Origin of the sequence: Microcoleus sp. CZ3-B2 (assembly GCF_036705055.1) — a bacterium.
Lineage (GTDB): Bacteria > Cyanobacteriota > Cyanobacteriia > Cyanobacteriales > Microcoleaceae > Microcoleus.
The window spans coordinates 1-47,323 of the sequence record NZ_JAUBTN010000049.1; the positions used below are offsets into that span (position 1 = coordinate 1).

Annotated in this window: 40 protein-coding genes and 1 pseudogene; 25 read left to right on the forward strand and 16 right to left on the reverse strand. The window is 45.5% G+C overall.

Going from position 1 to position 47,323, the window contains the following annotated elements; genetic code table 11:
- Positions 1-86: 86 nt before the first annotated feature.
- Positions 87-239, forward strand: a complete 153-nt coding sequence (locus QUA97_RS19980) for a hypothetical protein (RefSeq protein ID WP_333195641.1) — start codon at positions 87-89, stop codon at positions 237-239.
- 350 nt (positions 240-589) lie between these two features.
- Here the strand turns inward: QUA97_RS19980 and QUA97_RS19985 are convergent, their stop codons facing one another.
- The 4 genes from QUA97_RS19985 to deoC form a co-directional block, all read right to left on the reverse strand.
- The gene (locus QUA97_RS19985) at positions 590-1,816 is read right to left on the reverse strand and encodes a glycosyltransferase family 4 protein (protein ID WP_194066477.1); all 1,227 of its coding nucleotides are present in this window, start codon (positions 1,814-1,816) and stop codon (positions 590-592) included.
- A 26-nt stretch (positions 1,817-1,842) separates the two neighbouring features.
- Positions 1,843-3,414, reverse strand: coding sequence for an MFS transporter (locus tag QUA97_RS19990; RefSeq protein ID WP_194066478.1), 1,572 nt, complete (start codon positions 3,412-3,414; stop codon positions 1,843-1,845).
- A 212-nt stretch (positions 3,415-3,626) separates the two neighbouring features.
- A complete protein-coding gene (recO, locus tag QUA97_RS19995; RefSeq protein WP_194066479.1) occupies positions 3,627-4,502 on the reverse strand; it encodes a DNA repair protein RecO in 876 nt (291 codons plus the stop codon).
- Positions 4,503-5,049: 547 nt separating this feature from the next.
- Complete coding sequence (gene deoC, locus QUA97_RS20000) at positions 5,050-5,727, reverse strand: deoxyribose-phosphate aldolase (RefSeq protein ID WP_194008469.1); 678 nt, start codon at positions 5,725-5,727, stop codon at positions 5,050-5,052.
- A gap of 194 nt (positions 5,728-5,921) precedes the next feature.
- On the opposite strand from deoC, the pseudogene QUA97_RS20005 reads away from it, so the two are divergent.
- Positions 5,922-7,113 (forward strand): annotated as a pseudogene (locus QUA97_RS20005) (RNA-guided endonuclease InsQ/TnpB family protein).
- 322 nt (positions 7,114-7,435) lie between these two features.
- Positions 7,436-7,798: a hypothetical protein gene (locus QUA97_RS20010; RefSeq protein ID WP_194066480.1), complete on the forward strand. Its 363-nt coding sequence runs from the start codon at positions 7,436-7,438 to the stop codon at positions 7,796-7,798.
- 66 nt (positions 7,799-7,864) lie between these two features.
- Here QUA97_RS20010 and QUA97_RS20015 read toward each other — a convergent pair whose 3' ends face one another.
- Positions 7,865-8,053 (reverse strand): hypothetical protein, encoded by a 189-nt coding sequence (locus QUA97_RS20015; RefSeq protein ID WP_194066481.1) that lies wholly within the window; start codon positions 8,051-8,053, stop codon positions 7,865-7,867.
- A 72-nt stretch (positions 8,054-8,125) separates the two neighbouring features.
- On the opposite strand from QUA97_RS20015, the gene QUA97_RS20020 reads away from it, so the two are divergent.
- Entirely contained in the window at positions 8,126-9,148 is a 1,023-nt protein-coding gene (locus tag QUA97_RS20020) for a tetratricopeptide repeat protein (RefSeq protein ID WP_194066482.1), read from the forward strand.
- A gap of 94 nt (positions 9,149-9,242) precedes the next feature.
- Here the strand turns inward: QUA97_RS20020 and QUA97_RS20025 are convergent, their stop codons facing one another.
- Positions 9,243-10,037: a hypothetical protein gene (locus tag QUA97_RS20025; RefSeq protein ID WP_333195642.1), complete on the reverse strand. Its 795-nt coding sequence runs from the start codon at positions 10,035-10,037 to the stop codon at positions 9,243-9,245.
- Between QUA97_RS20025 and QUA97_RS20030 the strand changes: the two genes are divergently transcribed.
- Positions 10,036-10,209: a hypothetical protein gene (locus QUA97_RS20030; protein ID WP_194066484.1), complete on the forward strand. Its 174-nt coding sequence runs from the start codon at positions 10,036-10,038 to the stop codon at positions 10,207-10,209. The genes QUA97_RS20025 and QUA97_RS20030 overlap by 2 nt on opposite strands.
- A 114-nt stretch (positions 10,210-10,323) precedes the next feature.
- Positions 10,324-10,449: a hypothetical protein gene (locus QUA97_RS20035; protein ID WP_255515814.1), complete on the forward strand. Its 126-nt coding sequence runs from the start codon at positions 10,324-10,326 to the stop codon at positions 10,447-10,449.
- A gap of 416 nt (positions 10,450-10,865) precedes the next feature.
- Here QUA97_RS20035 and QUA97_RS20040 read toward each other — a convergent pair whose 3' ends face one another.
- The 3 genes from QUA97_RS20040 to QUA97_RS20050 form a co-directional block, all read right to left on the reverse strand.
- The gene (locus QUA97_RS20040) at positions 10,866-11,588 is read right to left on the reverse strand and encodes a pyridoxine 5'-phosphate synthase (protein ID WP_194066485.1); all 723 of its coding nucleotides are present in this window, start codon (positions 11,586-11,588) and stop codon (positions 10,866-10,868) included.
- A gap of 83 nt (positions 11,589-11,671) precedes the next feature.
- The gene (locus QUA97_RS20045) at positions 11,672-12,451 is read right to left on the reverse strand and encodes a nucleotidyltransferase domain-containing protein (RefSeq protein WP_333195643.1); all 780 of its coding nucleotides are present in this window, start codon (positions 12,449-12,451) and stop codon (positions 11,672-11,674) included.
- Positions 12,448-12,663, reverse strand: a complete 216-nt coding sequence (locus QUA97_RS20050) for a hypothetical protein (RefSeq protein WP_194066487.1) — start codon at positions 12,661-12,663, stop codon at positions 12,448-12,450. The genes QUA97_RS20045 and QUA97_RS20050 overlap by 4 nt, the downstream gene beginning before the upstream one ends.
- Before the next feature lie 57 nt (positions 12,664-12,720).
- On the opposite strand from QUA97_RS20050, the gene QUA97_RS20055 reads away from it, so the two are divergent.
- Positions 12,721-13,581: a Tab2/Atab2 family RNA-binding protein gene (locus QUA97_RS20055; protein WP_194066488.1), complete on the forward strand. Its 861-nt coding sequence runs from the start codon at positions 12,721-12,723 to the stop codon at positions 13,579-13,581.
- Positions 13,582-13,732: 151 nt separating this feature from the next.
- Here the strand turns inward: QUA97_RS20055 and QUA97_RS20060 are convergent, their stop codons facing one another.
- The gene (locus QUA97_RS20060; RefSeq protein WP_333195644.1) at positions 13,733-13,915 is read right to left on the reverse strand and encodes a hypothetical protein; all 183 of its coding nucleotides are present in this window, start codon (positions 13,913-13,915) and stop codon (positions 13,733-13,735) included.
- On the opposite strand from QUA97_RS20060, the gene QUA97_RS20065 reads away from it, so the two are divergent.
- The 6 genes from QUA97_RS20065 to QUA97_RS20090 all read left to right on the forward strand — a co-directional run bounded on the left by QUA97_RS20065 (position 13,908) and on the right by QUA97_RS20090 (position 23,579).
- Complete coding sequence (locus QUA97_RS20065) at positions 13,908-15,203, forward strand: TldD/PmbA family protein (protein ID WP_333195645.1); 1,296 nt, start codon at positions 13,908-13,910, stop codon at positions 15,201-15,203. The two genes, QUA97_RS20060 and QUA97_RS20065, sit on opposite strands and share 8 nt — an antisense overlap.
- 766 nt (positions 15,204-15,969) lie before the next feature.
- Positions 15,970-16,926 carry a GDSL-type esterase/lipase family protein gene (locus QUA97_RS20070; RefSeq protein ID WP_333195646.1) on the forward strand — a complete coding sequence of 319 codons (957 nt, stop codon included), beginning with the start codon at positions 15,970-15,972 and terminating at the stop codon, positions 16,924-16,926.
- Between the two features lie 615 nt (positions 16,927-17,541).
- Positions 17,542-18,615 (forward strand): tetratricopeptide repeat protein, encoded by a 1,074-nt coding sequence (locus QUA97_RS20075; RefSeq protein ID WP_333195647.1) that lies wholly within the window; start codon positions 17,542-17,544, stop codon positions 18,613-18,615.
- A 498-nt stretch (positions 18,616-19,113) separates the two neighbouring features.
- Positions 19,114-21,924: a chloride channel protein gene (locus tag QUA97_RS20080; RefSeq protein ID WP_333195648.1), complete on the forward strand. Its 2,811-nt coding sequence runs from the start codon at positions 19,114-19,116 to the stop codon at positions 21,922-21,924.
- Positions 21,925-22,207: 283 nt separating this feature from the next.
- On the forward strand, positions 22,208-23,335 hold the full coding sequence (locus QUA97_RS20085; RefSeq protein ID WP_333195649.1) for a glycosyltransferase family 4 protein: 1,128 nt from the start codon (positions 22,208-22,210) through the stop codon (positions 23,333-23,335).
- Positions 23,336-23,345: 10 nt separating this feature from the next.
- The gene (locus QUA97_RS20090) at positions 23,346-23,579 is read left to right on the forward strand and encodes a hypothetical protein (protein WP_333195650.1); all 234 of its coding nucleotides are present in this window, start codon (positions 23,346-23,348) and stop codon (positions 23,577-23,579) included.
- Between the two features lie 201 nt (positions 23,580-23,780).
- Here QUA97_RS20090 and QUA97_RS20095 read toward each other — a convergent pair whose 3' ends face one another.
- Complete coding sequence (locus QUA97_RS20095; protein ID WP_333195651.1) at positions 23,781-24,716, reverse strand: exopolyphosphatase; 936 nt, start codon at positions 24,714-24,716, stop codon at positions 23,781-23,783.
- A gap of 66 nt (positions 24,717-24,782) precedes the next feature.
- Here QUA97_RS20095 and bioF point away from each other — a divergent pair, with 66 nt between their 5' ends.
- Complete coding sequence (gene bioF / locus QUA97_RS20100) at positions 24,783-25,952, forward strand: 8-amino-7-oxononanoate synthase (RefSeq protein WP_194066494.1); 1,170 nt, start codon at positions 24,783-24,785, stop codon at positions 25,950-25,952.
- A gap of 247 nt (positions 25,953-26,199) precedes the next feature.
- Positions 26,200-26,349 carry an arginine synthesis PII-interacting regulator PirA gene (gene pirA / locus QUA97_RS20105; protein WP_194008449.1) on the forward strand — a complete coding sequence of 50 codons (150 nt, stop codon included), beginning with the start codon at positions 26,200-26,202 and terminating at the stop codon, positions 26,347-26,349.
- Between the two features lie 312 nt (positions 26,350-26,661).
- Here pirA and QUA97_RS28350 read toward each other — a convergent pair whose 3' ends face one another.
- Entirely contained in the window at positions 26,662-26,787 is a 126-nt protein-coding gene (locus QUA97_RS28350; protein ID WP_370588980.1) for a D-galactonate transporter, read from the reverse strand.
- 73 nt (positions 26,788-26,860) lie between these two features.
- Positions 26,861-28,228 carry a TldD/PmbA family protein gene (locus QUA97_RS20110; RefSeq protein ID WP_194066495.1) on the reverse strand — a complete coding sequence of 456 codons (1,368 nt, stop codon included), beginning with the start codon at positions 28,226-28,228 and terminating at the stop codon, positions 26,861-26,863.
- A gap of 12 nt (positions 28,229-28,240) precedes the next feature.
- Between QUA97_RS20110 and QUA97_RS20115 the strand changes: the two genes are divergently transcribed.
- The 5 genes from QUA97_RS20115 to QUA97_RS20135 all read left to right on the forward strand — a co-directional run bounded on the left by QUA97_RS20115 (position 28,241) and on the right by QUA97_RS20135 (position 38,230).
- A complete protein-coding gene (locus QUA97_RS20115; RefSeq protein WP_194066496.1) occupies positions 28,241-28,399 on the forward strand; it encodes a hypothetical protein in 159 nt (52 codons plus the stop codon).
- Between the two features lie 179 nt (positions 28,400-28,578).
- On the forward strand, positions 28,579-32,850 hold the full coding sequence (locus tag QUA97_RS20120; protein WP_194066497.1) for a PAS domain S-box protein: 4,272 nt from the start codon (positions 28,579-28,581) through the stop codon (positions 32,848-32,850).
- 177 nt (positions 32,851-33,027) lie between these two features.
- Positions 33,028-33,885, forward strand: coding sequence for a DUF1361 domain-containing protein (locus QUA97_RS20125; RefSeq protein WP_194066498.1), 858 nt, complete (start codon positions 33,028-33,030; stop codon positions 33,883-33,885).
- A gap of 316 nt (positions 33,886-34,201) precedes the next feature.
- Complete coding sequence (locus QUA97_RS20130; protein ID WP_194066499.1) at positions 34,202-36,175, forward strand: ABC transporter ATP-binding protein/permease; 1,974 nt, start codon at positions 34,202-34,204, stop codon at positions 36,173-36,175.
- A 348-nt stretch (positions 36,176-36,523) separates the two neighbouring features.
- On the forward strand, positions 36,524-38,230 hold the full coding sequence (locus QUA97_RS20135) for a helix-turn-helix transcriptional regulator (RefSeq protein ID WP_333195652.1): 1,707 nt from the start codon (positions 36,524-36,526) through the stop codon (positions 38,228-38,230).
- Positions 38,231-38,784: 554 nt separating this feature from the next.
- Here QUA97_RS20135 and QUA97_RS20140 read toward each other — a convergent pair.
- The 3 genes from QUA97_RS20140 to QUA97_RS20150 form a co-directional block, all read right to left on the reverse strand.
- Complete coding sequence (locus QUA97_RS20140; RefSeq protein ID WP_194066501.1) at positions 38,785-40,515, reverse strand: NAD(P)H-quinone oxidoreductase subunit 4; 1,731 nt, start codon at positions 40,513-40,515, stop codon at positions 38,785-38,787.
- Between the two features lie 342 nt (positions 40,516-40,857).
- A complete protein-coding gene (locus tag QUA97_RS20145) occupies positions 40,858-41,559 on the reverse strand; it encodes a DUF4079 domain-containing protein (protein WP_194066502.1) in 702 nt (233 codons plus the stop codon).
- Positions 41,560-41,952: 393 nt separating this feature from the next.
- A complete protein-coding gene (locus QUA97_RS20150) occupies positions 41,953-42,621 on the reverse strand; it encodes a YHS domain-containing (seleno)protein (protein WP_333195653.1) in 669 nt (222 codons plus the stop codon).
- Between the two features lie 574 nt (positions 42,622-43,195).
- Here QUA97_RS20150 and QUA97_RS20155 point away from each other — a divergent pair.
- The 5 genes from QUA97_RS20155 to minC all read left to right on the forward strand — a co-directional run bounded on the left by QUA97_RS20155 (position 43,196) and on the right by minC (position 47,195).
- Positions 43,196-43,810 carry a cupin gene (locus QUA97_RS20155; RefSeq protein WP_333195654.1) on the forward strand — a complete coding sequence of 205 codons (615 nt, stop codon included), beginning with the start codon at positions 43,196-43,198 and terminating at the stop codon, positions 43,808-43,810.
- A gap of 60 nt (positions 43,811-43,870) precedes the next feature.
- Positions 43,871-45,319, forward strand: coding sequence for a sensor histidine kinase (locus tag QUA97_RS20160; RefSeq protein WP_333195655.1), 1,449 nt, complete (start codon positions 43,871-43,873; stop codon positions 45,317-45,319).
- Positions 45,320-45,321: 2 nt separating this feature from the next.
- Entirely contained in the window at positions 45,322-46,002 is a 681-nt protein-coding gene (locus QUA97_RS20165) for a response regulator transcription factor (protein WP_333195656.1), read from the forward strand.
- 128 nt (positions 46,003-46,130) lie between these two features.
- A complete protein-coding gene (locus QUA97_RS20170) occupies positions 46,131-46,253 on the forward strand; it encodes a hypothetical protein (RefSeq protein WP_333195657.1) in 123 nt (40 codons plus the stop codon).
- A 144-nt stretch (positions 46,254-46,397) separates the two neighbouring features.
- Positions 46,398-47,195 (forward strand): septum site-determining protein MinC, encoded by a 798-nt coding sequence (gene minC, locus QUA97_RS20175; RefSeq protein WP_333087037.1) that lies wholly within the window; start codon positions 46,398-46,400, stop codon positions 47,193-47,195.
- Positions 47,196-47,323 lie beyond the last annotated feature (128 nt).

A 47,323-nucleotide genomic window follows, 5' to 3' on the forward strand; every position in this document is an offset into this window, starting at 1 on the left:
GACCCCATCTTTTTTTACCATAAATCGGTCAAACCTTTGTTAGCTATGGGTTTTAACGGGGTTGTCACCCCGTCAGGGAAGTAACCTTGCAAATTCTGATGGGATGTATGCAGAGTCAGGAACAGGATTTGATCGCATCTGGGGCGGTGTGTGATGTTTGGTCTCCCTATGATGCGTTTGATGCTGCACAGACGATGCTGGGAGTTTTAAAGCAATCAAAAGCTCAAAAGGATGAGTAATGTGGAACGATTTTCTTTTGTATCTGTTAATAATGCTTTAGGGGAAATTGGACTCGGGCTGAAAATGTACCGTTGATTTTGGGTCAGGTGAATTTCTTTATGGAGTTCGATGTTTGTTTTTATCGATCGCAATTGGCGTTTAATATTAGTCCTCCTTGACTGGTTTAACTGGTTCCGAGGCTCTGCCTGGGAACCCATATCACTCTTGCTCTGCCTCGGCTGGAGAAATCGAACGGACATGATATGACCAATGACTAATGACTAATGACTAATGACTACTGACTAATGACTACTGACCAATGACTAATGACTACTGACTAATGACCAATGACTAATGACTAATGACTAAGTTATGCCAAGCCCCGAAGTGGCACGCGCTGCTTCTGCAAAACCTCTGAGTACAGCTTTTCTAGCTCAGTAATATTCTGACTGAGAGTGTACCGCTCGATCGCCCGTTGGCGTGCTTTTTGGCCAAGCAGCATTCCAAACTCAGGATGATCGCAAAACAGCGGCAGCAAAGTTTGTAACTGACTCCGCACCCGCTGAGTGTTCAAAACTATCCCCGCCCCTTCCTCCAAGGCTTCGCCGTCAGCACCGGCATCCGTTGCCAAACAAGCTAAACCGCAGGCCATCGCTTCCAGCAGCGACAGCGACAGTCCCTCCACCAAAGAAGGCAAAATAAATACATCTGCACCACGCAGAATTTCGATCCGGCGCTCCTCCTCGGCGACAAATCCGAGCCACACAATGCCCTCCTCTTCGCCGTAGGACAGTTGCAGCGACGCAGCTAAGGGCCCGTCTCCCACGATGGCCAATACGTTACCAGGCTCAAAATTACAGTGTTTCCAAGCCTTCAGTAGAGCCTCAACATTTTTCTCCGGCGCAATCCTGCCTTGGTAGACAAAAAGTCGATCGGCCTTTAACTCCGACTTCAACCCCGAAGGCCCAGGAGAATACTTCGTCGCGTCTACGCCATTGGGAATCACAGCTACCCGTTCTTCCGGCACTCCCAACTTCACCAAAATATCTCGCTGAATGTAAGAAAATACGATCGTCGAGTCGTAGTGAGCCAAAAACGGAGCATACAGTTGATACATCAGGTGTTGAGTTCCCGATGTCAAATTCCGCAATTTGCGATCGAACGGCGGGTGAAAAGTCGCCACCAAAGGCAAATTCAATTCTTGACAAATTTCCGGCAGCAGAAAGTCTAGAGGCGAAAGCGTCAGGGAAGCGTGAACAACATCGGGTTTCAGCCTCCGCAAAGATTTCATCAACACGGTGCGGGATTTGAGAGTCGGAATCGTATAAATTTGCGATTTGTAGTGACAGGGTAAAGAAACTTCATTGCAACTCGCCGGCGAGAGCGAATTGGTAAATGAAGTTTGAGCAATGGAAGCTCCCCGTTTCCCATTTGCCATGCTCCACGCTGTATTGTTCCTGTCCAGCGGGCCGGCTTCTTGGGCAAAGTGCAGGAAACTTACCTGGTATCCCCGGTCTAACAGTGCGTTGGTGACTTCCCTGGAGTAAGTGACGTTACCGCAAAAAGGTGATTTTTTTCCTAGCCAAGCGATGTGCATTCGAGTAAATCAGAGTTTGTTATTTTTTAGATTCGATCGACTTTGCTATTAGTGCTACGGAAAATATACCAGGTTAAGACACCGCCAGCGATCGCCAATCCAGCCAAAGCCAAAAACACAGCGGGTAAACCCAGAAATGTTTCCGCTACTCCCGCCAAAGCTAATGGTAAACTCAAAGCGATATTAGTGGCATTATTTTGCAGCCCGAAGACTTTTCCCCGCATTTCTTCTGGGGTTTCTGATTGAATTGTCGTCTGCATCGGCACTCCTACCAATGAGGCAAATAAACCCAACAGGGTAATAAAAAGCACCGAGATCCACAAATGGTGTGTAAATGCAGAAAGGCCCAGCAGAGCAAGTGCCATCCCAACCGATCCGATTAAACTCAGTTGGGAATGAGAAAATTTGTGACCGAGATAGCCGACAGTTGTTGCCCCAACAGCCATCCCCACACCCACCGCAGCCAGCAAAAAGCCAAATTGCGACGCTTTCATACCGGGCAGCATTTCTGCCAGCCGCACCGCTAGAACTGCCAAGGCTGCAAAAATGGAAAATAGAATAATTAGTTGAATTAAAGCATTGCGGACTTTCGGTTGATCGTTGATGTAACGCAGACCGTCTTTTAAATCTGCTAGGGGATGTGGCGGTTCGTGTTCGGGTTCGTTTTTTTCGCCTGTTTTCATCAACAGCAACAGCACTCCGGCGAAGGCGTAACTTCCGCCTACTACTATTTCTTTGCCGATGCCGATTCCGCCGCCGAGGTTGGTGAATAGGGTGTCGGCTAAAGCTAGTAAGGGTTCTCCGACGGCAAAGCCAATAATCACCGAACCCATCATGGTGGTGGTGTAGAGGGAGTTTGCCGATAGCAGGTGGCGGCGTTCCACAATTAGCGGAATCACTGACTGTTCTGCTGGGGCGAAAAATTGAGTTAGGGTCGAAACTAGGAATGTTACTAGCAGCAGCAAGCAGAATCCCAGGGGTAGTTTACCGATTTCAAAACCGTCTGAGAGCCACAGCAGCAGGGGTAATGCTAGTACGAAGCCTCCCCGCAGCAGGTTTGTGGCTACGAGCACGGCTTTTTTCGGCCACCGATCGACATACACGCCTGCAGCGGCACCGAACAGCACTGCGGGTATGGTAAAGGCGATCATGATTGCTGATACCCATCTGCTGATGCTTTGATCTGGCGCTTGAAACCGGCTGGCTACGAGGGCGATCGTCAGTACGAGATAAACTTTATCTGCTAGTTGGGAGAATATTTGTCCGCTCCACAGTGCTAGAAAATTGCGGTTTTTGATGACTGGCAAAAATCCTGTTTGTGTTTCGGGAGTTTCGGTAAATGTTTCGGATATTTCTGCTGCTGGCTCTGCTTTTGGCTGCGGGGGGATTGCTGCGGGTGGTTGGCCGTTACTTTTGCTCGCGTCTGTTTCTGGATTTGTCGGATATTTATCCATTTCTGTGTGTTGGGCGTTGCTCCATTGTCGATCGGCCAAAACAGGCTCCGACTGAAAATCTGGACAATTTTCTCGTTCTTCCATCTTGTGGTTGGTCGCAGCTAAAATAGATGTTCTCAAATCAGAATCGGACAGTCGCATCATAGGATTGGGGGGTGGCTCGCTGGGGATGGTTCAGGGTTGGGGATGTGAAGTTCAAATTGAGTTTTTTAGCTCCTAAATTTAATAATTTATAACTTGATCTATTATCTAATGTTGCGAGAATGTTGGAAATTTACCTGAAATTGCTGACAGGTTCGGATATCCGCCGGCTCGGGGTGCTGTACGATCGCCCGTTCACTTCTTTAACCTAAAATTTAAAACTCAAAATTCTCTAAGTAAGTGTCGATCGAGCTTCCCGATCGAATCGTGCAACCTAAATGATACTGGGCATACTGTCGCAAAATATTTTCGACAGATACCCAAGCTGCGCGATCGGCAATCCCCTCTTCTAGTTCTGCACTACCCAACTGTTGCAGCGCTGCTAATTCCTTAGCATTTATATGGAAGTTTGTCAAGTGTTTGCTGTCGCTCGTTGGCCGGGAACGGGAAGCGACTCTGTAGGAGCTGCCAATTTCAGAGGATAGTTCAGCTTCTAAGTTAGCTAATTCTGGCAAGCTAAAGGTTCCCCCAGAGGGTATACTAAAGCCGGTTTGCCAGTTCGGATCGCTGAAATTGGGGGCGATCGGTTGTCTGGTGGTGCCGCAGACTTGGACTTGGGGCGCGAGCCCGGCTAGGGCGAGCAAGTGAAAAATACCTTGGGCGAGGTGGGCGATGAGGACGGCGGCGGATTGGATTTCTGTGCGATCGGACAAACGCTCCAAACGGCTCAAGTGTTCGCCCAGCAAAAAGAAGAGGTCTTCTTGGGGCTCGTCGGAAAGGGCGCTGGCGATCGCCAATTCGGCCAGATATTGCGCGGCTGCGAGTTTTCCCAAGTTGCGGCTCAAACCCGGATAGGATTCGACGGTGGACGCTTGGGTAATTTTGTCGAGCGATCGGCCTTTAGCAATTAGCAATTCGTTGACGACAAATAACTCGCTTCTACCGCCAATGCTCGATCGCTGTTTGCGAACACCGGGCGCTACAGCTCGAATTAAGCCGAATTCCCGCGTCAAAACTGTCAGCAGGCGATCGGATTCGCCGATGGGCGCACTCTTAAGATTGATTCCAGTTGCTTTGTAAGTTCGATTCACTCGATTTTAGATTTTAGATTTTAGAATTACTACAATACCAAATCCAGGTCTGGGTTCCCCTTTATGAACCAGTCGGCAAGCGGCCGACAAAACTTTGACTCGCTCAGCAGTTTCAACCGCCCCCTCCTAACGCGGATGACTAACTAATGACTGATAACTGATGACTAATAACTAATAACTAATAACTAAATGATAATTAATAGGCGGTAATATCTATAGCAATCATTGCAGGATTCGCAAAATTTGTAGGTAGTGCTAAGAGTGCCGACCCCCAAGGATCGCAGCTTTTTGCGAGGGGAAGAACCCTACAATAAATTATACAAATGATGCGAGGCTTGCTATAACGAACCGCGAAGGCGCTAAGAACGCGAAGTCAGAGAAAGAAGAAGATGTACGTCCTTACTACCCTTGGGGAACGGCTTCGCCGCCGATCGCACTACAAGCGTCTTCGCGGTTCGATCGTTCCGATGCTACTGAATTCGATCTAACTACTAACTACTGACTACTAACTACTGACTAATGACTACTGACTAATGACTACTGACTACTAACTATTGCCTAATTTATCGCGCTGGCGGATTAATTCCGGGCCGCGAGAAGTCCCCAAACGAGTAGCACCAGCTACTACCAAATCTAAAGCTTGTTCGTGAGTCCGAATTCCCCCAGCCGCTTTAATCCCAATCCGTCCCTTCGTAACTTCGTTCAGCAGTCGCACATCGTCAACTGTCGCCGCGCCAAAAAAGCCAGTGTTGGTTTTTATATAAGCAACACCAGCTTCCATACAAATTTCAGCAGCTAATTGTTTTTCGGCATCGGAAAGCAGCGAACTTTCGATAATTGCTTTGATAGTTTTTCCGGTTTGTTCGCAAATTTCGGCTAATTCCCGGTGGAATTCGTCGATTCTGCCAGCTTTCAATAATCCTAAGTTAACAGAGACATCTAACTCTACGGCTCCATTATCTGCGGCTTCTAGAGCTTCGTAAAGTTTTACCGTTGAAGTCGAAGCACCAGTGGGAAAACCGATAACAGTGCAGACTTTGGGCTTTTTGCCGTGCAGCAATTGAACTGCTTGTCGGACGTAGGCGGGATACACGCACACTGTCGCAAACCCAAATCTCTCTGCTTGTTGGCAACAGTTTTCTACTTGATCTGGCGTCGCAGTCGGATCGATCAGGCCGTAGTCGATCAAGGGGGCAATATCGATGTCTGCCTGGTTTCGAGCCATTGTTGTTTATCCGAAGTAACTGCTTCCTTATTATAGGAGACAAGCTGAAAACCCTGTGACTTCAGTCCAGGGATGAAAGGTCACGGGAGACTTTAGTCTCAAGCGTCAGACTCCTGTTTCATCATTGTAAACTTTTTTGACTTACCAAACCATCTTATGTCAAACGATATAAGATAAAAGCGGGAGGTAAAGCCATGTTAGTTTTTGAGTTTAAATCTTACGGCAAGCAGAATCAGTACAACGCAGTAGATGAAGCAATTCGTACCGCTCAATTCATTCGTAATAGCTGTTTGCGCTATTGGATGGATAATAAAAAAGTGAGTCGGCACGACTTGAATAAATACTGCGCTGTACTTGCGGCTACGTTCCCTTTTGCCTCGGAACTAAACTCAATGGCTCGACAATCGAGCGCAGAACGAGCATGGTCTGCTATTTCCAGATTTTACGACAATTGCCAGAAAAAGATTCCCGGTAAAAAAGGGTATCCACAATTCCAGAAAGACTGTCGTTCGGTAGAGTACAAAACGTCTGGATGGAAACTAGCTGAAGATCGGAAATCAATCAATTTTACCGACAAAAAAGGGATTGGGCGATTAAAGCTCAAAGGCACACGCGACTTGCACTTCTACCAAATCAATCAAATCAAAAGGGTAAGATTGGTTAAACGGGCTTCGGGCGTGTACGTCCAATTCTGTGTAGATGTTGACAGAAGGGAAAACATAGAACCGAATGGCACTACAATCGGATTAGACGTGGGATTAAAAGAATATTACACCGACTCGAACGGAACTACGGTGGAAAATCCGAGGTTTTTGAGAAAAGGTGAGAAAGTTCTTAAACGCGCTCAACGTCGCGTATCCAGAAAGGTTAAAGGTTCAAAAAACAGGGGCAAAGCTAGGCAGATTCTAGGCAAGCGCCACCTCAAAATAAGTAGACAGCGCTCATACCATGCAATAAAACTTGCAAGGTGCGTAATCTCGTCAAACGATGTAGTCGTCTACGAAGATTTGAGGATCAAAAACATGGCGAAGAATCATTGCTTAGCTAAGTCTATTAACGATGCTTCTTGGTATCAATTCCGTGTTTGGCTTGAATACTTCGGAAAAGTATTTGAGCGCGTGACGGTGGCGGTAAATCCGCAATATACCAGCCAAGAATGCTCGCGTCTGCGGTGTAATTGTCAAGAAAACGCTATCCACAAGAACGCACATTTGTAAGTGCGGTTGTGTTTTAGATCGTGACGAAAATGCAGCTAGAAACATCCTAAGTCGAGGATTAGGTACGGTAGGGCATACCGGAACCTTTGGTCTTGAGCCAAATAACGCTTTAGGAGAGTTGACCTCTACTGTTGTTGGAGAAATCCTACCTCAGCAAGTCGGCTCATAGATTAAAGAATCTCCGCGCGTTCACGCCGGAGAGTGTCAAGTAGCGAATTGATTCATTTTGTACTTGACTCCGAGCCTGATTGAGCATAAATACTCAATTTGCTGCTCGTAAAAACTCTGGCGGAAATTGGTTGATACATTTATTCCCTAAAAATATATTTTTGTATCTGCCTTTAGATACATTTTTAATCTTTCTTTAGGTATACTTTGTTAAATGGAGTTGCAGTAGAGCCTGCGTCAGCCACGCCGTCTGGATGAGCCCGATCGCAGTCACTGTTTTTACTCTGAGTAGTGCTTTAAAAACATAACAGCCAGTGCTAAGCATGAATCATTTAGAACTCGAACAAGAAATTGGGAAGATGGCTAGGGCGATGATGACTCGCAATAGCTTAATTGGTAAAGATTTGATTGCCGATCTCAGAGAGCGGCTTTCTGTTGAAAGTGTCGCTGCTTTGATGATTGTCAGTATTGAACGTTTGATTTGGTCTGACTGCGAGTCGGTGATCTGGAGTTTGACTTATTTGATTCCTGCTGACGTGATGGAAGAAATTCGCCGAATTACGGCGCTGATAGTTTGTCAGCGGTTGATGGGCAAGGGTTTTGTCCTGGGGAAGGATTTTAGTATTGATGCTGTTGGCAGGTTGTTGTTGAGCGAGACTGCTCAAACAGCGGTTGTGCTTGCTTGAATTTGGCAAGCAGAGGTTGGAGCCACCAGCACTGTGGAATTTTCACTATTTCTGTAACTGCTTTCCCTAATTCGCGATGCGGTAATAGTTGCTTGACTCGCGCAGATTTCTGATTCGCAGCAGCTCCAACCAGCGATGAGTGTGGTTAGCTAAAAGAGCTTTTCGTCTTGGGAAAGTAGTTAGTTTCGATCGCAAATAGTTGAGGTTGTTACGGGCGGTTTGTACGGGCGATCGCCCTGTATCAAAATTTTCCAAGTTTTAGTGGAATTACAGTTTAACTCCGCAGATTGTTTGTGTAAAATCATCCCTAAGATAGATGCAAATATTATGAACTTAATCCAAAACTTGGAAGCTGCTTGGTATTATCATTTGGGCTCGCGCCTCCTCGAAGCTAACGATCGCGATGGTGCTCTGGCTAACTTTAACAGAGCTTTGAAGTTGCAATCGGATCATTATCAGGCTTGGTTCGGGCGAGGCATGGCTTTGGGCAACTTAGAACGGCACTTAGAGGCCTTGAAAAGTTTTGATGAGGCTTTGGCGCTGCAGCCGAATGCGAGTTTTGGCTGGCACAACCGAGCTATTGCTTTAGGAAAGTTGGGCCGCCCTTGGGAGGCACTCAACAGTTTTGACAGGGCTCTGGAGTTCAACCCCTGTTCGGCGAGTATTTGGCACAACCGAGGATTGACGCTGATCGATATGGGGCTTTTCCATAAGGCTGTTCTGAGTTTCGATCGCTCTTTAAGTTTGGAGCCAGAGGTTGCTGGGGCGTGGTACAACCGAGGTAATGCTTTGTTGGAACTCAAGCTTTACTATCAGGCGCTCAACAGTTTCGATCGCGCGATCGAGTTTAACCCAGACGATGCGAATGCTTGGTACAATCGCGGTCTAGCTGCTAACTCAATGGGACTTTACAAACAAGCAGTGGCTAGTTTTAGCCGATCGATCGCTCTGAAACCAAGCGGAACTGAAGCTGTGGGCGAACGGAGAGTCGCTTTAGCGAAATTAGTCGGTTTCAATCATAAAAATAGTAAGTTCACTCCCACATCAGAGTGTGGTTTTGAGGATTATTTGATTTGGTACAACCGGGGTGTGGAATTAGCGCGAAAAGGCTCCTACTCGGAGGCAATTGCTTGTTACGAAACAGTCTTAGAAATTAATCCTGATTTTGCTAATGCTTTTTACAATAAAGCTTGTTGTTATGCTCTACTGGGATTTGTTGATTTAGCCCTTGACAATTTGCAGCGGGCTGTGGAGTTTATCCCTAATTTATACCGAGAACTAGCTTTGGCTGATTCGGATTTAAGCTGCATTTGGAAACAAGAACGTTTTGCAGCGCTGATCCGAGGTTAGTTTTAAATAAAAAATAGCTCGCCGGTGGGGCGAGCTTTTGTGGCCGGGCGACGGAAATTCGATCGCCCACAAAGAGTTTTTTGGCCATCTCGATCTAACGTACAGAAACTTTGATGGAGGGCTTGACTGGCCTTTTGGCAACTACTAGCACTTTGTAAATGCCGGATTCGGGAAGTTCAGCAAAAGTTTGACCTTCGCCTTGATCTAGGAGTTGTCCCGACGGAGATTCGATCGCCACACCGAGATTTTTGCTGTTAGCACTCACCCTAATTGTCTGTCCCTGTTTTCCTGGAACTGTGAGGGGCTGGATTTGGTAGCCGGACATTTTGAGTTTGACTGTGGCTTCTTTTTCTCCGAATGCGATGGGCATTGCGCGATCGGGCCTGTAAATCCACTTGGCGTTAAAGTCGCGTCCGATTACAAAGCTGCTGGTTTCACCTTTCGGGGTGACTCGCAGGCGGTAGATTCCCGAGTCTGGTAACTGGCCGATCCACTGATTGTCGCTTTTTTCAATAACTCCCAGATTCTCCCCGTTGGGGCTGTAGAGTTCGGCTGTCAGTTGTCCCGCCCACAGCGAGAGTGTGAGTTCTCGTCCTTTGATACCTTCAAAAATATAGGTGGTTGGTTGGTTGATGGTGGCTCGAATTTGTGAGGTTGACATTCGCTCGATCGGCTCTATCTTCGCAACTGAGTCAGATGTAGCTGGCATGGGATCGATCGGTTCTACGTTGGCAACAAAGGTAGAAGTAGCGGGTTGGTTAACGGTTTCTGTAATTTCCGAGGCGGCCATCCGATCGCCCGGTGCAATTTTTGGGGCTACAGGGCTGGCAAATACTGATTTTGCCGTCATCATTAGTAGCATTCCAGTCAGTAAAATTAGTTTTTTCATGTCACGCTTGCCAGGGGTAATCAGTTGTATATGTTTACTTGTGTGGTGCTGTTTGCACCGGATTAAATTTGCCGATCGCGCGATCGGCGTCATCAGCATAGAGGATACAGCTAAATATTTCGTAATTTCACAAAAATTCGCGGTAGCAGATGGCCCTGCCGAAGCTAAATAGTAGCCTTGGTCGATCGGACATTTCCACCATATTCCCTACCCATAATATCATCGGATCGTCCTAGTAATTTGGTCAATAAAAATTCAAGCTTTTGCCCAAAAACTTGCTAAAAAAATGCCAACAACCAAAAAAACGCGGTGTCTGGGTTCAAAGAGAGGCTTTGCTACCAGAAAACTGCCCTTCACCCAGCGGGGGTTACAGCCTCTACTGTTAACTGCTGCGAGGGCGATCGGCTTCTAGAGCTTGCACAGTGCGCCTTACCCTATTGGTAGCGCACCTTAACCCTATTACCCAATCAATAACCTCAAACAACAGAATTTGCTTGTCATATTATGTCCAGTTCCACTCCTCATAATGTTAACAGTTAACGATTAACGGTTAACGGTTAACAGTCAACAGTCAACAGTGAGTTTACTATTCCGATGAAGAGAGGATTTGATATCATATCATGTCCGGTCGATTACTATCATAAACACGGTTTGTAATGCGGACTAAAGTCCGCTTTCATGTTGCGAAGTTTAGTCCACACTAAGAACCTTAAGTGCGTGTAGCGCGAGCTAAAAACTAGAATTTGCAAGGCATGGAAAGCCGCAATATTTAACACAAACGCAACGAATTATATAAACCCGCTCTCTGCCACCGGAGGTTTACTCCCACTACGAATTAGAGAGGATGTTGAGGTAAGCTTGCACTGTATTGGACAATCCCATTTCTAGCGCTTCCGCAATTAAAGCGTGACCGATAGATACTTCTAGGATATTAGGAATTGAGCAAAATGTAGCTAAATTTTGCAAATTTAAATCGTGTCCGGCATTCACTCCCAAACCTACTGATTGAGCTGCTTTAGCTGCTAAGGCATATTGTGGCAAAACAGATTCTACTTTACCTTCACGAAAAGCAGTTGCATAGGGTTCCGTGTACAGTTCTACGCGATCGGCTCCAACTTCTTTTGCTAGGGGCATGAGAGCAGGATCTGCATCCATAAACAAGCTGACTCTGATGCCGTTATTTTTTAATTTTTCAATAATTGGTAAAAGCCGAGATCGATTTTCGGGAATATTCCAGCCACTATCGGATGTCAGCACGTCGGGAGCGTCCGGCACCAAGGTACACTGAGCGGGTTTGACATCGCAAACTATATCCATAAATGGCGGCTGAAACGGATTTCCTTCGATATTGAACTCGACAGTTAGCATTTTGGCTAAGTCGTAAACATCGGCAGCTTTGATGTGCCTTTCGTCGGGGCGGGGATGGACTGTAACGCCGTGGGCTCCGGCGGCAATTACTGTTTTTGCGGCTTCGGTAACGCTGGGAATGCCGATGTTTCGAGAGTTTCTGAGGAGGGCGATTCTGTTGATGTTGACGCTGAGTTTTGTCATGGGATTGGAAGTTGCGGATGTTTGTTGATTTTTAATTTTAACCGCTGATGAACGCTAATGAACGCTGATTTTTTTTCCGGCTGTTAATTGGGTTGATTTGGATGGTTTTGCATCAGCTTTTCCGCAAGCGGTAAGGTTTCGGCAAAAATCGCCTCTGCTGTTTGGTGTTTTGCTGCTAAATCTTCTAGATTGGTAATGCAGAAAAGCGGTGCGGTGCGATCGACTATTTGGGACGGAAAATCTCGGCTAAAATATTTGAGTTGAAAGTCGTATCTGTGGGGACGATAAATCATGCCCAACAGTTCGACTAAGGGTAGAAGCGTCCAATTGTGATAGTTGCCGATCGCCTCTACTATGTGTCCGCGATAAATCTCTTTTTTTACCAGAGGTTGCAGCAAATTAAAACGATTTTTTATTTCGTTGAAGCGAATTTGCATTTGGGCAAAATGCTGGTTTGTATCCAAATGAGCGGGTACAATTAGATTGGCTTTGTCAAAGGCGATCGGGACTTTTCCATGTCTCTCGATTTCGAGAAATTCGTTGCGGCTGCTGCGCCGGAAAACGGCAAAATCAATTAGCAAGAATTGCGGGGTTTCTTTTAGCCGCCAGAAGCACTGCGATTGACCGTGCCAAGCGGGTTCGGTAACTCGATATTTGAGTTCGATTTCGCTAATTTGTGCGAGGGCTTTTTCGACAATTTCAAAGGTTTCTTCGACGCAGTTATCTGCAACGACAACTGCAATGTCGATGTCTGACCATTCGTCGGTGTATCCGTGGGCTGCTGAACCTCCTTGCCACAAAGCTAAAACAAAATCTAAAGGTTGTAGGGTGGAAACAATCTTTTCGAGAATGATTTGTCTCATGGAATTAAGCTATACTGTTGGTTTTCCCCGGGTTCCACAAGTTTAGCAAATATCGCGGGTTGAGATTGCTGTGGCATAGTTGTGCTAGACATTGCTAATGTGTCCGATTGTGTGCTGCGGAAAATTATAGGGGAAGCTGCAAGCGAGAGTGGCAATTTTTGGGAAAGTACGATCGCCCGCTGCGAGAAAATCAGTCTTAAGTTATCGCTCATCAGAAACTTGCCCGCTGTCCGGTAACATGAGAAAGGATTAATTTTTAACAGCGCGGCATGGCTACTATTTGGGAACTTGACTTTTACAGCCGTCCAATTATAGACGAGCGAGGAAAAAAGAAATGGGAAGTGTTGATTTGCGAAAGCCCGCTGAATGTAAGCGACAAGGCAGAATCTCTGTTTCGCTACTCGCAATTTTGCCCGAGTACAACGGTGAATTCCCTGTGGCTGGCTGGCGCGATTAAAGATGCGATCGCCTCTGCACCGAAACGCCCCGAAAAAATCCGCTTTTTCCGCCGCCAAATGGCGAACATGATTACCAAAGCCTGTGAGGAGTTGGACATTCCCGCAGCCTCCAGCCGCCGCACCCTCGCCCTCAGCCTGTGGCTGGAAGAACGGATGCAAAACGTTTATCCCGCCGAACCGGGCTATCAAGCCGCTCCCAACCCGAGCGTTCAATTTGTACCCGAAACGCCCGTGGCGCTGCCGGACGCTTTAATCGGCGAAAAATGGGCGTTTGTGAGTTTGCCGATCGCAGCTTTTGATGAAATGTCCGAGTGGGATATCGGATTTGGCGAAGCTTTCGGGCTACCGATGACAAAGCTGCCGCCTGAAACGCAAATTCCAGGGCTGATCGTCTATTCGTCGAGAGCAACAGCTTTGGCTGGTTGGATGTCGGGTTTGGAGTTGGCTTTTATCAAATTTGAGACTGGCCCGCCAGCTAGGCTGGTGTTAGATACAGGAGCTAACGATCGCTGGATTTTAGCTAATCTTAGAGACGCAGCCATTGAGAGAGAAGCAAAAGGATTTGAAGCGGCGAAAAAACAAGCAAGAAAAGTACATTTTTTAGCAATTCAGTCGAATCCACAATCGGAATCCTTCGCCGGATTTTGGCTGCTGCACGAACTAAGTATTTAGTCAGTGGTTAGTGGTTAGTGGTTAGTGGTTAGTGGTTAGTGGTTAGTTGTTAGTGGTTAGTGGTTAGTGGTTAGTGGTTAGTTGTTAGTTGTTATTAGCTAATATCAACTGCTTGGTGCCTAATGCTTAATGTCAACTGCTTTCCTAACAACTAACAACTGCCAACAACCAACTGCTTTCCTAACAACTGCTTTCCTAACAACTGACAACTGCCAACAACCAACTGCCAACAACCAACTGCTTTCCTAACAACTGCTTTCCTAACAACTAACAACTGCCAACTGCTTTCCTGCCAACTGCTTTCCTGCCAACTACCAACTACAAAAATGACCAATCACCAATCAGCAGAACAACTGCTAGAATTAGCAACCAAAGCAGGTGCCGAAGCTGCTGAGGTATTGGAATCGCAATCGCTCTCGCGGCCGGTATTTTTTGAAGCAAACCGCCTCAAACAGCTAGAAACCGCCCAAGCAGAAGGTATTGCTCTGCGACTGTGGCGGGACGGGCGGCCTGGGTTGGCGGTGGCCTACGGGCCCGTGGAACCGCAGATTTTGGTCGATCGGGCGATCGCGCTTTCGCAACTAAACGAACCGGAAACCATCGAACTTGGCACCGGGGAAAAAGTTGTGTATCCCGATCTCGGAGTGTCGGTGCCGGCCGAACAGCTAGTAAACTGGGGAAAAGAGGCGATCGCGATCGTCCGCCAAGCCTATCCCGAAAGCCTCTGCACCGCCGAACTCGACTGCGAAATCGAAAGCACCCGCTTGCTGAACACACTAGGCTTGGATTGCAGCCACACCGACACCACCCTCAGCGGTTACTTGTCAGCAGAATTAGTGCGGGGCGAAGATTTCCTCAACATTTGGGAAGGCGAAACCGAGCGCGGTACCCTCGACTTAAACACTAGCGCCCAGCGGGTTTTGCAGCGATTGGAATGGGCGAAAGAGAATGTAGCCCCCGCCACCGGGCGCGTGCCGGTGCTGTTTACAGCCAAAGCCGCCGATTTGCTGTGGGGGACTCTCTGTGCCGCCTTGAATGGCAAACAGGTACTAGAAGGCGCTTCGCCTTGGAGCGATCGACTAGGCCAACAAGTGACATCGCCCCTTGTCACCCTCTGGCAGCAGCCGGATATCGGGCCCTATAGCTGTCCTTTTGATGACGAAGGCACTCCCACTCGCGCGATCGTCTTGATCGACAGCGGAGTATTGCAGCTATTTTATACCGATCGCACCACCGGTCGAGCCCTGGGAAGTGGCACCACCGGCAACGGATTTCGCCCTGGTTTGGGCAGCTATCCCACACCGAGTTTGTTTAATGTTTTAATTAAACCAGGTTCCCTTTCATTAATCGATTTAATCGCTAAATTAGACGACGGAATTGTAGTCGATCAAACCCTAGGTGGCAGTGCCGGAATTTCCGGCGACTTTTCCATTAACGTCGATCTCGGCTACCGAGTCAAAAAAGGTCAAATAGTAGGCAGAATCAAAGACACAATGGTAGCCGGCAACGTCTACAGCGTCCTCAAACAATTAGTAGAATTAGGAGGAGATTGCGAGTGGAACGGTTCTTGCCACACACCATCTGTAATTGTAGAAGGATTGTCCGTCACCGGCAAAAACTAATCGGTCATCGGTAATCCAACTCTCTCCGAGTACGCGAAAGCGACAAATATTCACAGGAATTACGCATCGGCGGCAAAAAACCGGGTTTTTGGATAAAATAGTGCATCACAGCCTTTAATATCTGTGAAAAACCCGGCTTCTTTGATATTTATACGTAACTCCTATAGCGGTTATCAAGCGTGGTGAGGTATGCCCGGCGCAGGCCGCATAGTACCTCATATGAGAGAAAAGAAAGGCTATAATTCAAATCCCAACTATGAGACTAAGCTGTTGTGCAAATAAACATTGTATATTTTGATGACAATCAAACATTGTCAAATCCTCTCCCCCTCTCCCCTGATCCCCATCGGACCCTCAATCGCCATACACAATATATATGAGCAACAGCTTATAGACTCTCACCCACAGCCCAAACGATTAAATATCTCCTCGAAAAGCAAGTCTTGAACAGACTTTTCGTGCCAGATTCACAATAATTGTTAGAGAAGACTATTGAATAAAATCGATGCAGCCACCAACGAGATGATAATCTAATTATGGCGTAGCAAATTATAAACTCCCCAGCCCAATTGTCTCTTGCTACAACTGGTAAGCTGGAAAGCCCGCGCACCCGACAGATAACTCACAAATTATCTGAAAAGCATCTGCGTTGCATCTATGTTGCATCTGCCTTTCATCTGCGGTTGAAGTATCAATCGAGGAACTATAGAATCTTGTCTGTAGAAGTTCCGGCTAAATCCCGCACTATCAAAAATCTCAAATTTTTATGCGTATTTGTTTTATCGGCGATTCTTTCGTAAACGGTACTTGCGATCCAAAATGTTTAGGTTGGACAGGACGAATTTGCTCAGCAGTTTGCAAGCAAGGACACGATATCACCTACTATAATTTAGGAGTGCGGGGAGAAACCAGTACCGATATAGAAACTCGCTGGTTCAACGAAGTTTCTTGCCGTTTACCTCACTACTGCGACGGTAGAATAGTTTTTTCCTTTGGCGTTAACGACACTCACTTTGAAAATGGCAAAACTCGCGTCGCACTAGAAAAATCCATTGAAAACCTGCGCCATATTCTCAACTCTGCCCAAGAAACAGTACCAGTTTTAATGATTGGGCCGCCGCCAGTTATTGATGTCGATCGCACAATCAGAATAGCTAATTTATCCCAAGAGTTTTCCCAAGTTTGTAGCGAGTTAAACGTACCTTATTTAGATGTTTGTACCCCGCTCCAAAAATCAGAAATTTGGCTGCAAGAACTTGCCCAAAATGACGGCTCCCATCCCCGTGCTGTCGGTTATGCGGAATTGGCTAGAATTATTCACAATTGGGAGAGTTGGAAAGATTGGTTTAAAAATATCACTGTGTCAGAGCGAGAGACAGTAACTCTGTTTAGAGCTGTCGGCAAAAAAGAAATGGAATTAATCAAAGAAAGCGATTTTTTGGCATTTCCGCCACGGCTGTCTTTTCAACCTATTTTTTATCCCGTAGTACAAAAAGCTTACGCGATGCAAATTGCGCGAGATTGGAATACTAAAGATGCAGCGTCTGGATATTTTGGCTATGTAACTAAGTTTCGAGTTTTGGCTGATTTCTTAAACAAATATCCCGTGCAAACTGTCGGCAGTTCGAGCCATCAAGAGTATTGGATTCCTGCTGAAGAGTTGGCGCAATTCAATCGGAACATTGTCGGTAAAATTGAAATTTTTGCAGAATATCAACCGTAAAACAAGATAGGACTTAGGAATGGGCGATCGGAAAGCGGCTTTTTTGGCGAAATAGGGGTTTATAATTTTTAATTTCTGTAATGTTATGTCCGGTTGTAGGGGGTTTTGGAGTCCTTGGTTTAAGAGCGGATTGAAATCTGCACGCGCTATCGGTTCGTTTCCGGTAACATCGTCAGGTGATTTAACCGGCGCTAGGGCGCAGAGAACACAGAGGAAGACAAGAGAGAGAGATGAATACAGAAGTATGAAGCGCGGATTTTATCGGACTCGATTTTATAATTGGGATGCTACCGGATTTGATATTAATGGATCGGACACGATATAAAAATCCGGTTTCTAGACGGAGCGGATCGTTCTCGATACAATAGGAGCAGTGACAGATGTTGGATTTTAATCAATTTGAAGTTGTGAGTTTTGACTGTTGCGGCACTCTCATCTATTGGGAAAGCGGCATATTGCCAGTCTTGAGATAATGGCTGTCGGGCCGCGAACTCGATTTCAGCGCGCAATTTTAGAAATGCCGGATTTGAAAAGGTTGGTGGAGGCGATCGGGTAAATAAACCGCAGATTGATGTCAAAATAGTTGTTTAAAATTATAAAAGTGTGGAGATTACTATGAATTGCCAAATATTGACCGGATTGTTGACGGGATTAGTTGTTTCGAGTACCGCAAGTTTGATCGATTGTCAACCAAGTTATGCGAAAAATAATCAAATTTTAAGGGGGATTTCGATTAATTCAAATTTGAAATTGTTGGCTTCAGCAAAGGTGGATTTGGGGGTTGAGGTTGCGAGGGAGCTTGTGGCGGCAGAACCCACAGCCGAGGATTTGTATAATCAGGGTGAGGAGAAGTACAACAAAGGAGATTTTCAAGGTGCTATAGAGGCTTACGATGGAGCAATTAAGCTTAATGCTAATTATGTTGAGGCCTACGTTGGCCGGGGTAATGCCCGCGATGACTCAGGAGACAGACAGGGTGCGATCGCCGATTACGATCGAGCCCTAAAAATTGACCCCAACAATGGCTCGGCCTACTACAACCGGGGTGTTACCCGAGCGAGGTTAGGAGACAATCAAGGTGCGATCGCCGATTACGATCGAGCCCTGAAAATTAACCCCAACAATGGCTCAGTCTACTACCACCGGGGTGTGATCCGAACGAGGTTAGGAGACAATCAAGGTGCGATCGCCGATTTCAACGAAGCCTTGAAAATTAACCCCAACGATGCGTTAGCCTACAACGAGCGGGGTAATGCTCGCTATATATTAGGAGACAAGCAGGCTGCTCTGGCCGATTTCAACGAAGCCTTGAAAATTAACCCCAACTATGCGCCTGCTTACACAAATCGGGGTAATGCTCGCGATGACTTGGGAGACAAGCAGGGTGCGATCGCCGATTACGATCGATCCTTAAAAATTGATCCCAACAATGATAATACCTACTACAATCGGGGCGTTACCCGATCGATCTTAGGAGAGAAGCAGGGTGCGATCGAAGATTACAGCCAAGCCGTGAAAATTAACCCCAACAATGCTCGTGCTTACTACAATCGGGGGGTTATCCGCTATGACTTAGGAGACAAGCCTGGTGCGATACAAGATTTCCAAAAAGCCGCCAACTTGTATCAGCAACAAGGAAACACAGATAGCTACGAAAAAACATTAAACATCATTAGAAGAATCCAATAAATTCATACAAATCCGGGGCGGGTGCCGGTTGCACAAGTTCACAGCTTTGATGTGAGAAATATGCGCGCACCAGCCCGACCAAATTATGCTTGTTGCTTGTTGAACCGGACAGAAGCTCAATAAGAGTGCGATCGTTCAACTTGCAGCGACTTAATCCTCTTTTCAACTGCTGGGAAAGCGCGATCGCCCCTAGGAACTTACCTAAAGGGCGATCGAGCCTTGTATCCCTTACAGCATTTTTCTAAAGATTTGCTAGGGATAAAGTTCTAGCCCGCCCTTAATAAGGAGCGGTTGTGGGTGGGTCACACTTAGCACTTATTTTGCAAAATGGTATTAAATAAATCTAAATAATGTGGAAAGAGCGAAAATTGGAAAGCGAAATAAGGGCGATCGCACAAATAGTAAATTCGAGATTAAATTTCTGGCATTTTCCCAAACCAAGCAATTTCTTGCTAAACTCTAACCGAGCAGGAAATTTGCAGGTAATAAACGCTATTTATGCCGTACATTACTATCCCTAAACAATTTAGGGAACCTTCCCGGATCGTCAAATCTCAACTATTTTTAAAACCGAGAAGGCTCGCCATTTTTGAAGCTTGCTTGATTGGCTTAGTTGCCGGAATCGCAGGCGTTTTGCTCAAATCTGGAGTCGGATGGCTCGGCAGTTGGCGAGTAGCTACCTCCACATTAATTCCAGTTTGGATATTACTCCCCAGCGTCGGATTAGTGGGCGGGTTCCTAACAGGTTTGTTGGTAGAACGTTTAGCTCCCGAAACTGCAGGTAGCGGCATTCCTCACGTCAAAGCTGCTCTCGGCGGTGTCAATCTTGCCTTAGATTTGCGAGTAGCTGTCGCCAAACTTCTCACCACTATTTTAGCAGTTGGTTCCGGTTTATCTTTAGGAAGACAAGGCCCCACCGTACAAATAGGAGCATCTTTAGCAGGCTGGATCGGTCACTTAATGCCTACTTCCCCAGACTACCGCCGACAATTGATTGCTTGCGGTGCAGCGGCGGGATTAGCAGCGGGTTTTAATGCTCCTATTGCGGGAGTTTTGTTTGTAGTTGAAGAACTTTTGCAGGATGTTTCGGGATTGACATTAGGGACTGCAATTATCGCTTCATTTATTGGTGCAGTTGTCTCACAACTTTTGGGCGGCGATAGTTTAAACTTGAACCTGCGCGAGTACCCAATAAGTTTTCAAATTTCCGAAATTCCGTTTTTCATACTGTTAGGAGTTTTAGCCGGCATTTTCGGAGCTTTGTTTAGTAAAGGGATTATTGCCAGCTTAAATTTCAACAAGCGAACCCTCAAATTGTCCTTGCCCGTGCGAATTGCTCTAGCTGGTCTAATCTGCGGTTCAGTAATAGCTTTTCTGCCAGAAACTTTTCGCAACAATACAGGATTGCGGGAGTTTTTACTGACCGGAGAAGCCAACATTACAACGAGTTTAACTGCTTTAGCAGCTCATTTTTTTCTGACAATTATTTCCGCTGCTTCTGGAGCTCCGGGAGGATTGTTTTCTCCTTCCTTAGTTATGGGTTCTGCCCTAGGTCAGCTTGTGGGAATTTTGCAAGAAAATTCCCTTGGTGTCGGTTTGCCGACAACCTATGCTTTGGCGGGAATGGGAGCGTTTTTTTGCGCGGTTTCGAGAGCGCCGATTACTGCGGTAGTAATTGTATTTGAAATTACGGCGGATTTCAAATTAGTGCTACCTTTGATGATCTGTTCTGTTGTTGCTTATTTAGTCGCAGAAAAGGTAGACAGCGGCTCGTTGTACAGTCACCTTTTGGAGTTTAGTGGCATTCAACTGACGCAGGCAAAAGCTGCTACCAATACTTTGAGTGACTTGCACGCAAACGACGTTATGCAGCGCCGAGTTGAAACTCTGTCGAGCCTGCTGACTTTGGATGAAGTGATGCAGGCTTTTTCGCGATCGCACCACCGAGGCTTTCCAGTAGTAGACGGCGGTAAATTAGTTGGAATTGTCAGCCAAACCGATTTAGCCAATACCAGCAATCGCAATTTTTCAGGCAACTCCCTGCTGAAAGAATTTATGACAGCACAGCCAATTACGGTAAAAGCAACCGACACTTTAAGCGAAGTTTTGCACAGGCTCAATTACTACCATCTCAGCCGTTTGCCGGTAGTAGAAGGCCGCCATTTGGTGGGAATTATTACCCGCAGCGACATTATCCGAGTTGAATCCGATCGCCTCAGCGGAGAAACAACCCAGGGCCCGCATCCAGAACCTTCCTATGTAGTGTATCAAACCAAAGCTCCCCAAGTCGGCAACGGCAGGCTGTTAGTGCCACTTTCCAACCCGCAAACAGCGCCGGCTTTGCTGCGGCTGGCGGCGGCCATTGCGCGCGATCGCAATTACGAACTAGAATGCCTGCAAATCATCATCGTACCGCGCAACAGTTCCCCCTCAGAAAGCGCAGTGCGGACTACAAAAAGCCGTCGCCTGCTACAACAAGCCGAGCGAATAATTCGCAATTGGAACTTGCCAGTACACACCCAAATCCGGGTAGCTCACGACGTGCCTAACGCGATTTTGGAGACAATTAAGGAGCGACATATAGACTTAATTTTAATGGGCTGGCAAGGCGAATTATCCACAAAAGAACGCATTTTTGGCGATGTTGTAGATACCGTAATTCGGCAAGCTGGTTGCGAGGTGGTTTTGGTGAAATGGAGCAAACAATTATTAATAAAAAGCCAAAAAGATGTGTGTTCAACCAGCAGCGACGGGGGAGAATATGCCTCTAAAGAATGGCAGTTAAATGCCGCAAAAATTGATGAGGTAGAAAATTCTACATTGGCGGTATCAAGTTCATCAGCGACTCCTGAAACAGAACTTTTGCCACCAAATTCTGACATTCCGGTGCCAGAATTGGGACTGCACACGTTGATGAGTTTGCGGCGCTGGCTGGTGCCAATTCGCGGTGGTTACAAACAAGCTGCAGCTTTGCGCCTGCTACCTGCTTTAGTGGCTGCGAGTTCAGTACCGGAGATTAAATTGTGTCAAATTCACCAGCCTTCTGTTGCAGAACCCTCGCGCGACGAATTAAAGCAAGCTGCGGAGTTTATTCAGCGCCGGGTTAGGTGTTCGGTAGTCGCGACTGCGGTTTGCGCTACATCGGTTTCTGATGCTTTAATCGATCAGGCTCAGAACGATCAGTGCGATGCGATCGTCCTAGGAGCGAGTCGCGAAGGGCTACTGAAACAGGTAATTCACGGGAACATCCCGGAAGCCGTGGCGCGCGGGTGCGACTGTACAGTTATTTTAGTGCGATCGGCCTCTTAGTTATTGGTAATCGGGCTGTTAACTGTTAACTGTTGACTGTTGACTGTTGACTGTTAACTGTTAACTGCTGACTGTTAACTGTTAACTGTTAACTGTTGACTGTTGACTGTTGACAAATAACCACCAACAAATAACAACTAACCACTAACAAATAACCACTAACCACTGAGGGCGGGTACTGGGGCACCGCCCCTACCAACTAACTACTAACAACTAACTACTAACTACTAACTACTAACAACTAACTACTAACTACTAACAAATAACCACTAACAACTAACTAATGACCATGGTTCACTTTAACGTCGGCTTTGAAAACTTTAATTCCTTCGCAGACATTACCCTATCCTTGGCGAAAACATTAGACAAAATGGAAATTCCCATTTCAGTCGCACCATCGCCAATCGCCTCTCACATCACCCGCAATTCCACAGCAGAAGAAAATCACCTACTAGCAAAGTGGATGAACGCCGTACCATCAGATTTATTTCAGATCAAGTGGTCTCATTACTGGAAACCTTATTTTCTCAAAGAACTTAACGGACATCTCAACTTAGAATTTTTTGCCATCAATTACGAATTTACCAGAAACGATGATAATTATGATTATTGGATTTATGATGCAGTCAATAATTCATCCCACATTTTAGCCGTAAGTGAATATTCTAAAAACGTTTTAATCAAAGCTGGCTGTCCCGACAAAAAAGTCTCAGTCGTGCCTTTAGGCTTCAATCCTTTAATCTCGCAGCTTTATTCTCTTAAACCGCATAAAACTAAAAACGATGTAAAATATATTCTGCACATGACCAATTCTTATGATTTTTATAGATTTGGCACCGACCTCGCCATTCAAGCATTTTATCAAGAGTTTCAAGATGATCCTAACGTAGAGTTAATTATCAAAGATGGCGGCAAAAATCCTGATGTCATAGTGGAACATCTCGTAAATATCGAAAAGCAATTCGGCAAGTTAAAGCCAAAAGTTCAGATCAGACCTAAATTTTGCAATAAAACAGAACTAGCTGATTTATACTTATCAGCAGATGCTGTTTTAGCTCCGTTTCGCGGCGAAGGTTTTGCGATTAAAATTTTGGATGCCTTTGCTGCTGGCTTACCCGTCGCCATGACTCTGTACGGAGGCCCGACGGACTACGCCAATACTGATAACTGCTATCCCATTGCTTACGATCTAATTCCCGTTGGAGAGTGTTACGATACTCAGTATCTGAAAATCAGAAATGCTCCTCATTGGGCAGAACCAAATGTTCAGTCTGTTCGCGAGCAATTGCGAAAAATTATTGAAGACCCGATGCGTTTTGAGATAGCTCAAAAAGCTAGAGAGACGGCGGATTTATTTAATTGGAAAGCAACGAGCCAAAAATTGCTAAAATTAATGCGAGAGTTGTTTTAGGAGCGGAATTATGGGACTCGAACGCAAAATGTTTAGGGGAATGTTTGCACCTAGCGAAGTCGTACAATTGAAACAGCCTTGTTTTACTCCTGGGCGGTTGTTTGAACCAGGAAAATATAATGCGGCCGATTTGCCGGATGTAGCTTTTGATATGGGTTTAGTAGACCATTTACCCCCAGTCAAAGGCAATAGTCCAGCAAATCTCAACGCCCCGAACCCACAGCCTCAAAACCTTGATGAATAAAATTCCGGCTTGAGGGTTCGGACTTCAGTCAGAAAAATTCAAACAATCAAAAGACCTCTTGCACTCATTCCCAAATTATCTTGAAATAATCTGGGTTTATCAGTGTTTATCTAGCTTAAATCTGCGCTTGAAAAATCGAGTTTGGATTTATGCAAGAGGTCGAGAAACTAATGTTCAGACTGCCAAAAATATCGAGCCAATTTAACCATTTTGCTCGATCTGGGCAATTAACTCGTTCAAAATTTTACTTGCCTTATCATTTTCAATCTGACAAGTTCCGGCGTTCTGATGGCCGCCACCACCATATTTTAACATTAACTCCCCAATATTAGTTTGAGAAGTTTTGTTAAAAATTGACTTACCAACTGCGAAAACCGTATTTTGTTGTTTCAGCCCCCAAAGTACGTGAATCGAGATATTGCACTCGGGGAACAAAGCATAAATTACAAAACGATTCCCTGCATAAATCACATCTTCGTTACGCAAATCCAAAACAACTAATTTATCATAAACTTGGGCGCAGCGCTGTATTTGCTCTTTGAATTTTTCTGATTGCTCGAAGTAAAGATCTACTCTTTCTTTGACATCAGGAAGCTGCAAGATTGAGTCGATAGTATGACTTTTGCAGTAATCAATTAACTGCATCATTAACTGATAGTTGGAAACGGTAAATTCTTTAAACCTGCCCAACCCAGTTCTAGCATCCATCAAGAAGTTTAACAGCACCCATTTATCCGGGTCTAAAACTTCTGCTTTGGCAAATTGAGCGGAATCTGATTTGTCAACTGCCGCCATCATTTCCTCGGAGATATTGGGAAACTTTGTTTTGCCTCCATAATATTTGTACAACACTCTAGCTGCTGAAGCTGCATAGGGGTCGATAATGTGATTGATTTTGATTTTTTCGTGTCTGAGAGTTTCGCTGAAATGGTGGTCGAAGGCTAGATAAACTCCTTCAACATAGGGTAAATTGGTGGTAATATCGTTATTTGTTATGTCGATTTTTCCGTCCTGCATATCTTTAGGATGCACGAATTTAATCTCGTCGATCAAATCGAGTTCTTTGAGCAAAACGGCACAGACAAGACCGTCAAAGTCGCTGCGGGTGACTAATCTGTATTTTTTAGTGAGTGGCATATGCTTTGGTGATGCGGAGGAACTGATCACCCGCTAATATAACTTATTACCCGATCGCTAAACAATATGAACGCAGACCCTTACGCTTGGATAGAGAAATCCCTGGACACTGTTCGCCGGGCCGATTGGTATCGATCGCCCCAATCGATCGAAAGTTGCCCTGGCCCTGCGGTAAAATTAGGAAACCGCCGGCTGATTAACTTTGCCAGCAACGATTATCTCGGCCTCGCGGGGGATGACAGGCTAATTCAAGCGGCTGTGGCTGCAACAAAGGAATTTGGTACGGGCGCGACGGGTTCGAGGTTGCTCAGCGGACACCGCGATTTGCACCGACAGCTAGAACAGGCTATAGCTAATTTAAAACAAACCGAAGACGCTTTAGTATTCAGTTCGGGATATTTAGCGAATTTAGGGGCGATCGCCTCGATTGTCGGCAAGCGCGATTTGATATTATCTGACAAGTACAACCATTCGAGCCTCAAAAACGGAGCAGCGCTCAGCGGTGCAACAGTGCTAGAGTACGATCGTTGCCCTCTTGAGGATTTAACAGCCAAACTAGAGCAAAATCGGACAAAATACCGCAAGTGTTTAATTATTACCGATAGCGTATTCAGCATGGATGGGGACTTGTGTCCGCTGCCGCAGTTGCTAGCTTTGGCGGAACAATTTAACTGCATGGTATTAGTAGATGAAGCTCACGCTACAGGAGTTTTCGGTGCTAGCGGTGCTGGTTGTGCAGAACATTTCGGGTGTCAGGGATTGCCGCTAATTCAAGTTGGCACGCTAAGCAAAGCTTTGGGAAGTTTGGGTGGCTACGTTGCGGGCTCTGCGGCTTTAATTGACTTTCTCCGCAATCGAGCTGCAACTTGGATTTATACTACAGCATTAACGCCTGCTGACACAGCGGCTGCTTTGGAAGCTGTGAGAATTGTACAGCAAGAACCAGAACGCCGAGTGCGGTTGCAGCGTAATATTGAAACTTTCAAATATTACGCGATAATCGATCGACAATTACCAATTAACAACTCCCTCTCCCCAATTTTTAGTTTGCCCTTAAAAGATGCAGCCACAGCTTTAACAGCCGCCAGCAAACTCAAGGAAATTGGTATTTTTGCTCCAGCGATTCGGCCTCCGACTGTAAGTGTAAGCCGAATTCGGATTTCGCTGATGGCAACTCACGAATTCGCACACCTGCAGCAGTTGGTAGAGGCTTTGGAGCAAGTTTTGAGTTTTTAGTCAATGTACGGTGTGCGCTGCGTACCGCTTGACTAAATATAGTTGAGTTTGTAGGTGCGCGCTTCGCCCTGCTTTAGATTGTGGGAAATGTTAAGATCTCGCTATTGACTTATGGCAAACAGTGTAGGTTATTGCGCTCGATCGCTCCACAAGTGTAAATTTTTTGTAAATTTAGATACTTTTTGCAATTTCGCGCTATATACTAGAAATAGTCGGTACACCAAATTAAATATAAGGAATGTTCATCATGAACACAAATCGCAAAAACGTACAAAAAGTAGCTGAAACCCACCGCGCTAACATTCACAAGCAACTGATGCACCGCATCGAAGTTGCTAGAGCCAGCGGCAATCAAGATTTGGTTCGGGTGCTGGAAGAGGAAATGAAACAGTTGTAAGAAGCTGCAACTAGAATTTGCCCGCAGTCTGGTTTAGAGGGTTGTGCGAGAAATGCAGAAATTCCCGCAACCGCTATTCGTTAAATTTTCACTCCTCTATTCGTTGATAGAAAAAAAAACGGTTTCTTAATGAAACCGGTTTTTTTTTATTGATTGGAAAGGACTGATGACTGATGACTGTTGGCTGTTGGCTGTTGACTGTTGACTGTTGGCTGATGACTGTTAGCTGATGACTGTTGACTGTTGACTGTTGGCTGATGACTGTTAGCAGTTAGTTGTTAGTTGTTAGTTGTTATTTGTTAGTTGTTGTTGTTATTGGGAATTGAGAATGGGAAATTGGGAATTCGTAACCAATAACCAATAACCAATAACCAATAACCAATAACCAATAACCAATAACCAATAACCAATGACTAATAACCAATGACTAATAACCAATGACTAATGACTAATGACTAATGACTAATGACTAATGACTAATGACTAATGCCAACTGCCAACTGACTATTGCCTATCTTCCTCCGACTACAACATTTTTAATTCGCAGGTGGGGGCCGCCGACGCTGACGGGCAAACCGCCTTGGCCGCCTTTGCCACAGCCGCCGTAGGCATAAACTGAGTCATTGCCGATCGACTCAATATCCTTTAAAGTCTGAAATACATTGCCGCTTAAAGTGACATCGCTCACCGGTTCGGCCAATTTGCCGTCGCGAATCATGAAGCCTTCAGCCGCCGCAAAGGTAAACATTTCGCCGTTGGTTTGTCCTCCCAACATCCGCACTGCATACACTCCTTCCTCAATGTCGCCCACCATTTCGTCAAAAGAATGTGCGCCAGATTCGATCGCCGTATTAGTCATCCGCACCAACGGCATAAAAGTAGCGCTCAGGGCCCTGGCATTTCCCGTCGGAGCTTCGCCCATTTTGCCCGCAGTCTCGCGATTGTGCATCCTCGTGGCTAAAACTCCATTTTTAATTAAATGCTTGCACTGAGCAGGCACACCTTCGTCGTCGTATTTCAGAGTTCCCGGCAGTCCCGGCAAAGTTGCGTCGTCAATTACATTCAATTGTTCGATCGCCACAGGCTTGCCCAAAGTCAACAATTCCTGCATTTTCGGGTTTTCGTAAATGCCGTCAGCTTCCGACAAATGCCCGAAAGCTTCGTGAATAAACACCCCCGACAAATAAGGGTCTAAAATCACCGGATACTGGCCGCCTTTGACCGATTTTGCTTCAAGTTGGCCGACAGCTCGAACGGCCGCACTTTTAACACGATCTTCAATATTTGTCAACACATCGTAATCCGATCGCGAGTGAATCGATTCAAACCCTTGACGGACGACGCCGCCCTCGCCCCGGGCGATCGCCCCGAAACGCCCCGTCACGTCCAAGCGCTCCTGAGCAATGCAAGTACCTTGAGAATTCACAAAATAAGTAATCCCAAATCTGTCGCTATAACCGGCCATTGTCGTCTGAATTCGCGGGTCATAATCTAACAGCAACTGGTTGTAAGATTCGAGCAATTTCCGCTTTTCGGCTAAAGTAATAGAGCGCGGATCGCGGCCAAATTCCACCGCTACATAATCTTGAATCGGAGCGACATCTGCTAGTAGAGTTTTTTCGCTCCCAACTAAACGAGACTGAACGACAGCTTCTTCAATCCGAGCTTTTAACTCAGCTAAACCGTTAAAAGTTACAAAACTCCAGCCGCCTTTGTGACAGGCGCGGATGCCGCCGGCGAGACTAAAACTGCGGTTGACAGCATCTAACCCAGGGCCGCGAAAACTAATCGCAGTTGACTCGCTTTGTTCGAGGCGAACTTCTAGATAATCTACTCGATCGCGATAAGGTGCGATCGCTTCCATCAACTGTTCCTGCATTAAATTGTCCCTATGAATGATTCGCGCCAGGCGCTGAAAAAAATTATTGCTAACTCTATTTTAGCTAATAATTCCCGTCTTTCGGGTGCGCGCTACCGCACCACAGCGTTGGGGGAACGCGCACCCTACGCGCTAAATGGCGAGCCATTCGATTTGAGATTGAAAACTTAGTCCACAGAATTGATGATTACAGGTTTACATCGCGGGCGTTCGGCCCGCGTCCTAAAGCAAAAAAAACTCGCGCCGGCTCGCGAAAAGCCCGGTATGCCTGAAATTTCGCATCTGCCTAGAAAAATAGAATTAAAATAAATCTATCTAAAGACGTAAAAATATACTTCAACCGCCGGCAGATGCAATACTTTAAGATTAAAAAATTTCAAATTTCACCTTATTTAGCAGCAATTTCGACATTTATAGCGATTTTGGTCGGAGTTGGCATTTTAGATCGATCGGAACAACAGCGATTTTTGCAGTACAAGCGCGCTAGCACGATCGATCGCCTCAGTACAGTCCGTTCTAAGCTGGAAAGCTCTTTGAATTCCCGGCTGTTTTTGATCCGGGGTTTGGTGGCTGACATTTCCAACAACCCAAACATCACCGAAGCCGAATTTGCAGCGACGGTGAGAATTCTGCTGGCACAGCAAACCGGTATTCGCAACATAACTTTAGTTAAAGGCACGACGATTGCTTACATTTATCCGCGGGCGGGAAATGAAAAGGCGATCGGGCTTGACTTGACGGCGCTACCCGAACAGCGACAAATGGTTCAAGATGCGATCGAAACCAGAAAAACTTTGCTTGCCGGGCCCGTGAAATTATTCGAGGGAGGCGTGGCCTTCGTCAGCAGAACGCCCATTTTTCTCACACCCCCGAACGCAGAGCCCGAAACAGGAGTTTACTGGGGGTTGATCGGCGTGATCCTCGATAAAAACTCCCTGATCGAGGAAGCCGGACTCAATGATTCCTCAGCCAACCTGCAATACGCTGTGCGGGGCAAAGACGGGAGGGGAAAGTCCGGGGACGTATTTTTTGGCAACAAGCCGATTTTTCAGAACAATCCCGTGGTTCTGCAAGTGACTTTGCCCAACGGTTCCTGGCAGTTGGCAGCAATTCCGGCGGGAGGATGGCCAAAGAATTCGCCGTTGCGGGGGTGGTTGCTGTTTGGTGGCTGCTTGCTGGCTGTTTTCTGCGGGGCGGTGGCCTTTAGTTGGGTCTACGGGCCTGCGAAATTGCGCGCGAACGAAGCTAAGTACAGGCAATTGGTGGAGAATGCTAACAGCATTATTGTGCAGTTAGACAGCGAAGGTAAGATTACTTTTTTTAATGAGTTTGCGGAAACTTTTTTCGGGTATTTAGAAGCAGAAATAATTGGCAAAAGTGTGATCGGCACAATTGTAGATTCGGCCGATTTGTCGGAAAATCATTTAGCCGTAATAATTCGAGACTGTGCGACAGAACCGGACAAATACTTCAAACACGAAAATCAAAACATCCGCCGCAATGGCGAAAAAGTCTGGGTAGCCTGGAGAAACCAACCTTTGCTCGATGACCGAGGACGAGCGATCGGGATTCTGTCGGTGGGTACAGATATTAGCGATCGCAAAAAAGCTGAAATCGCCCTGCAAGCTTCTGAATCAGAATTGCTAGCTTTGTTTGCTGCCATGAACGACGTAATTTTTGTACTCGATGTTGAAGGACGCTTCCTGAAAATTGCCCCCACCAGTCCTGAACTTTTGTACAAGCCACGGGGCGAACTTGTCGGACAAAAAACCCGCGATATATTTGAGCCAGAAATAGCAGAAAAGTTTCTGGAGTCAATTCGCCTCGCCCTCGCTACTAATCAAGTCAGTAGTTTAGAATATAACCTGCAAATTGGTAGCGAACAAAGGTGGTTTTTCGCTAACATTTCGCCAATGACAGAAAATACGGTGCTCTTAGTAGCCCGTGACATTACGCAGCGCAAGCAGTCTGAAAATTGGTTGAACGGTCAAAAACAAATTTTAGAAATGATTGCTCAGGGCGCTTCTTTGAGCGATACTTTAAATACTTTAATTGAAATTGTCGAACAGCAATCGAGAGATGTCATGGGTTCGGTTTTGCTGTTAGATGAAGACGGTCAACATTTTCTGCACGGAGCCGCGCCGAGTTTGCCGGAAAGTTACAACGCTGCTGTTCATGGTGCCGCCATCGGCCCGAATGTCGGTTCCTGCGGCACTGCTGTCTACCGCCGCGAACAAGTGATTGTTACAGATATTACTACCGATCCTTTGTGGGACAATTATCGAGATTTAGCCTTGACTTTTGGACTGAAAGCTTGTTGGTCTAGTCCGATTTTTTCATCTACAGGTCAAGTTTTAGGCACTTTCGCCATGTATTGCGCCCAACCGCGCGTTCCCCAAAATTTCGATCTGCAATCGATCGAAACTGTCAGGCATTTAGCAGGAATTGCGATCGAGCGCAAACAAGCAGAAGAAAGTCTCAAAAAGCTCAATCAAGAACTAGAAAATATAGTCAAACAAAGAACAGCTCAATTGATGCAAAGTGAAGAACGCTGGCAGTTAGCGCTCAAAGGCAACAATGACGGCATTTGGGATTGGAACTTGCAAACAGGAGAAATATTCCTGTCCAATCGATTTAAAGAAATCACCGGATACGAACACGCCCCAGATATCGATTACTTTGACGAATGGAAAAGGGTCACGCATCCCGACGATTTAGACTTAGTAATGCAGGCTTTCCAAGACCATTTAGATAGGAAAACGCCACATTACATCGTCGAATACCGCTTGTGGTGCTACAACAGCTCCTACAAATGGATACTCAGTCGGGGACAAGCTTTGTGGGAAGAATCTGGAAAAGCCGTCCGCATTGTTGGTTCAATTACTGACATTACGGAGCGCAAACAAGCAGAGGAAGCACTGCGGGAAAGCGAGGCAAAATTTCAAAAGCTGTCGGCTAATTTGCCGGGAACTATTTATCAATGTTTGGTGCGTGCAGATGGATATGTCAGTTTTCCTTACATCAGTCCTGCTTGCCGAGAAATGTTTGAGTTAGAACCAGAAGCTATTTTGAAAAATGCGGATTTACTAATAGATTTGATTCATCCAGACGACTGCCAAAGTTATGAGGAATCCATTACTACTTCAGCGCAAACTTTGCAACCTTGGCAGTGGGTAGGACGGCTGGTGTTGCCTTCTGGGAAAATTCGCTGGTTTCAGGTAATTGCGCGTCCTGAAGCTAAAGAAAATGGCGATCTTCTTTGGGACGGCATTGGCATTGATGTGACGGATCGCAAACAAGCTGAGTTAGCTTTGCAAGAGAGCCAGCAGTTCATTCAAAAAGTAGCCGATGCTACTCCCGGTATTTTGTATCTATACGACTTGGAAGAACAGCGAAATATCTACACTAATAATTCACTATTCACGCTTTTGGGCTATACCTCTGACGACATTATAGCGATGGAGTCGTCAATGATGCCTCAGTTAATACACCCCGAAGATTTGTTGCTAATCGTGAAACATCACGCGAGCCTTGTAGAAGTTGAAGATGGCGAAATTAGGGAAATTGAGTACCGGATGCGGGCAACAGACGGTCAATTTTTGTGGCTGCACAGTCGGGATACTATTTTTAGCAGGAATGCTGATGGTCAGGGTAAGGTAATAATTGGATTTTGCCTGGATATTACGACTCGCAAACAAGCAGAGGAAGCTCTGCGACAAAGCGAGGCGCGAGAAAGAGAAAGAGCCGGAGAGTTGGAGTCAGCGCTGCAGTCATTGCGCTCTACTCAATCTCAGCTTATTCAAACTGAAAAAATGTCTTCTTTGGGGCAGTTAGTTGCCGGCATCGCTCACGAAATTAATAATCCGGTGAATTTCATTCACGCTAACATTGATTATCTCAACCAGTATACGCAACAGTTGCTCGGTCTGGTGAATCTTTACGAACAGGAGTATCCGGAACCTAAGGCAAAAATTGTCGATCGCATTCAAGAGATTGATTTGGACTTCATGGCCGAGGATTTAAGAAAACTTGTGGGTTCGATGCAGGTAGGAACCGAGCGCATCCGGCAAATTGTTTTGTCGCTCAGGAATTTCTCGCGGCTGGACGAATCGGCAATGAAGCCTGTGGATATTCATGCAGGAATTGATAGCACTTTGTTGATTTTGCAGCACCGCTTGAAAAGTCACGATAGCCGTCCGGCCATTGAAGTAATTAAGGAGTTCGACAAACTGCCACTGGTGGAGTGCTATGCTAGCCAACTGAATCAGGTGTTTATGAATATTATTGTTAATGGCATTGATGCGATTGAGGAACGCTGTCACAAGTTGTCGGTTTCTGAAGCAGAGAAAAATCCCGGCCGGATTGCTATTTGGACTGGTGTAACGCCTCAAAACACTGTGATTGTGGAAATTTCGGATAACGGTACGGGCATTCCCGAGGAGATAGTCGATCGCATTTGTAACCCGTTTTTTACGACAAAAGCTGTGGGGAAAGGTACGGGGCTGGGAATGTCGATCGCCCATTCGATTGTGGTAGAAAAGCACAAGGGGAAGATTGAATGTATTTCCCAAATGGGACGGGGAACGACTTTTAAGATACAAATTCCGATCGCCAAAACCTAGTCGATTTTAGATTTTAGATTTGAGATTTTAGATTGGTAGGGTGCGTCAGCTCATAGCTGAATTTTCAGGCTGTGAGCGATGAGCCGCGAGCTGACGTACCCTACAAGTTAACCTAAGATAGATCCAAGCTGCTAGAAAAGCGGTGCTGCATCAACCTTTAAATGGATAAAAACTGACATGATGGGATTAATCCTGGAAGCGCTCGAAGCAATGGGACACAATGTCCGCTGGATGTCTTGGAATTTGTTTTTAGGTTTACTACCGCTGGCGCTGAGTTTTTGGCTGTTCCGCAAACCCCGATCGCGCTGGCTGCTTTGGGGTACGTGGGTTCTCCTGGGCGCTACATTTGTGCCGAGCACGCGCCATGTTTTAGCCTATCTGAGGCACATTGTGCAAGATGTGGGCAAAACTTACGTTTTGGGGGCGATCGCCATTACGATCGTGCTGATGGCTTTAGACATCTGGGTACTGCGACAGCGCGGAGTTCGCTCTCTCCGCTGGTGGGGCGGTTTTTTCTGGTTTATCGCATTTTTGCCCAACGCACCCTACGTTTTAACTGATATCATTCACCTGATCGAGCAGATTAAACAGGAGCACTCGGTGTGGACTGTGACTCTGGCTTTAATTCCGCAGTATCTGGCGTTTATGCTGGCCGGCTTTGGAGCTTACGTGCTGTCGGTGATGAATTTGGGTTACTATCTCAAGCAACAGGGTTGGGGTAGATTTATTCTCGCCACCGAGATGATTATTCACGCACTTTCGGCGATCGGCATTTATTTAGGGCGATTTATCCGCTTCAACAGTTGGGACATCCTGACTAACCCGGATGCGCTGGTTAACACCGTCATGAATGATTTGATTGGTAAGCGTCCGTTTGTAGTAATGGCTGCAACTTTTGTAGTAATTGCTGTTTTGTATTGGGTAATGAAGCAAGTGATTTTGGGGATTAGCCAGCGATTTTACAGCACTCAATCCGAGTCGGAGTCGATCGACCAAACCGCGACTTCTTCTGATTCCATCGATTTGAGATTCTAGAGATGCCCATTGAGAATTGACTTGTAGCTCCGTGAATCTGCCAGCTTGAACTAATAGCAGTTCAAAAAACCAATGCAACTCTAGGATAGCTGCTAAACCGCTATTGTATAAGTTATTCTCAATCGAAAAACGCCAAATAAAAAATGAAAATGCTATGAAATCCAATTTTTTGAGATCGAGTATTTAAGCCCGCAAGCAAGTATCCGTCTGTAGGTAAGATGAATTTCTGCGATCGGCTCCCAAATAAATTACTGCAGCCATCGGTAATAAAACTTGATATGTTATAACAGCCGAAGTAGTTTTGTAAAAAGCACAGATGAATCGATTTGACCGTCAGTTGTGGGAGCGGTTTATGGCGATCGCTCAGCCTTACTTTTATCCTTTAGAGCCTGGGGGCGGCAAAAGATTTTTAGGATTAGTCGCACTGCTGTTGATATTTCTCTTTGCTGCGATGTTTGTGGCTGTGAGCGCTTTATGTCTCGGAGGTGCTGCTCTTTTTCCAGATTTTGTCAATAGTATTGCGGCCGGCTTAGTTACTTTGTTGAAAGGAATTATTAATTCGCCCGCAATTGCGATCGTAGCTTTCATGCTAATTATTCCTTTCATTGCTTTTATCTGCTTCAAAAACAGATTGACAGCGCACTGGCAGCCCTGGGCTTTATTGACTTTGCTGCTATTTTTGTCCCTGTCAGTTAGCGGGCTGAATGTAATTATTAGTTATGTCGGTAACTTTTTTAACACAGCACTAGCTAAAAAAGACGAGCTCAATTACTGGAAGTATCTGTTTGTCTATGCAGGCGTTTTTGCACTCGGCACTCCTATTGTCGTAATTTACCGCTACATCCAAGATAAATTAAGTCTCTACTGGCGAGAGTGGATGACAAATAAGTTCCTCGATAAATATTTTCAGAATCGGGCTTATTATGAAATCAATTCTCACAAAGAAATCGACAATCCAGACCAGCGAATTTCCGAAGATATCAAATCATTTACCCGGACAAGTTTGTCATTCTTGCTGATAATCTTGGGTTCAATAGTTGACATTATATCTTTCACAGGTATCCTGTGGTCTATCTCCAAACAACTTTCGATATTCCTGATAGTTTATGCTATCTTGGGGACGGTCGCCACTCTGTTTTTTGGGCAAAGATTAGTACCTCTTAATTTTAACCAACTTAAAAAAGAAGCTAACTTCCGCTACGGACTGGTTCACATTCGCGACAATGCTGAATCTATTGCTTTTTACCGGGGAGAAGAACAGGAATCGACACAGATAAAGCAGCGGTTCGTGGAAGTATTCCGCAATTTTAATTTACTAATTGGCTGGCAGCGAAATCTGGATTATTTCACAACGGGATACGGATATGCTGTTGTGATTATTCCGGCTTTGTTTCTAGCTCCTGCTTACTTTGCCGACAAAACCGATACAATCCAGTTTGGAGATATCACGCAAGCAGGTTTTGCTTTCAGTCAGGTTTTAGCGGCTTTTTCGGTGATTGTAACTCAGATTGAACCGCTGAGTTCTTTTGCAGCTAGTATCAATCGTTTGACTGTATTTACAGATACTTTGGAAGCAGAAAAAGCGGTATCTCGTGCCGGAGAAACAACTATAGATTTAGTAGTTGATTCTCAGTTGACGCTGGAACACGTTACTTTAGATACCCCCAAACATCAAAAGACTTTGATTAGGGATTTGTCGGTAGCGGTGTCGCCGGGAGAAGGACTGTTAATTGTCGGTCAAAGCGGCGCAGGAAAGAGTTCTTTGGTGCGGGCTATTGCGGGTTTGTGGGACTCGGGCACGGGCCGTTTGGTGCGGCCGGAACTTGGGGAAATGTTGTTTTTGCCGCAGCGTCCTTATATGATTTTGGGCAGTTTGCGATCGCAACTTCTGTATCCCAACACCAGCAGCGAGGTTGATGAGGAAAAATTTCGCCGCGTTTTGGCATCAGTAAACTTAGCAGATTTACCCGACAGATTGGGCGGTTTTGAGGCGGATTTAGATTGGACGGAGATTTTGTCGCTGGGAGAACAGCAGCGTTTAGCTTTTGCCCGATTGTTGCTGACAGAACCGCGCTACGCTATTTTGGATGAGGCGACAAGTGCTTTGGATTTGAAGAACGAGCAACATTTATACGAGCAGTTGCAAGCAACTAAAACTACCTTTGTGAGTGTCGGCCACCGCTTGAGTTTGTTGAAATATCACCAGGAGGTTTTAGAACTTTTGGGCGATGGAAGTTGGCGCCTGGTTTCTGCTGAGGAATACCGCGATAGTGCGAGCGTGTTTGATTGATAGAGGGCTGCTAAAGATGATATTATGTCCGGTAAAAAAATAACGGTCTGGTTTGTAGTGAGGACTGAAGTTCCCATCCAATTTAAAAGCTGAATTCCTCACTACCAACCTGTTTGATAGCTGTTCTTCCCTAGGACATAATATTACTGATTGCATCAGGGTTGGGAGGTTTTCCGCAGTTGCATTGTTTTTTAAACTGGTACCAAAACCTAGAATTTGGGGAAAAATATCTCAAATTTTCCCAACAAAAGACAAGCAAACTGAACTTTAACCGATGCAATTGTTCGCCCGCGAGAAGTCACAGAATATAATAGAAGATAGATTTTTAGTAGAGGCGAGATTCCTACCTTGACTACTCCGATTCCTCAAAACTTTGTGCAAAATATCGCCAAACAGCTCGGTGTGACAGATGCCGAGTTAAAAACCGTGTTTATGGCTCTTGACGGTCAATCTACCGCTACTATCGCCAAAAAGCTCGGCATTAGCGACATCGCCGTTCGCAAAAGACTAGGCGAAGTTTACAAAAAGTTTCAGATTGGGGGGAACGGCCCAGGAAAATTGTCAGAATTGAGACATCAGTTACTGTTTTCATACCACGCAGAGCAGGGAGCAAGCGATTTTAGTCCCGGAGGTAAAGGATCTTTTTTCAAAATGCCGCTCCTCTCCGTTGGCGTAGCCTCTGTTGGGGCGGGCTTTCCTTCGGATCGCTTCGCTAACGCTAACGGGCGCAGACAAGAAGATTGGGGCCAAGCACCGGATGTTGCGGTTTTTTACGGACGCAGTGAAGAATTAACTGCGCTAAAACAGTCGATCGTATCGGATAATTGTCGCTTGGTAGCGCTGCTGGGTTTGGCCGGTAGCGGGAAAACAACTCTGTCGGTACAGTTGGCGAAACAGATACAGCATGAGTTTGATTTTGTGATTTGGCGATCGCTGCGATCGACACCAACACCATCCGAATTTCTAGACAGCTTAATTCAACTTTTTTATAACCCAAAAAAGCCCGATGTGCCGTTAGCCGCTCCATCGAAAAAGATCGATCTCAACGACAAAATTTCGTGCTTAATCGAGCATTTGCGAAAACAGCGCTGTCTGCTAATTGTAGACGATTTTGAAGCAGTCCTCCGACCCGAAGAACTAGCGGGACACTACCGCGAAGGCTGCCAAGGCTATCGAGATTTAATTGTGCGCCTCGGTCAAGTCAATCACCATAGCTGTTTAGTGCTAGTTAGTGCCGAAGAACCTACAGAACTAGCTTTGCTGGCGGGAGAAAAAGTGCGGTCTTTCAAACCCGCTATTTCTGAAGAAATAGCCAGAGAGATTTTCCAAGAAAAAGGCTTGTCAGCTCGCGATCGAGAGTGGGAAATTTTGTTAGCTCGCTACGGAGGAAATTTGTTAGCATTAAAAATTGTGGCAACCACAATTAATGATTTTTTTGATGGTAATGTTGTCAAATTTTTAGAAGCGACGGCGTTATTTATTGAAGAACACATCAGCAATTTGCTCGCGCAGCAATTCGATCGAATGTCGAATTCAGAACAAGAGATTGTCTGCTGGCTGGCTATTGCACAAAGTCCGATTTCCCTGACGACTTTGCGAGAAAAAATGTTAGTCAATTCCTCGCTTTCCGATTTGCTAAAAAATCTCGATTCTCTCAGCCGTCGCTTGCTGATTGAAAAAATCAGTGAGGGCGGAGAAACTGTTTTTAGGCTTCAGCCTTTAATTGTGAAATACGTCAGCGAAAGATTGGTTGAGCAGATTCGGGTGGAGGTTTTGGAAACAGTTAAAACGCAAGGAACAGAAAGAATGCGGCTGTTGAAAACTCACAATTTTAGCCAGAGTATTGCTCAAGAAAAAGCCGGTGAAGAATCTCGCAGTCGCTCAATTTTAGCATTAGTTAAAAATCGGCTGCAAGTGTTGTTTCTCAAAACTACAGGCTTTGAAGAACCGCTAAATATCCTGACGAAAGTTGTCTCGGGTTTGGAGGATAAATCGACGCTTGAGGTGGGATATGCGAAGGAGAATCTAGCGCAGATTATTTGGGAATTTCAGTAGACTTGAATTGCACCCAGGCCATCTCAAGACTTGAAATTAATCTGCGTTGAGCGCCGTCAATCTGCAATTTTCCAAGCGATCGTATCATGTTCCGTAGATTAATCACAAAAATGGTTCGCGCGTGCGTCAGTAAGTGTCCGCACGCGCGATCCGAACTGTGCGTTTAATCGAGTATTTGTGGGGTGCGGATACATCAAAAATTCCGTGCATTCCATCGACAATCTGACGTAGCGGATCTATGAAATTGTCGATTTTTTGTTATAAATTTTCGAGCACGACGCACCCTAGGCTTCCTTCTTTCTTCTTTTCACCCTGAGCGAAGCCGTTATAGCCTTCTTCCTGATAACGTTGGACGGAAAGCTCGGGGGGGGACAGCACTAATAACTAATGACTAGCCTTCGACTTCGCTCAGGCTAAAATAACCAATAACCAATAACCAATAACCAATAACCAATAACCAATAACCAATAACTAACAACTTTAACAAAAAAAAACGATCGCCCTTTCAAAAAAAGCGATCGCCCAATTTTCAGCAAAAACAGAATTCGATAAAATTATTTGACAATACCGAAAGCCGATGCAGATTCAGATCCAGTAATTTGGCCCAAAGCAGGCGCTGTTGGAGTCTGTACAATTTTGGGTGTCAAAAATCCCTTCGCATAAATCTGAGGATTTTCTTGAACGATTAGGGTGTAAGATTGGCGGACTTCAGCGTTTACCGCCACAGTCGTCGCATCGTAAACTTGCATCGCCATGTTGGGATAAAAACCAATTCCCACAATCGGTATCAAAAAGCAAAATGCGATCGCCACTTCCCGAGGTTTAGCATCAATAAACTGTGCATCACCAGGCAAAATACAACTATTACCGAAACAAACCGCTTCATCCAGATTCTCTCGCTGATTCCGCAAATCTAGATCCTCAAGGTCACAAGCCGCCAATGTTCCACAGTTGTAAAATAACTGTCGCAGCATCGAGAGCAAATAAATCGGTGTCAAAATCACTCCCACCGCCGCCAAAAACACGATCGCCGCGCGGAAAGAAGTGCCGTAAACATCGCTCGTTGCAACGCCTACAAAAACTGACAATTCGCTAGCAAAACCGCTCATACCGGGGAGTGCCAAAGAAGCCATTGCGCCTGCGGTAAACAAGGCAAAAACTTTCGGCATCACTTTCCCAATCTCGCCCATCTCGTCCATCACCATTGTATGGGTGCGATCGTAGGTAACGCCAGCCAGGAAAAACAATACTGAGGCGATCAAACCGTGGGAAATCATTTGCAGCAGCGCCCCGTTGATTCCCAAATCCGTGAAGGAAGCAATACCCAACAACACGAATCCCATGTGAGAAATCGACGAATTCGCAAGGCGGCGCTTCATGTTCGTTTGGCCGAAGGAATTCAGCGCGCCGTAGATAATGTTAACAACACCCAGCACCGCCATAATCGGTGCAAAGTAAATGTGTGCTTTCGGAAGAAGTTCCAAATTCAGGCGGATCAGTCCGTAGCCGCCCATTTTCAGCAACACGCCGGCCAGAATCATCGACACGGGAGAAGATGCTTCGCCGTGGGCATCAGGCAGCCATGTGTGAAAGGGGAAAATCGCCAGTTTTACGCCGAAGGCAATGAACAATCCGCCATAAAGCAGGATTTCTAAACCCAGCGGGTAGTCCTTCAAGCCGAGTTCTACCATGTCGAAGGTAACGTTTCCTCCGCCGTAAAATCCCATTGCTAAGGCAGCTATCAGAATAAAAATGGAAGCGCCGGCGGTGTAAATCAAGAATTTGGTAGCTGCGTAGCGACGGTTTTGTCCGCCCCAAATCGAGATTAGCAGGTACACCGGAATTAGTTCTAGTTCCCAGACAATGAACAGCAGCATGATGTCTTGGGCGACGAATACTCCGATTTGTGCCGAGTACATCACCAACATTAGGAAGTAGAACAATCGCGGCTTGCGATCGACCTCCCATGCAGCAAAAATAGATAGCGTCGTCACCAATCCCGCCAACAACACCAGCGGAACCGACAGCCCGTCAACCGAAACAGACCAGTTGAGCCCTAAAGAAGGAATCCAGGAATATTTCTCGACGATTTGGAAAGTAGAGATGCTCGGATCGTAGTGAGTCCAAAACACCCAGCACATCAATACAAAGTCTGCAATACCAACGCTCAGAGCATACCAGCGGACTGTTTTGCCGTCTGTATCCGGTAAAAAAGGGATGGCGACGGCAGCTATGAGGGGTAGGATGACAATTGCGGTCAGCCAAGGAAATTGATCCGCTATCATGATAGTGAGAATAAATACTTAGTTGGAATTTACGACAATTATAATACTAAATTTAAGTAAAACTTAACATTTGTAAATATTTTTTTTGATAAATACCGCAGCGGCTAGCAAAAGCATAGATTGCGGCAAATGTCAAGAGTTTGTTGCAGTTATTTTATTCAGCAGTTTTTAGCCGGACTCAAACATTTTCTAGCTCCTAAAGTGGCTCTAAACCTCTCTGGACAAGGCTTGTGAAGTCGGAAACCAAAAAATGACAGTAATGCGGCGGCGAGCATCTGTGTCTTGTATTTCTAGCATCGCCCAGCCCAAAAAATCCTTTTTACAAAACACAGATACTCCTGCTTACGGTTTCGGGCAAGTCTTATTGGTGAAATCACAGCTATAAATATACGGTTTTTGCCAGCTCAGAGGAATTTCTAATAAATCCCTGGTTCCCGTCATTCCCTGTCCCAGAAACAGCAGCACAGCGATCGAATTCAAGATGACATGGACAGTGCGCCACCGATTCGATCGATCTTTGTAAATATCTTCAACAATCGCCAGCGAAAACACCATCAGCAGCGCAGCGGTGATGCCAATGTAGTAGTGAGACCAATACCATTCATTAGTCCGCCGATAAACGCCATCTTGAGTGCCAAGAATCACCAAACCAGCACCAGTCAAAGTCGCAAATATGCCGCGCCACAAAGCAGGCGTAGCTCGATAGAGCATCACCAAAGAAGCAATAGTCGCCACAAACATCAGCACAATGAAAACGACTTGAAACGAGTTTTTGCTCCAAATTTGTTCGGTCAAAATATGCTCAAAAATCGCGTAGCCTAAACCCAACAACGTCACTCCTACCACCGAACCAGACAGAATTCGACCTGCTTTCAGGTGTTCTGAACCGACTACTGGGGGAATTTTGCTCTTTTCCCCGGATGCAACTTGCTTGCGGCGCTGCATCGTTTGCCAAGCCATATTCAGCACCACACCAAGCATCGGAAAAACGATCGCTACAGCTAAAATCGGATGCAGCAAAGCCAGAAAATCTTTAAGTTCCATACAATACCCTTTCGTTTTTCAATTCGATTGAACCTCACATCTTGCGCCCATCTCAAATCAGGCTTTTTCTTTGGTAAGAGCAGGTTTATTCAACCTCTCTGTAACTTTCTGTGACTGTTGGCGAAGCGAGCCCCTACAGGACGCTCGTGTTGCAATATCTCAGTTTAACTAAACTTTTGATACCTTCACGCAATCGATCGCGCGATCGAACAACACACAAGGCTTCAACCAAATCCCAAATAGTAGCAAAAGAGACAATAACTCGCCGGAGCGCCAGGGCGTTTCCATTTACAAACGAATACCAGAAATATTATGGTACAAAATGTGAGTTTGAATCAAGTATGATAGCTCCAAAAAGATTTCTGAGTACCCCTGCGTCAGCTTTAATTAAGCTTAACGTAACAATTCTTTGTTATTCAGAATAGTAGGCCAATTTTTGTTTGCTAAAGCAATATGACCGGGGATATCACCCATCCACTGTGCTTGTACTTTCTTGTCGTAGTTGAGATAAAGCTTCCCATTAACAATTTTCCAGGCATCAGGTTGGGTAGCAACAAGATTTCCTTCACTGGCAGCCTGGGCGCAATATCCACCGTATTCAGGAGCATACTTTTGAGGATTTTTAGCAAACATATCGCGGTTTGCTGCACTAGCAAACATCCAAGTTGTGCCACCCCAATTATGTTTGAATTGGCTAACTCCCATCACTAATTTGCTTTGGGTAAAATAGGCTACGACATCCTGACCATCAAGAGCCATACCATTTTCGGTGTAATACTTAGGATGAACGGTTGTTGTGCTGTTTTTACCAGCACAAGGATTGGCTTTACCAGCGCAAGGATTGGCTTTACCAGCACAAGGATTGGCTTTACCAGCACAAGGATTGGCTTTACCAGCACAAGGATTGGCTTTACCCGCACAAGGATTGGATTCTGCAATCTTGAATGAAACGGTTGTAGAGTTCGAGTTTGTGGCAGCCTTGAAGTTGGCGTAGCTAACATTAGCTGTTGCCAAACCTAGAATAGTGGCAATCGCGATCGTGGTAAAGTATTTTACTTTCATGTGTTTAATTTTCCGATAAATTGTTAGCAGTTCCACGCCATATATTTGCTTGAGAATTCTTACTCTTTGGCAAATCGGCTGGCTTTTTGTTGTCCTCGACGCACTTCCGATCAAAGAAACCGGGTTTTTACTTGATTTGTGGGTGACAGTAAATGATTCTTGGTAAAAAAACCGGTTTCTGGCCACCCGTGCGTCAGTCCTAATGGTGTTGTCCTCAAGACTTGAGGTTATTTACATTAACACTCAAGAAAATGAGTGCTAGATGAGGAAGAGATGGATGGGAGATAAAACTCTGAATGTTTTATAGCAATCCTAAATCATTATCACGTGCGGCGAACATAAATGTGATTTCCCCAAAATCCATCTGTAGGGACACGGCAGTGCCGTGTCCGGGAGACGGCAATGCCGTGTCCCTACAGACAATCATTTAGGATTGCTATATCTCTCCGTTTCTTCAGCAAAAATTCATCTAAGAATTAGGAACGCATCATCTAGTTGCCAGGAATATCTTATAGACTGGAGATTAACCCTGACTATCTTTTAGTAGTTCAGTAATTTAATGGCGAGTTGAGAAATGATCGCAGGAAAAGACTGGTTAGTGACGGATGATGGACAGTACCGGGTTGGTGAGGCTATCAGTCAAACACAAAATTTGACCCATCCCTACCGACTTTACCGCTTTTTAACTGACTTGGAAGATGTATTAGAACAAATTAGTGATGATTATTTACGACTCCAGGCAATTTGTCCCCTTGTTCGCAGGTTGCTAGATGGTTCTTCTTGGCTTCAAATTGCTCTTTTAGAGCCTGACTCTGAGACAGGATGGGCGGTACAAACACTTTATGATGAACCATTTTTTTCTCTAACGGTGCAGTTGGTGGCTTGGGCTCCGGGGGCTGTTTCTCCGATTCACAATCATGCTAGTTGGGGGCTGGTAGCGCTACTTAGCGGACAGGAAAAAAATACTTTTTGGCGGCGATCGCCAAATGCTAAATTTCCCAATAAAATCAAAACAGCGGGCGATATTTTGCTTGCATCTGGTGACATTTTGTGCTTTATGCCCGATGCAATTCATCATGTGGAGGCGATCGGAGATGAACCAACAATTAGTTTTAATATTTATGGTGAAACAGATTACGATCGACGCTTTGAGTTTAACCAAATTCAAGGCACTGCAGAAAATTTTTAAGCGAGCATTCTGATTGGAAAGTGGAAATTGGGAATTAGGAATTGGGAATTGGTAAATTGAATGAAGCATATAACCAAATTTAGAGCTGCTATTAATCATTTTACTGGTAAGCGAATTTCTACTTCTTCGCTTCAGTTTCGCCTGACGCTGGAATTGCTGTTACTCTCGATTTTAGGACTTGGCAGCGTGGCATTTTGGTCTGGCTGGCAAAGGTCGCAAAATCTGGTCGGTGCCCACAAACAAACGCTGGAATATATTGGAATGCGTTTTCCCGAACAGGTTGAACTTTATAGTGAAATGGGTTCCCTAGAAATTGGTTTAACCCGCAGCGTTCATAAAGCTTCTACAGGAGGAATCATGGTGTGGGTGAAGCGAAATGACGGGATGCTGTTGGTAAATTCACCTGATATGGATCTGCAATCTTCTAAGATTAGGAAGATGCTTTCGTTGACGGAAGTACCCGCTGAGCCGACTTTTGTGCGGGTGGAAGATCGCTACATGGTGATCTGTAGCACGACTCTGAGAATCAAAAATCAGTTGCTGGGTACGGTATATTTTTCTCAAGATATCACTGACGAGCAACGTCAATTAAATGATGGGATTCGGAGTTTAATTGTTGTCAGTATTGTGGTAATTTTGGTGTTAATGTTGGCGATCGCCAGTCGGATTCGCCATGCTCTGGGCCCCTTGGAACACATGAGTCAAGTGGCTAGCACTTTGTCTGCTGATAATTTGCAGGCGGCAAAACTTCAACTTGATGAGGCTCCTGATGAGATTTTAGGACTTGCACAAACTTTTAATGAAATGTTGTTTAGATTGTCGGGTTCCTGGGAGCAACAACGCCAATTTGTCGGTAATGTTTCTCACGAATTACGCACTCCCCTGACGGTTGTAGTCGGTTATTTACAAAGTTTGCTGCGGCGCAGCACTAATTTAAGTGACTACCAGCAGCAAGCACTGGAAACAGCGGTTGGCGAAACTGAACGCACGATTCGGATGTTAGAAGATTTGCTCGATTTGGCACGGGCTGATAGTGGCAATTTGCACTTTCGCTTGCATCCGGTAATCCTGAATACTCTGGTGGCTGAGGTGGTTGAAATGAGTCAAAAAGTTAGCAATCGAAAAATTATTTTGGTTTCCAATGATGAAGATATTGTAGCCTGTGCGGATCAAGCTCGTTTACAACAAGTTTTAATTAATTTGCTTGACAATGCAATTAAGTATTCTGATTCGGAACAACCTGTGGAGTTAGTCTTAGAAAAGAGGGAAGAGCAGGTGATGATTCATGTGGGCGATCGCGGAATTGGTATTTCTCTCCCCCATCAAAACCGGATTTTTGAGCGGTTTTACCGGGTGGATGAGTCAATGACTCGCTCTAGAGACGGTACAGGGTTGGGATTGGCGATCGCCAAAAGCCTGATCGAAGGTATGGAAGGACGTATCACGCTGCGATCGAAACCGGGAGAAGGTAGTATTTTTACTATCACCTTACCTATCTGGAAAGTGTAATTATGGGCGATCGCATTCTCCTGGTTGAAGATGACCCTAAGCTGGCGAAGTTCATCGAATCTGAACTTACTCTAGAAGGCTATCACGTCACTGTCGCGGGCAATGGATTGGATGGATTGACGATCGCCCGCACGGCCCAACCGGATTTATTGATTTTAGATTGGATGCTTCCGGGTATCTCTGGATTGGATATTTGTTTGAGGTTGCGATCGACTGGCGTGCAAGTACCAATAATTATGTTAACAGCAAAAGATGAAGTACCCGATCGCGTAACGGGATTAAATGCTGGCGCTGATGATTATGTGACTAAACCTTTCAGTATCGAAGAACTTCTAGCGAGGGTAAAAGCGCGTCTGCGTCGCCTCCAACCAAATGACCCAGATAGCTTAGAATTTGAAGACCTAATCTTAAATTGTTTAACCCGCGAAGTTTATCGAGAAAATAAACTAATTGAACTCACGGCTAAAGAGTTTGATTTGTTAGAATTTTTGCTGCGAAATCCCCGTCAAGTCATTACGCGCGATCGGATTTTAGAAAAAGTTTGGGGTTACGATTTTATGGGCGAATCAAATATTATTGAAGTGTATGTTCGGGCGTTACGGATCAAGTTAGAAGCAAGTAACTCAAAACGGCTCCTGCATACGGTTCGGGGAGTTGGCTACGTGTTGCGAGAGCAAAAGTAATATTACAACCTATTCTAGGTTTATGAAGTACACACTCCTAACCGGGTTTTTATCTAAATTATATCAAATCCTCTCTTCATCGGAATAGTAAATTCACTGTTGACTGTTGACTGTTAACAGTTAAAATCATGAGGAGTGCAACCGGAATTGGTATTAAAGGTCTAGATGCAGTATTTTTGCCAAAAAACCCGGTTTCTCACCACTGGTGCGTAAGTCCTATCTATGCCTGCACTCTCTGCGATCGATCGTAAAAAAAATTGTTCGCAAACAAAATATAATTGCCATAGCTGGCGTTAAAAATAAAAAAACCAGACTTTTCCCCCAAAGGCTGAGCCAAAAGACGACTCAGGGTAATATTGATGTTAACCTGTCCCTACCCGAGATCGAACTGTTTCATGATACCCGATGCCTCTGCCGGAGCCGCTGCTGCTGCTCAATCAACACCCGAAATCAGCTTAGATTTGCAAGTCCGACTCAAGACTGAAGACGGACAGCTATTGTTGCTGCTTCCTCCAGAAACCAACACCGAAGCCGCAACTGGTGCGGCTTCGACTTGGACTGAACTTTGCCAGCAGCTAAAAGTTAGGCTGAATGCAGGAGAACGCTTTTGGCAGCCAAATGCAGAAGTAAAATTGATGGGGAGCGATCGACTTTTAGATATCCGCCAACTGCAAGAAATCGCCGATGCCCTATCGGAAGTGGAACTGCAACTCAAACGAGTCTACACCAGCCGCCGTCAAACCGCCGTTGCTGCAGCTACTGCAGGCTATTGTGTAGAACAGCAGCCTCCGGTTTCTTCTCTGAGTCAAACGGTGGCCGAAAAACCGCAATCGCTGGCGGAACCTTTATATTTGCAGATGACAGTGCGATCGGGCGTAGAAATTCGCCATCCAGGGACGATCGTACTTTTGGGAGATGTAAATCCCGGTGGCTCAGTCATCGCCGGAGGAGATATCCTAGTTTGGGGGCGTTTGCGGGGCGTAGTGCACGCCGGTGCCGGTGGCAATACCAAAAGCGTGATTATGACCTTGCAGATGGAACCGATGGTGATTAGGATTGCTAAGTATGTGGCCAGAGGCCCTGAAACCTCACCCGCTCAGTTTTTCCCGGAAGTCGCCTATGTGACACCTCAAGGGATTCGGATCGGTAGAGCCTCGGATTTTGACAAATCGCAGTTAATTGGGGGTGATTAGTTATTGGTTATTGGTTATTGGTTATTGGTCATTGGTTATTGGTCATTAGTCATTGGTTATTGGTTATTGGTTATTAGTTATTAGTTATTGGTTATTGGTTATTGGTTATTGGTTATTGGTTATTAGTT

Coding starts and splice junctions, on each gene's coding strand:
- QUA97_RS20095 (WP_333195651.1), bottom strand. CDS start 24,716: ATGCCACTCACTAAAAAATACAGATTAGTCACCCGCAGCGACTTTGAC.
- QUA97_RS20165 (WP_333195656.1), top strand. CDS start 45,322: ATGGGCGATCGCATTCTCCTGGTTGAAGATGACCCTAAGCTGGCGAAG.
- QUA97_RS20110 (WP_194066495.1), bottom strand. CDS start 28,228: ATGCAGGAACAGTTGATGGAAGCGATCGCACCTTATCGCGATCGAGTA.
- QUA97_RS20075 (WP_333195647.1), top strand. CDS start 17,542: ATGAATTGCCAAATATTGACCGGATTGTTGACGGGATTAGTTGTTTCG.
- QUA97_RS20150 (WP_333195653.1), bottom strand. CDS start 42,621: ATGAAAGTAAAATACTTTACCACGATCGCGATTGCCACTATTCTAGGT.
- QUA97_RS20040 (WP_194066485.1), bottom strand. CDS start 11,588: ATGACAAAACTCAGCGTCAACATCAACAGAATCGCCCTCCTCAGAAAC.
- QUA97_RS20030 (WP_194066484.1), top strand. CDS start 10,036: ATGTCACGCTTGCCAGGGGTAATCAGTTGTATATGTTTACTTGTGTGG.
- QUA97_RS20115 (WP_194066496.1), top strand. CDS start 28,241: ATGAATGATTCGCGCCAGGCGCTGAAAAAAATTATTGCTAACTCTATT.
- QUA97_RS20120 (WP_194066497.1), top strand. CDS start 28,579: ATGCAATACTTTAAGATTAAAAAATTTCAAATTTCACCTTATTTAGCA.
- QUA97_RS20050 (WP_194066487.1), bottom strand. CDS start 12,663: ATGAGCGATAACTTAAGACTGATTTTCTCGCAGCGGGCGATCGTACTT.
- bioF (WP_194066494.1), top strand. CDS start 24,783: ATGAACGCAGACCCTTACGCTTGGATAGAGAAATCCCTGGACACTGTT.
- QUA97_RS20010 (WP_194066480.1), top strand. CDS start 7,436: ATGAATCATTTAGAACTCGAACAAGAAATTGGGAAGATGGCTAGGGCG.
- QUA97_RS20145 (WP_194066502.1), bottom strand. CDS start 41,559: ATGGAACTTAAAGATTTTCTGGCTTTGCTGCATCCGATTTTAGCTGTA.
- QUA97_RS20160 (WP_333195655.1), top strand. CDS start 43,871: ATGAAGCATATAACCAAATTTAGAGCTGCTATTAATCATTTTACTGGT.
- QUA97_RS19990 (WP_194066478.1), bottom strand. CDS start 3,414: ATGATGCGACTGTCCGATTCTGATTTGAGAACATCTATTTTAGCTGCG.
- QUA97_RS20140 (WP_194066501.1), bottom strand. CDS start 40,515: ATGATAGCGGATCAATTTCCTTGGCTGACCGCAATTGTCATCCTACCC.
- QUA97_RS19985 (WP_194066477.1), bottom strand. CDS start 1,816: ATGCACATCGCTTGGCTAGGAAAAAAATCACCTTTTTGCGGTAACGTC.
- QUA97_RS20065 (WP_333195645.1), top strand. CDS start 13,908: ATGACCAATCACCAATCAGCAGAACAACTGCTAGAATTAGCAACCAAA.
- QUA97_RS20130 (WP_194066499.1), top strand. CDS start 34,202: ATGAATCGATTTGACCGTCAGTTGTGGGAGCGGTTTATGGCGATCGCT.
- QUA97_RS20085 (WP_333195649.1), top strand. CDS start 22,208: ATGACCATGGTTCACTTTAACGTCGGCTTTGAAAACTTTAATTCCTTC.
- minC (WP_333087037.1), top strand. CDS start 46,398: ATGATACCCGATGCCTCTGCCGGAGCCGCTGCTGCTGCTCAATCAACA.
- QUA97_RS20155 (WP_333195654.1), top strand. CDS start 43,196: ATGATCGCAGGAAAAGACTGGTTAGTGACGGATGATGGACAGTACCGG.
- QUA97_RS20045 (WP_333195643.1), bottom strand. CDS start 12,451: ATGAGACAAATCATTCTCGAAAAGATTGTTTCCACCCTACAACCTTTA.
- QUA97_RS20025 (WP_333195642.1), bottom strand. CDS start 10,037: ATGAAAAAACTAATTTTACTGACTGGAATGCTACTAATGATGACGGCA.
- pirA (WP_194008449.1), top strand. CDS start 26,200: ATGAACACAAATCGCAAAAACGTACAAAAAGTAGCTGAAACCCACCGC.
- QUA97_RS20080 (WP_333195648.1), top strand. CDS start 19,114: ATGCCGTACATTACTATCCCTAAACAATTTAGGGAACCTTCCCGGATC.
- QUA97_RS20090 (WP_333195650.1), top strand. CDS start 23,346: ATGGGACTCGAACGCAAAATGTTTAGGGGAATGTTTGCACCTAGCGAA.
- deoC (WP_194008469.1), bottom strand. CDS start 5,727: ATGGCTCGAAACCAGGCAGACATCGATATTGCCCCCTTGATCGACTAC.
- QUA97_RS20125 (WP_194066498.1), top strand. CDS start 33,028: ATGATGGGATTAATCCTGGAAGCGCTCGAAGCAATGGGACACAATGTC.
- QUA97_RS20055 (WP_194066488.1), top strand. CDS start 12,721: ATGGCTACTATTTGGGAACTTGACTTTTACAGCCGTCCAATTATAGAC.
- QUA97_RS20020 (WP_194066482.1), top strand. CDS start 8,126: ATGAACTTAATCCAAAACTTGGAAGCTGCTTGGTATTATCATTTGGGC.
- QUA97_RS20070 (WP_333195646.1), top strand. CDS start 15,970: ATGCGTATTTGTTTTATCGGCGATTCTTTCGTAAACGGTACTTGCGAT.
- QUA97_RS20035 (WP_255515814.1), top strand. CDS start 10,324: ATGCCAACAACCAAAAAAACGCGGTGTCTGGGTTCAAAGAGAGGCTTT.
- QUA97_RS20170 (WP_333195657.1), top strand. CDS start 46,131: ATGAGGAGTGCAACCGGAATTGGTATTAAAGGTCTAGATGCAGTATTT.